Annotated in this window: 42 protein-coding genes and 3 pseudogenes (2 of these 45 cut by a window edge); 27 read left to right on the forward strand and 18 right to left on the reverse strand. The window is 74.5% G+C overall.

Features of this window, described 5'->3' with window-relative positions; genetic code table 11:
* A protein-coding gene (locus tag ABZ861_RS19325) for a PucR family transcriptional regulator ligand-binding domain-containing protein (RefSeq protein WP_361631608.1) crosses the window boundary here: on the forward strand, window positions 1-1,745 show its 3' portion. 136 nt of this gene lie to the left of the window's left edge; the window shows 1,745 of its 1,881 coding nt (coding positions 137-1,881); its start codon lies beyond the left edge, outside the window; the stop codon is at window positions 1,743-1,745.
* Between the two features lie 166 nt (window positions 1,746-1,911).
* Window positions 1,912-2,679 (forward strand): hypothetical protein, encoded by a 768-nt coding sequence (locus ABZ861_RS19330; protein ID WP_361631610.1) that lies wholly within the window; start codon window positions 1,912-1,914, stop codon window positions 2,677-2,679.
* 251 nt (window positions 2,680-2,930) lie between these two features.
* Here the strand turns inward: ABZ861_RS19330 and ABZ861_RS19335 are convergent, their stop codons facing one another.
* The gene (locus ABZ861_RS19335) at window positions 2,931-3,602 is read right to left on the reverse strand and encodes a GntR family transcriptional regulator (RefSeq protein WP_361631819.1); all 672 of its coding nucleotides are present in this window, start codon (window positions 3,600-3,602) and stop codon (window positions 2,931-2,933) included.
* Between the two features lie 885 nt (window positions 3,603-4,487).
* Between ABZ861_RS19335 and ABZ861_RS19340 the strand changes: the two genes are divergently transcribed.
* Both ABZ861_RS19340 and ABZ861_RS19345 read left to right on the forward strand, forming a co-directional pair.
* Window positions 4,488-5,330, forward strand: a complete 843-nt coding sequence (locus tag ABZ861_RS19340; RefSeq protein WP_361631612.1) for a (2Fe-2S)-binding protein — start codon at window positions 4,488-4,490, stop codon at window positions 5,328-5,330.
* Window positions 5,331-5,655: 325 nt separating this feature from the next.
* On the forward strand, window positions 5,656-6,687 hold the full coding sequence (locus ABZ861_RS19345; protein WP_361631614.1) for a DUF2637 domain-containing protein: 1,032 nt from the start codon (window positions 5,656-5,658) through the stop codon (window positions 6,685-6,687).
* Window positions 6,688-6,784: 97 nt separating this feature from the next.
* Here ABZ861_RS19345 and ABZ861_RS19350 read toward each other — a convergent pair whose 3' ends face one another.
* The 6 genes from ABZ861_RS19350 to ABZ861_RS19375 all read right to left on the reverse strand — a co-directional run bounded on the left by ABZ861_RS19350 (window position 6,785) and on the right by ABZ861_RS19375 (window position 17,721).
* Window positions 6,785-7,210: an ATP-binding protein gene (locus tag ABZ861_RS19350; protein ID WP_361631821.1), complete on the reverse strand. Its 426-nt coding sequence runs from the start codon at window positions 7,208-7,210 to the stop codon at window positions 6,785-6,787.
* A 446-nt stretch (window positions 7,211-7,656) separates the two neighbouring features.
* Window positions 7,657-9,399: a pyruvate dehydrogenase gene (locus tag ABZ861_RS19355; protein WP_361631616.1), complete on the reverse strand. Its 1,743-nt coding sequence runs from the start codon at window positions 9,397-9,399 to the stop codon at window positions 7,657-7,659.
* Window positions 9,400-9,499: 100 nt separating this feature from the next.
* Window positions 9,500-10,501 carry a protein phosphatase 2C domain-containing protein gene (locus tag ABZ861_RS19360; protein ID WP_361631618.1) on the reverse strand — a complete coding sequence of 334 codons (1,002 nt, stop codon included), beginning with the start codon at window positions 10,499-10,501 and terminating at the stop codon, window positions 9,500-9,502.
* 2,559 nt (window positions 10,502-13,060) lie between these two features.
* Window positions 13,061-14,251 carry a ribosome small subunit-dependent GTPase A gene (gene rsgA, locus ABZ861_RS19365; protein WP_361631620.1) on the reverse strand — a complete coding sequence of 397 codons (1,191 nt, stop codon included), beginning with the start codon at window positions 14,249-14,251 and terminating at the stop codon, window positions 13,061-13,063.
* 324 nt (window positions 14,252-14,575) lie between these two features.
* Window positions 14,576-16,111 (reverse strand): cellulose binding domain-containing protein, encoded by a 1,536-nt coding sequence (locus ABZ861_RS19370; RefSeq protein ID WP_361631622.1) that lies wholly within the window; start codon window positions 16,109-16,111, stop codon window positions 14,576-14,578.
* A 230-nt stretch (window positions 16,112-16,341) separates the two neighbouring features.
* Window positions 16,342-17,721, reverse strand: coding sequence for a radical SAM protein (locus tag ABZ861_RS19375; protein WP_361631624.1), 1,380 nt, complete (start codon window positions 17,719-17,721; stop codon window positions 16,342-16,344).
* A 206-nt stretch (window positions 17,722-17,927) separates the two neighbouring features.
* Between ABZ861_RS19375 and ABZ861_RS19380 the strand changes: the two genes are divergently transcribed.
* From ABZ861_RS19380 to mmuM, 3 genes and pseudogenes are all read left to right on the forward strand, one after another.
* Window positions 17,928-19,172, forward strand: coding sequence for a D-arabinono-1,4-lactone oxidase (locus ABZ861_RS19380; RefSeq protein WP_361631625.1), 1,245 nt, complete (start codon window positions 17,928-17,930; stop codon window positions 19,170-19,172).
* A 134-nt stretch (window positions 19,173-19,306) separates the two neighbouring features.
* Window positions 19,307-19,414, forward strand: a pseudogene (locus ABZ861_RS19385) (TetR/AcrR family transcriptional regulator); the annotation flags it as partial.
* 96 nt (window positions 19,415-19,510) lie between these two features.
* Window positions 19,511-20,476, forward strand: coding sequence for a homocysteine S-methyltransferase (mmuM, locus tag ABZ861_RS19390; protein WP_361631627.1), 966 nt, complete (start codon window positions 19,511-19,513; stop codon window positions 20,474-20,476).
* A gap of 357 nt (window positions 20,477-20,833) precedes the next feature.
* Here the strand turns inward: mmuM and ABZ861_RS19395 are convergent, their stop codons facing one another.
* Both ABZ861_RS19395 and ABZ861_RS19400 read right to left on the reverse strand, forming a co-directional pair.
* Window positions 20,834-22,408, reverse strand: a complete 1,575-nt coding sequence (locus ABZ861_RS19395) for a carboxylesterase family protein (RefSeq protein WP_361631629.1) — start codon at window positions 22,406-22,408, stop codon at window positions 20,834-20,836.
* A gap of 172 nt (window positions 22,409-22,580) precedes the next feature.
* On the reverse strand, window positions 22,581-23,819 hold the full coding sequence (locus ABZ861_RS19400) for a YihY/virulence factor BrkB family protein (RefSeq protein WP_361631631.1): 1,239 nt from the start codon (window positions 23,817-23,819) through the stop codon (window positions 22,581-22,583).
* Between the two features lie 153 nt (window positions 23,820-23,972).
* Between ABZ861_RS19400 and ABZ861_RS19405 the strand changes: the two genes are divergently transcribed.
* The 13 genes from ABZ861_RS19405 (at window position 23,973) to ABZ861_RS19465 (ending at window position 37,768) form a co-directional block, all read left to right on the forward strand.
* The gene (locus tag ABZ861_RS19405; RefSeq protein WP_361631633.1) at window positions 23,973-25,607 is read left to right on the forward strand and encodes an acyl-CoA dehydrogenase family protein; all 1,635 of its coding nucleotides are present in this window, start codon (window positions 23,973-23,975) and stop codon (window positions 25,605-25,607) included.
* Between the two features lie 377 nt (window positions 25,608-25,984).
* Entirely contained in the window at window positions 25,985-27,448 is a 1,464-nt protein-coding gene (locus ABZ861_RS19410; RefSeq protein WP_361631635.1) for a hypothetical protein, read from the forward strand.
* A 154-nt stretch (window positions 27,449-27,602) separates the two neighbouring features.
* Entirely contained in the window at window positions 27,603-28,175 is a 573-nt protein-coding gene (locus ABZ861_RS19415) for a GNAT family N-acetyltransferase (protein ID WP_361631637.1), read from the forward strand.
* Between the two features lie 338 nt (window positions 28,176-28,513).
* Complete coding sequence (locus ABZ861_RS19420) at window positions 28,514-30,211, forward strand: nitrite/sulfite reductase (protein ID WP_361631639.1); 1,698 nt, start codon at window positions 28,514-28,516, stop codon at window positions 30,209-30,211.
* Complete coding sequence (locus ABZ861_RS19425; protein ID WP_361631641.1) at window positions 30,208-30,426, forward strand: hypothetical protein; 219 nt, start codon at window positions 30,208-30,210, stop codon at window positions 30,424-30,426. The genes ABZ861_RS19420 and ABZ861_RS19425 overlap by 4 nt, the downstream gene beginning before the upstream one ends.
* Window positions 30,423-31,133: a phosphoadenylyl-sulfate reductase gene (locus ABZ861_RS19430; RefSeq protein WP_361631643.1), complete on the forward strand. Its 711-nt coding sequence runs from the start codon at window positions 30,423-30,425 to the stop codon at window positions 31,131-31,133. Before ABZ861_RS19425 ends, ABZ861_RS19430 begins: the two co-directional genes overlap by 4 nt.
* A 27-nt stretch (window positions 31,134-31,160) precedes the next feature.
* The gene (gene cysC / locus ABZ861_RS19435; protein WP_361631645.1) at window positions 31,161-31,697 is read left to right on the forward strand and encodes an adenylyl-sulfate kinase; all 537 of its coding nucleotides are present in this window, start codon (window positions 31,161-31,163) and stop codon (window positions 31,695-31,697) included.
* A complete protein-coding gene (gene cysD / locus ABZ861_RS19440) occupies window positions 31,694-32,641 on the forward strand; it encodes a sulfate adenylyltransferase subunit CysD (protein WP_361631647.1) in 948 nt (315 codons plus the stop codon). Before cysC ends, cysD begins: the two co-directional genes overlap by 4 nt.
* Window positions 32,642-32,643: 2 nt before the next feature.
* Window positions 32,644-33,978, forward strand: a complete 1,335-nt coding sequence (locus tag ABZ861_RS19445) for a GTP-binding protein (protein WP_361631649.1) — start codon at window positions 32,644-32,646, stop codon at window positions 33,976-33,978.
* Window positions 33,979-34,215: 237 nt separating this feature from the next.
* The gene (locus ABZ861_RS19450) at window positions 34,216-35,328 is read left to right on the forward strand and encodes an aliphatic sulfonate ABC transporter substrate-binding protein (RefSeq protein ID WP_361631651.1); all 1,113 of its coding nucleotides are present in this window, start codon (window positions 34,216-34,218) and stop codon (window positions 35,326-35,328) included.
* A 36-nt stretch (window positions 35,329-35,364) separates the two neighbouring features.
* Window positions 35,365-36,144 carry an ABC transporter ATP-binding protein gene (locus ABZ861_RS19455; RefSeq protein WP_361631653.1) on the forward strand — a complete coding sequence of 260 codons (780 nt, stop codon included), beginning with the start codon at window positions 35,365-35,367 and terminating at the stop codon, window positions 36,142-36,144.
* Window positions 36,131-37,021, forward strand: a complete 891-nt coding sequence (locus ABZ861_RS19460; protein WP_361631655.1) for an ABC transporter permease — start codon at window positions 36,131-36,133, stop codon at window positions 37,019-37,021. The genes ABZ861_RS19455 and ABZ861_RS19460 overlap by 14 nt, the downstream gene beginning before the upstream one ends.
* A 6-nt stretch (window positions 37,022-37,027) precedes the next feature.
* Complete coding sequence (locus ABZ861_RS19465; RefSeq protein WP_361631657.1) at window positions 37,028-37,768, forward strand: sirohydrochlorin chelatase; 741 nt, start codon at window positions 37,028-37,030, stop codon at window positions 37,766-37,768.
* A 365-nt stretch (window positions 37,769-38,133) separates the two neighbouring features.
* Here ABZ861_RS19465 and ABZ861_RS19470 read toward each other — a convergent pair whose 3' ends face one another.
* Window positions 38,134-38,685: a DUF1697 domain-containing protein gene (locus ABZ861_RS19470; RefSeq protein WP_361631658.1), complete on the reverse strand. Its 552-nt coding sequence runs from the start codon at window positions 38,683-38,685 to the stop codon at window positions 38,134-38,136.
* Window positions 38,686-39,080: 395 nt separating this feature from the next.
* Between ABZ861_RS19470 and ABZ861_RS19475 the strand changes: the two genes are divergently transcribed.
* A complete protein-coding gene (locus tag ABZ861_RS19475; RefSeq protein WP_361631659.1) occupies window positions 39,081-39,944 on the forward strand; it encodes an aminoglycoside phosphotransferase family protein in 864 nt (287 codons plus the stop codon).
* A 192-nt stretch (window positions 39,945-40,136) separates the two neighbouring features.
* On the opposite strand, the gene ABZ861_RS19480 is transcribed toward ABZ861_RS19475, so the two are convergent.
* Window positions 40,137-40,850, reverse strand: coding sequence for an exonuclease domain-containing protein (locus ABZ861_RS19480; RefSeq protein WP_361631661.1), 714 nt, complete (start codon window positions 40,848-40,850; stop codon window positions 40,137-40,139).
* A 212-nt stretch (window positions 40,851-41,062) separates the two neighbouring features.
* Entirely contained in the window at window positions 41,063-42,322 is a 1,260-nt protein-coding gene (locus tag ABZ861_RS19485) for an SAV2148 family HEPN domain-containing protein (RefSeq protein ID WP_361631663.1), read from the reverse strand.
* A 518-nt stretch (window positions 42,323-42,840) separates the two neighbouring features.
* Between ABZ861_RS19485 and glgX the strand changes: the two genes are divergently transcribed.
* The 3 genes from glgX to ABZ861_RS19500 all read left to right on the forward strand — a co-directional run bounded on the left by glgX (window position 42,841) and on the right by ABZ861_RS19500 (window position 48,945).
* Window positions 42,841-44,961, forward strand: a complete 2,121-nt coding sequence (gene glgX / locus ABZ861_RS19490) for a glycogen debranching protein GlgX (protein ID WP_361631665.1) — start codon at window positions 42,841-42,843, stop codon at window positions 44,959-44,961.
* 172 nt (window positions 44,962-45,133) lie between these two features.
* Window positions 45,134-47,497 carry a malto-oligosyltrehalose synthase gene (gene treY / locus ABZ861_RS19495; protein ID WP_361631667.1) on the forward strand — a complete coding sequence of 788 codons (2,364 nt, stop codon included), beginning with the start codon at window positions 45,134-45,136 and terminating at the stop codon, window positions 47,495-47,497.
* A 197-nt stretch (window positions 47,498-47,694) separates the two neighbouring features.
* Window positions 47,695-48,945: a M14 family zinc carboxypeptidase gene (locus ABZ861_RS19500; RefSeq protein WP_361631669.1), complete on the forward strand. Its 1,251-nt coding sequence runs from the start codon at window positions 47,695-47,697 to the stop codon at window positions 48,943-48,945.
* A gap of 121 nt (window positions 48,946-49,066) precedes the next feature.
* On the opposite strand, the gene ABZ861_RS19505 is transcribed toward ABZ861_RS19500, so the two are convergent.
* Window positions 49,067-49,507, reverse strand: coding sequence for an SSI family serine proteinase inhibitor (locus tag ABZ861_RS19505; RefSeq protein WP_361631671.1), 441 nt, complete (start codon window positions 49,505-49,507; stop codon window positions 49,067-49,069).
* 83 nt (window positions 49,508-49,590) lie between these two features.
* Window positions 49,591-50,142, reverse strand: coding sequence for a DUF1707 and FHA domain-containing protein (locus tag ABZ861_RS19510; RefSeq protein ID WP_361631673.1), 552 nt, complete (start codon window positions 50,140-50,142; stop codon window positions 49,591-49,593).
* Between the two features lie 175 nt (window positions 50,143-50,317).
* On the opposite strand from ABZ861_RS19510, the gene treZ reads away from it, so the two are divergent.
* Window positions 50,318-52,072, forward strand: a complete 1,755-nt coding sequence (gene treZ, locus ABZ861_RS19515; RefSeq protein WP_361631675.1) for a malto-oligosyltrehalose trehalohydrolase — start codon at window positions 50,318-50,320, stop codon at window positions 52,070-52,072.
* Between the two features lie 70 nt (window positions 52,073-52,142).
* Here treZ and ABZ861_RS19520 read toward each other — a convergent pair whose 3' ends face one another.
* The 3 genes from ABZ861_RS19520 to cyc2 all read right to left on the reverse strand — a co-directional run bounded on the left by ABZ861_RS19520 (window position 52,143) and on the right by cyc2 (window position 55,876).
* Window positions 52,143-52,358, reverse strand: a complete 216-nt coding sequence (locus ABZ861_RS19520; protein ID WP_361631677.1) for a hypothetical protein — start codon at window positions 52,356-52,358, stop codon at window positions 52,143-52,145.
* A gap of 45 nt (window positions 52,359-52,403) precedes the next feature.
* Complete coding sequence (locus ABZ861_RS19525; protein WP_361631679.1) at window positions 52,404-53,531, reverse strand: aminopeptidase P family protein; 1,128 nt, start codon at window positions 53,529-53,531, stop codon at window positions 52,404-52,406.
* 122 nt (window positions 53,532-53,653) lie between these two features.
* The gene (gene cyc2 / locus ABZ861_RS19530) at window positions 53,654-55,876 is read right to left on the reverse strand and encodes a germacradienol/geosmin synthase Cyc2 (RefSeq protein WP_361631681.1); all 2,223 of its coding nucleotides are present in this window, start codon (window positions 55,874-55,876) and stop codon (window positions 53,654-53,656) included.
* Between the two features lie 309 nt (window positions 55,877-56,185).
* On the opposite strand from cyc2, the gene ABZ861_RS19535 reads away from it, so the two are divergent.
* Window positions 56,186-57,079, forward strand: a complete 894-nt coding sequence (locus ABZ861_RS19535) for an META domain-containing protein (RefSeq protein ID WP_361631683.1) — start codon at window positions 56,186-56,188, stop codon at window positions 57,077-57,079.
* Window positions 57,080-57,180: 101 nt separating this feature from the next.
* Here ABZ861_RS19535 and ABZ861_RS19540 read toward each other — a convergent pair.
* Window positions 57,181-57,483, reverse strand: a pseudogene (locus ABZ861_RS19540) (ARMT1-like domain-containing protein); the annotation flags it as partial.
* Here ABZ861_RS19540 and ABZ861_RS19545 point away from each other — a divergent pair.
* Window positions 57,410-57,671 (forward strand): annotated as a pseudogene (locus ABZ861_RS19545) (Tn3 family transposase) (its annotated part continues 26 nt past the right edge of the window); the annotation flags it as partial. The pseudogenes ABZ861_RS19540 and ABZ861_RS19545 sit on opposite strands and share 74 nt — an antisense overlap.

Here is a 57,671-nt window from a genome sequence, read left to right on the forward strand (position 1 = left end):
AGCTGGTGCTGACGGGTCTGGCCTGGCGCCGGGACGCCGCCGACTCCGAGCCGTTCGTGCGCATCCTGGTGCGGGCGGGCGTCGCCGCGCTCGCCGCCGGAGAGGCCGAGCTGGGCGACGTGCCCGAGGATCTCGTCCTGGCCTGCGCCCGGCACCGGCTGCCGCTGTTCGCGGTCAACGAGTCGGTGGCGTTCGCGACCGTCACCGAGCACGTGGTGCGGCAGGTCTCGGGCGAGCGGGCCGGCGATCTGGCGGCCGTGGTGGACCGGCACCGCCGGATGATGACCTCCGGACCGGCCGGCGGCGGCCCGGACGTGGTCCTCGACCTGCTCGGCTCCGACCTGGACCTGCGGGCCTGGCTGCTGTCCCCGGCCGGACGGCTGATCGCAGGGCCGAAGGTCGGCGGTCCGGCGCTGCCCGCGGACCTGTGCGTCCGCCTCGTGGCCGAGCACCTGGCGGCCGCCCGGAGCGGGCGGCGCGGTCCGCACCGGGTCGAGCTGGACGGCACGACGTACTCGCTGTTCCCCGTCCGCGGCGGTACGCACCGCTCGGGCCTCGGCGCGGCGGAGCGCGCCCCGCAGGCTGCGCCGGACCCGCGCGAGGCGGTGCTGTCGGACTGGCTGCTGGCGGTCGAGACGGACGCGGGCGACTGGCCGGAGGAGCGGCTGGATCTGCTGCACGGCGTCACGCAGCTCATCGCGGTCGAGCGGGACCGGCGGGACGCCGCCCGCACCGTGCGCCGCCGCCTCGCTCAGGAGGTGCTGGAGCTGGTGCAGACGGGGGCGCCGCCCGCCGAGGTCGCGGCGCGTCTGAGGGTCGCCGCTCCCGTGCTGCTCCCGGGGGTGGGCGTCGCGCCGCACTGGCAGGTGGTCGTGGCCCGCGTCGAGTGGGAGGACCGGGACGGCGGGCTGGACCGGGAGGAACGGGCGGACCGCGCAGGACGGGAAGACCGGGCAGACCGGGCGGAACGACAGACGCGGGACGAGCGGGAAGCGCGGAACGAGGGGGACGGCGGGCGGTACGGCCCCGGTCTGGTCGCCCAGTCGCTCCTGGAGGAGATCCTGGTGGACCCGCTCAGCACGGGTCCCGGGCCCTCCGACCGCATCGCCGTCGCCCATGCGGGCGGCGAGGCGATCGCGCTGGTGCCGCTTCCCGCCGTCGCCGGCGGCCACGAGGACGCGCGGTCCGGGATCCTCGCCTCGCAGTCCGGGGCGCTCGCTTCGCAGGCCGGGGCCCTGGCCTCGCAGTCCGGAATACTCGCCGACGCGCTCCTGGCGGCCGTCCGGGACCCGCTGGCCGCCGGTCTGGGCGAGGACGGGCGGCTCACCCTCGGCGTCAGCGCGGCCGTGCACTCCGCGGAGGGGCTGCGCGGCGCCCTGGAGGAGGCGCGGCACGCCCGGCGGGTCGCGGCGGCCCGACCGGGCAGCGTGTGCGCGGCCGGCCACCAGGAGCTGGCGTCGCATGTCCTGCTGCTCCCCTTCGTGCCGGACGACGTGCGCCGCGCCTTCACCGCGCGGCTGCTGGACCCGCTGCGGGAGTACGACCGGCGGCACCGCGCCGAGCTGATCCCCACCCTGGAGGCGTTCCTCGACTGCGACGGCTCCTGGACGCGCTGCGCCACCCGGCTGCACCTGCACGTCAACACGTTGCGCTACCGGGTGGGGCGCATCGAGCAGTTGACGGGGCGGGATCTTTCACGCCTGGAAGACAAGCTGGACTTCTTCCTGGCGTTGCGCATGAGCTGAGGTCAGAACGGGTGAGAGCGGAGGGGGCCGGGCGCCGCCGCCCGTGCGACACTTTGTGAATTCTTTCACCCACCCTCTTGGCCAGGCCACGGGATTCGTGCTGAGATGCCGCCACCACTCAAGGCTCGACGGCGTGCTCGGGGAGGACAACGTGGCGCATACCGCCATGTCTGGTAACGGGACGACCGCAGGTGACGATCCACTCCAGACCGCGGTATGGCGGCTGCGCTCGCGCGCGTGCTGGGCCGACGCGGCGGCCCTGCTGCCGGCGGCCACCGCACCCGCCGCGCTCCAGCGGGCCGCGCTGCTGGTGGAACGCTGCCTGTACACCGAGGCGGGCTGGGAGGAGGCCGAGGACGCGCTGCGCACGGCCGAGGCGCTGGCCCACACCGACGAGGAGCGCGGCGCCGCCGCGTGCGAGCGCGGGTACCTCGCGTACTCGGCCACGCTGCACGCCGTGCGCGACCGGGCGGACGAGGCGCGCTCCGCGCTGGGGCGGGCGGCGGCGCTGATCCCGCCGGGGGCGCCGGTGCGGGCCCTGCTGGACTTCCGGCGCGGGCTGATCGCCGAGAACCTGACCGGCTCGCCGCAGGCCGCCCGCGCCGCCTACCGCCGCGCCCACGCGGGCGCGACCGCCTGCGCCGACCCGCTGCTGCTCTCCTCCACCTGGCGCCACCTGGCCGGACTCGCCCTGCGGGAGAAGGAGTTGGCCGAGGCACGGCACGGTTTCGCGGAGTCCCTGCGGATCCGGGAGGAACTCGGCTACCTCGTCGGCACGGCGCCGGCCCTGGTGTCCCTGGCCGAGACGGAGACGGACCCGGAGGCGTCCCGCCTGCGCGAGGAGGCCCGCCGCCTGCTGAAACTGCTGGGCGGCGTACCGACCTGGCTGGCCCGCCAGTTGTCCCCGCCGACGACGGACGCGGCGACGGCGTGATTCCCGGCCCGGGGTTCGCGGCGCGTGCCGCGAACGGCGGGCCGGGGGGCGTGGAGTGCGCGGTGCGGGGCGTTATGCGGTTGGACGCGCGGTGGGGGCGGCGCGACGCGGGGGCCTGTCGGCCGGGGCGGTTGCGGCTGGCGCCCCGGGCGGGCAGGGCGAGGTGTGCTGTGCGGCGCACGGTGGGCGGCGCGGCTCGGGGGCCTGCCACCGGGGGGGGCCGTCGCGGGCGGCGGGGGTCCCCGGGCGGGTCAGCCCGTAGGGTCGAAGTGGCGTTGTACCAGCACCTGGAGGCGGTCCGTGTCGCGGGCGATGAACGCGTCGAGCAGCGCCATGTGGTCGGCGGCGTCCGAGAGGAGGCCCGCGCGCGGTGCGCGGCCGGCGACGCCGAGGGGCGGCCACTGGGAGCGGCGGTGCAGGTCGCCGGCGATCCGCACCAACTGCTCGTTGCCGGACAGGGAGAGCATCGCGTGGTGGAAGGCGCGGTCCGACTCGGCGTACCCGGCCCGGCTCCCGGAGGACGCGACCCGCACGGTGGCCTCGGCCAACGGGCGCAGCGCGGACCAGCGTTCGACGGGCACCGTGTCGGCAAGCCGCAGCAGCACCGGGACTTCGATCAGCGCCCGCACCTCGGCCAGCTCGGCGAGTTCGCGCGCGCCGCGCTGGAGGACCCGGAAGCCGCGGTTGGGCACGACCTCGACGGCGCTCTCCAGCGTGAGCTGCTGCATCGCCTCGCGCACCGGGGTGGCGGACACCCCGAACCGCTCCCCGAGCGCGGGCGCGGAGTAGACCTCGCCGGGCCGCAGTTCGCCGTTCGCCAGCGCGGCGCGCAACGCGTCGAGGATCTGGCCGCGCACGGAGGAGCGCCGCACCACCGCGCGCGCAGCCGCACCGGGCGGCGCCTGCGAGGCGGAAGCGGCCACCGGGGCGGCCGGGACCGGCGGGGCGGAAGCGGTCACCGGGGCTGTCGGGACCGGCGAGGCGGAAGCGGCCACCGGGGCTGCCGGGACCGGCGGGGCTGAGGAGACTGGCTGGACTGAGGAGGCCGGTCGGGCTGAGGAGGCTGGCTGGACCGAAGAAGCCGCTCGGGCTGAGGAGGCTGGCTGGACTGAGGAAGCCAGTCGAGCTGAGGAGGCTGGCTGGACTGAAGGAGCCGGTCGGGCCGAGGAAGCCGGCCGGGCTGAGGAAGCCGGTCGGGCTGAGGAGGCTAGCGGAGGCAGCGGACCGGTCCGCTCCCCGTGCGTGTGCTCGCCCCGGACGCCCTCCGCCCCCGCCACACCCGCACCCGTCGCGCCCGTACGCGCCACGCCCCTACCCGCCGCGCCCCTACCCGCCACGCCCATCCGTGACGCATCCGCGCCCAGCGCGCCCGCCTCGGATCCGCCCGCGCCCAGCACGCCCGCGGCCGGTGCGCCCGCGGCCGGTACGCCCGCAGCCGGTGCGCCGGAGGACGGTGCGCCGAGGGCCTGTGTGCCGGGGGACGGTGCGCCGAGGGCCGGTGCGTCCCACTCCCGCCGCCGCATGTCTGCGGCCTGCGGCTGGCGGGGCAGCCGCGCCGCCTCCCCGCCCGTTCCGGGCTGCGGAGATCCGGCGCGGGCGGCCGCGGCGAAGTCCTGCGCGCGCTGCATCACGGTCCTCATTCGGCGGGTGGGCGCTTGTGGTCGTCTTGGGGTCATTACGCCGGGTTGTCGCCCGTCCGTCAAGCAGCCTAAGCGCAATCGTCCCCGGGGCTGACCTCCCGGCACCGACCGGTAAGGTAAGGCTTACCTTCAATGAACCGTCAGTCCAGCGCGAAACGGTGGTCCGGCATGCCTGTGCTCCCCTCGGCCGTAGCGGACGCCTACGCCCGCCTCTCCGAGGTCTTCCCGGGCGTGACCGTCACGGAGCTGGCCCCCGGAGAGCGAGCCCCGCGCGGCGGCGGGTGGGTCGCGGCGGCCGCCCTCGCCGAGGCGGGCCCCGGCCTGGACGCCTTCCTGGCCTGGGACGACGCGCAGGTGCTGCGGGACTACGGGACCCGCGCCCGCCCGGACGTGGTGGCGAGCTTCGGCCTGCACCGCTACGCCTGGCCCGCCTGTCTGCTGTTCACCGTGCCGTGGTTCCTGCACCGCAGGGTTCCCCGCCTGCCCGTCACGCACGTCGCCTACGACCGCGCGTCCGGGCGCATGGCCGTCCGGCCGGTCTCCTTCGTCTGCCTGCCGGGCGATCCGGCGTCCGCGCTGCCCGGCGCCCGCCTGGTGCGCGACGAGGAGGCGCTGCGCGCCGAGCTGCGGGAGGCCGTCGCCGAGCACCTGGCGCCGTTGCTCGCGGGCTTCGGCCCGCGCATGCGGCGGCGCGGCCGGGCCCTGTGGGGCATGGCCACCGACGAGGTCGTGGAGGGCCTGTCGTACGTCGCGCATCTGCTCGGCGAGGGGCCGCGCGCGGTGCGCGAGCTGGAGCTGCTGTTCCCCGGGACCACCCGGCCCTACGTCGGCTCGGCCGCCTTCCGCGAGCCGATCGGAGCGCAAGCGGAGGCGCCGTCCGTCCGGGACCGGGTGAGCTGCTGCATGTTCTACACGGTGCGCCCGGAGGACACCTGCGCCACCTGCCCGCGCACCTGCGCGGCGGCCCGGATCGCCGAACCGGCCGCCGCGGGCGCCGCGGCCGCAGCGTGAGCCTGCTCGTACCCCGCCGCGCGGCCGGAGCGCCGCCCCGCGTCCCGTAAGATCGTCCTCTCGCGGACGCCTGCGAACGGCCTTGCCGGGGCGGGCGATTCACCGAATGCTCACCCGCCCCACGAGCTTTCCGCGGCCCCACTGGTGCGGGTAGTCTTAATCGAACTCAACTCTCGCCCCTCAAGCGGCAGTTCGAGCAGATTGCCGTCTGCGGGCACCCTCTTGCACCTCCTTGGCGGCCTCTTGCCCCGAAACCCTCTGAGGGCTGGCGGAATTGGGCCACTATGGCGGGCGTCACGCCCTATCCCCACGCAAGGGACCCCAGATGAGACTGACCGACATATCGCTGAACTGGCTGCTTCCGGGCGCCGTGCTGCTCCTGGGCGTGCTGGCGGCGGTCGCGGTGCTCGCCCGCGGCAAGCGGTCGGGCGGGAGCACGAGCGCCGACGACTCGTGGGAGCGCAGCGAGGAGCGCCGCAGGCGCAAGGAGGCCGTCTACGGCAGCGCCTCCTACGTCCTGCTGTTCTGCTGCGCGGCGGTGGCCGCCGCCCTCTCCTTCCACGGCCTGGTCGGCTTCGGCGAGCAGAACCTCGGCCTGACCGGCGGCTGGCAGTACCTGGTGCCGTTCGGCCTGGACGGCGCGGCGATGTTCTGCTCCGTGCTCGCGGTGCGCGAGGCCAGCCACGGTGACGCGGCCCTCGGCTCGCGGCTGCTGGTGTGGATGTTCGCCGCCGCGGCGGCCTGGTTCAACTGGGTGCACGCGCCGCGGGGCATGGCCCACGCGGGCGCGCCGCAGTTCTTCGCCGGGATGTCCCTGTCGGCGGCGGTGCTCTTCGACCGCGCGCTGAAGCAGACCCGCAGGGCCGCGCTGCGCGAGCAGGGCCTGGTGCCGCGTCCGCTGCCGCAGATCCGCATCGTCCGCTGGCTGCGGGCGCCCCGCGAGACGTACCGCGCGTGGTCGCTGATGCTGCTGGAGGGCGTGCGCAGCCTGGACGAGGCGGTCGAGGAGGTGCGCGACGACAAGCGGCAGAAGGAGGACCAGCGGCGGCTGCGCCGCGAGCACGACCGGGTGGAGCGCGCCCAGCTCAAGGCGATCAGCCGGGGCCACCGCGGTTTCGCCGGCCGCGGCGGCCGGACGGGCGAGGCGCAGGCCTTGGAGCGCGGTTCGTCCCAGGTCGGCGCGGAGCCTGCCATAGCGGCGTCGGAGCCGGTGCGCGCGCGTCCCTCGCTTCAGCCCGTCCGCAAGAGCGCTGACCCCATCACCGTCGACCTCACCACGGAGGACGACACCATGGCGCTGCCGCGGCTGGACTCGCTGGAGCGCAAGCTCAAGGACCTTGAGCAGCAGTTCGGTTAGGTCCGGGCGGGAAGGGCGGGCCGGACTGGTCCCGTGACGCGGGGAGGGGCGCGGCCGTTTCGGCCGCGCCCCTCCCCCTTGGACGTCGCGCGTGCGGTCAGGCGGCCTCGGCCCGCAGTTCGAACCACACGGACTTGCCGACCCCGTGCGGGCAGACGCCCCAGGCGTCCGCGAGGGAGTCCACGAGAACGAGCCCGCGCCCGTTGGTGTCCTGGTCGGCGTCCGGGCACCGGGGCCGGGGCCGTCGCGCCATGAAGTCCCGTACCTCCACGCGCAGGGCGCGCGGCGACACGACGGCCGTGAGGATCGCGTCGTCGTCGGTGTGCAGGAGCGCGTTGGTGACCAGTTCGCTGGTCAGCAGTTCCGCCACGTCCGAGGCGCCCGAGCGCCCCCAGTGGCGCAGCAGTTCGCGCAGCGCCCGGCGGGCCTCGGGCACCGCTCGTAAGTCCGCGCGGCCCAACCGGCGTCTGAGTTGGGGCGGGGGCATCGGATCCGCCGCGCCGTCGGTCTCTTCCTCCACCATCCGTGTCGTGGCGGCGCGGCCCGTCCTGGGGCCGCCCTCCCGTACCGAACTCTCCATCTCCCCCGCCCGCGTGCCGATGTCGGTTTCCCTCCAGCTCGAACACGTTCGCGGGATCCATGCCCATACGGGGCGCCGGCCAGTCCTTCCGGCTCGTCGGCCCCCCGGTGTTCGGCCACCCGATCGGCGCTCCGGCGGGCGCACGAGAGGGCGCCCCGCGTGCCGGAGGGCGGCATCTTCGCGGTACGACGCGCGCGATCCGGCCAGTTCCCGCGGTGACGGGACGCCCGGCGGGCGCCGCGAACTTGGCTGAAGTGCGACGTTTTCCGCCCGCGGCAGCGCCCCCGTTCCGCCCGTGGCCGAGCCGCCGCCGACCGAACTGAGCCGAGCCCAGCGGCCGCCGCCCGTGCTCGCGGCCGTGCTCGCGGTCGTGCTCGCCGTCGACGCGGTCAGGGCCGGGGCACGTTGCGCAGGTTGGAGCGGGCCATCTGGAGCATCCGGCCCACTCCCCCCTCCAGCACCATCTTGGAGGCCGACAAGGCGAAGCCGGAGACCATCTCGGCGCTGATCTTCGGCGGGATGGACAGGGCGTTGGGGTCGGTGACGACGTCCACGAGGGCCGGGCCGCGGTGCTGGAACGCCTCCTTCAGCGCCCCGGCCAGCTCCTTGGGCTTCTCCACCCGGACGCCGAAGGCGCCGCAGGCGCGGGCGACGGCGGCGAAGTCGGGGTTCTTGTTCGCGGTGCCGTAGGAGGGCAGCCCGGCGACCATCATCTCCAACTTGACCATGTTGAGCGAGGAGTTGTTGAACAGCACGACCTTGACCGGAAGACTGTGCTGGACCAGGGTGAGGAAGTCCCCCATCAGCATGGTGAATCCGCCGTCCCCGGACATCGAGATCACCTGCCGGTTCAGGTCGGGGAACTGCGCGCCGATCGCCATGGGCATGGCGTTGGCCATCGAGCCGTGGGAGAACGAGCCGATGATGCGGCGCCGGCCGTTGGGCGAGAGGTAGCGCGCGGCCCACACGTTGCACATGCCGGTGTCGACGGTGAACACCGCGTCGTCGTCCGCCATGTCGTCCAGCACGTCGGCCACGTACTCGGGGTGGATCGGGACGTGCTTGTCGACCTTCCGCGTGTACGCCTTGACGACCCCCTCCAGCGCGTCCGCGTGCTTCTTGAGCATGCGGTCCAGGAAACGGCGGCTCGTCTTCTCCTTGACCCGGGGGACGAGGCAGCGCAGCGTCTCCCGCACATCGCCCCAGACGGCCAGGTCGAGTTTGGAGCGCCTGCCGATGACCTCCGGCCGCACGTCGACCTGGGCGATCTTCACGTCGTCCGGCAGGAACGCGTTGTAGGGGAAGTCGGTGCCCAGCAGGATCAGCAGGTCGCACTCGTGGGTGGCCTCGTAGGCGGCGCCGTAGCCGAGCAGACCGCTCATCCCGACGTCGTTGGGGTTGTCGTACTGGATCCATTCCTTGCCGCGCAGCGCGTGGCCGATCGGTGACTTGATCTTCCCGGCGAACTCGATCACCTCGTCGTGCGCGCCCGCGGTGCCGCTGCCGCAGAACAGGGTGACCTTCTCGGCCTCGTCGATCATCGCGACCAGCCGGTCGATCTCGACGTCGCTGGGCCGGACGGTGGGCCGGGAGGTGACGATGGCGGTCTCGGCGGCCGTCTCCGGGGCCGGCTCGTCGGCGACGTCGCCGGGCAGCGTCACCACGCTCACACCGCTGCGGCCGACCGCGTGCTGGATGGCGGTGTCCAGCAGCCGCGGCATCTGCTTGGGGTTGGAGATCATCTCGCTGTAGTGGCTGCACTCCTGGAACAGCCGGTCGGGATGGGTCGCCTGGAAGTAGTCCAGGCCGATCTCGCTGGAGGGGATGTGGGAGGCGAGGGCGAGCACCGGGGCCATGGAGCGGTGGGCGTCGTACAGGCCGTTGACGAGGTGCAGGTTGCCGGGGCCGCAGGAGCCGGCGCAGGCGGCGAGCGTCCCGGTGATCTGGGCCTCGGCGCCGGCCGCGAAGGCGGCGCTCTCCTCATGGCGGACGCCGATCCAGTCGATGCGGGAGTGGCGCCGGATCGCGTCCGTGACGGGGTTCAGGCTGTCCCCGACGACGCCGTACACGCGGCTGACCCCGGCGCGGACGAGGGTGTCGACGAACTGTTCAGCGATGTTCTGCTTGGCCATGGCTCGGATGCCCTTCGGTCTCCTGCGGACGGCGCGCTGCCGCGCGTCCCCTGCGGCCCCCCGCGGATCCCCTGGGTCCATGAAGTCACAGGCCGGGCGCTCACGCCTCCCAAACGACGGCGGCCGTACGGTCGTCCGCGTACCCCTTGACCCGCACCTGGGCGTCCGCCAGGAACGCGGCGAGACCCGGCGGCGCGGGCGCGGACCAGCGCCGGGCGAGGTGCGCCCGCAGCTCCGCCTCGCCGCGCACGGGCTCGGCGAGGCCGTCCGTGCACATCAGCAGCGCGTCACCCGGGCGGGCCAGGGAGGCGCGGAACCGGAACGGTTCGCGGGGCGGCTCCTGCGCGGATCCGGGCGGGCGCCGGCGCGGTCCCGTGCCGGGCGCCGGGGCGCCGAGGTCCATGGTGAGCCGGTCGCCCTCGGGGGTCTCGGCGGGGGCGGACAGCGCGGCGGAGTCCGACCGTGCGGAGGTCGGGGTGCCGGAGGTACGGGGCCTGGCGGACCGCCCGTCGTCCGCCTGCGGCTCGATGTCCTGCCACTCGCCGTCCCGCAGCCGGAACAGACCCCCTGAACCGGCCCCGAAGAAGACCCGCGCACGGCAGTCGGGGTCGGCGGGCAGGAGCAGGCAGCGCAGGGTGGCGGTGTACTCCTCCGGCGCGGCGCCCCGCTCGACGGCGCGGGCGCGGAGCTTGCCGAGGCTGCGGTCGGTCAGCCGGTGCAGGCCCGACTTCAGTTCGCCGCGCCGGCCGGCCCTCAGATCCTCGGCCAGCCGGGTGTGGCTGCGGCCGACGGCGCGCGCGATCCACCCGCACACCTCGGCCGCGGCGCGGTGCGCGTCCCGCGCGGTACGGGCGCCGGCCGCCATCGCCACGAGGATCAGCGCCTGGTCGCCGGCGCCGAACCGGGCGGTGAGCAGCGCGTCCCGGCGCGGCTCGCCCCGGTAGCGAGGCGAGTCCCCGCGCAGGGACACCGCCCGCAGGGTGCAGGCCCCGTACCGGGCCCCGTCCAGCACGGTGTCCGGCGCCAGCTCGTCCAGCCCGTCCGGATCGGCGGCCGGGAGCGCGGTGGGTTCGGCGTCATAGGTCGGCGGCCGGTCGCCCACGTGGGCGACGGCGGGGCGGGGGGTGACGGGCAGGGGAGGGGGCGGAGGCGTGGGAGAGGCGGGAGGGCCTGGGGGCGCGGTTGGGGGCGGGGATGGTGGTAGGTCCGGGTGCGGTGCGGTGGGACCGGACGGCGCTTGGTCCGGCGGAGACGGCGCGTCACTCGGGGGCGGGGACGCGTCGTTGGGGGGTGGGGGCGGGGGCGCATCGGTCGAGGGCGGGGGCTGGGGCGAAGACAGCTCGTCGTGCGGGTGGGACGGGCCGGTCCCTGGGGCGGGATACGGCGACGGCGCCCGCTCCGAACGCCGGGATTCGGGGGCGCTCGGCGCCGACGGCGGGGCCGGGGTCTGAGGCGGGGGCGGCACAGAGGGCGGAGGCGGCACAGAGGGCGGGGGCGGCACAGAGGGCGGGGGCGGCACAGAGGGCGGGGGCGGCACAGAGAGCGTCGGCAATGAAGGTGGGGGCGGCACAGAAGGGGTGGGCAATGAGGGCGGGGACGGCACAGAAGGCGTCGGCAACGAAGGCGGAGACGGCACAGAAGGCGTGGGCACCGAGGGCGGGGTCGGGACTGAAGGGGTCGGGACGGAGGGCGGAGCCGGAAGGGAGGGCACGGCTGGAGCCGAAGGCGGGGTCGGGACTGAGGGCGGGGTCGGGACCGAAGGGGCGGTCGGAACCGAAGGTGGAGCCGGGACCGAAGGGGCGGTCGGAACCGAAGGTGGGGTCGGAACCGAAGGGGCGGTCGGAACCGAAGGTGGGGTCGGAACCGAAGGTGGAGTCGGGACTGAGGGTGGCGTCGGGACTGAGGGTGGCGTCGGATTCGCAGGCGGGGCCGGGACCGAAGGCGGAGTCGGTGCCGAAGGCGGCACCGGAGCCGGAGGCGGCGTCGGAGGACGGCTTGGGCTCGTGGTCGTGGCCGAGGGGGGAGGCTGGTCCGGCCAGGACAGCCCACTCTCCCGGGCCTCTTCGGCCCGGGGCTCGCGCGGCGGCGCGGAAGGCGTGGGAGCGGCGGCGCCCCACTCGGCCCCGCTCACGGGACGGGCCGTACCCGGGCTCAGCGGCGCCTCCGCCTGCGGGGTCCCGCGGCCGAACGCCCCGGAGGTCCCGTGACCGGACGCCCCCGAGGTCTCATGGCCGGACGCCGACGCGGGCGGAGCCGACGCGGGCGGAGCCGACGCGGGCGGAGCCGACGCGGGCGGAGCCGACGCGGGCGGAGCGGGTGCAGGCAGCGCAGGTGCAGGCGGCGCGGGCGCGGCAGACGGAGGCGCGGGCGCGGGGCCCGACGGCGGGCGTTGCCACCAGTCGGGGCTGGGCGGCGCGGACGCCGTGTCGGACGGCGAGCCCTGCCACCAGTCACGGCCGGACGGTTCGCCGCCGACGGCATGAGGCGACTCGGGCGAGGCGTCGCCCGCGGCATCCGGCGGAGGGTCGTAAGGCGGCGAGCCCGGCGGCGCCATATGCGACGAGTCCGGCGACGAGCCGACGCGCGGCGCGGCCCCCGGCGGGGCGTAGCGCGGCGGGTCGGCGGGAGACGGCGCTTGCGGCGAGTGTGCGTGCGGCGGCGCCTGCGGTGAGTCGTAGCGCGGCGCGTCATAGCGCGCGGCTGCCTGCGACGGCGCCTCGCCCCTGGGGCGCGGCGGGCCGGGGTGTGGCTGTGTCGACGGCGGCTCGTGAGGTTCGGGGTACGGCGACGGATCGGAGAGCCATGGCGCCTGCGGGTCGCCCGGCGCCTGCCCGACCTCGGGCGGCGGGCTCACGGGGGCCGGAGGCGGCGGCCCGGCCGTGCGCGGCACGGGGACATCCGGGATTTCCCCGCGACGAGGCCGGAACCAGTCGTCGGACGGCTGGTTTCGGTCGCCCGACGACTGGTTCCGGTCGCCCGGCGAGAACCGGTCGTCGGCGGCGGCCGTGCCGTCGCGCGGCGAGGTCGCGCTGTCCGCGCCCGAGGGATCCCGCGACGGCGTGCCGCCCGGACCCGCTGAGCGCCCCACCGCGTCGGCCGCCGAGGCGAAACGGTCGTCCAGGGAGTCCGCCCCCGGCGTGGGGCCGGTGTCCCCCCTGGAATCGTCGTAGAGCTGTCCCCACCAGTCGTCGTCGTGGCCGGTGGGCCTTCCCCCCTGCTGACTCATGCTCTCAATTGTCCACCGCGCGGGCCCGAGGGAAACGGCGCAACAGGAAAATGCGGCCAGCGCCCCCACTCCAGGCGATCGACCAGACGACCCGTCGAACCTTGACGGAACTCACGGAGCAGGAGCTGCCGCTGGCGCCCCGCCCGCCCCCGAGGCAGGACCGGGACGCGTGAAGGGCGAAGCCCGACCACCCCTAGGGCAAGACCCGAACGCGAACCGGACGAGTCCCCACCCGCCCCCGAGGCAGGACCGGGACGCGCGCAGGACGAAGCCCGGCCCGCCCCGGGGTAAGACTCAGGCGCGAACCGGACGAGTCCCCGCCCGCCCCGAGGCAGGACCCGGACGCGCGCAGGGCGAAGCCCGGCCACCCCCGAGGCCGGACCCGGGCCCGCGCGGGGCGCGCCCGGGGCCGGTCCCGCCCCCGGCGGCTGTGGGCTACCGCTGCCGTCCGCGTTTCGCCTCCATCGCCGCCCGCCCCTCCGCGCCTCGGCGCTTCCAGTCACGCTGTCTCTCCGCGCGCAGCCGCGCGTCGGTCTTAGCGGCGATCCACTGGCTCTCGCGCATCAGCTTGCGATAGCTGACGAGCCGCCGCTCGGACAGCTCGCCCGTCTCGACGGCGGCGAGCACCGCGCAGCCGGGCTCCCCGTCGTGGGCGCAGTCATGGAACCGGCAGCGCTCGGCCAGATCCTCGATCTCGACGAACACCTGCCCGACGCCGCTCTCCGCGTCCCAGAGGCCGACCCCGCGCAGCCCCGGCGTGTCGATCAGCACGCCGCCCGCGGGCAGCGCGAACAGGTTGCGGGTGGTCGTGGTGTGCCGGCCCTTGCCGTCGACGTCCCGGGCGGCCTGAACGTCCATCACGTCCTCGCCGAGCAGCGCGTTGACGAGGGTGGACTTGCCGGCCCCGGACTGTCCGAGCAGCACGGAGGCGCCGCCGCCGACGGCGGCGGCGAGCGTGTCGAGCCCGTCGCCGGTCATGGCGCTGACCGGCAGCACCGCGACGCCGGGCGCCGCGGTCTGCACGTCCTGGACCAGGTACGACAGTCCCACCGGGTCCGGCACGACGTCGGCCTTGGTCAGCACCACCATCGGCTGGGCGCCCGCTCGTCCGGAGAGCGCCGGCCGATGCAGCAGGGCCTCGCCGCTGGAGCAGGACATCGCCAGCGCGAGGAACCGCTCGATCCGCCCGAGGTCCAGTTCGACGGCGAGCGACACGCAGATGACGACGTGGTCGATGTTGGTGGCCAGCACCTGGCCTTCGGAGCGCTTGGACGACGTGGACCGCACGAAAGCGGTGCGACGCGGCAGCAGCGTCCGCACATAGCGCGGATCACGGTCCTCGGGGTCGACCGCGACCCAGTCCCCGGTGCACACGACCTTCATGGGGTCACGGGGGACGACGAACTCGGTGTCGGCCCGCAGGACGCCGACCGGGGTGACGACGTCGCACTGACCGCGGTCGACCCGCAGGACACGGCCGGGGAGGACACCGTGCTCGGCGTACGGAGCGAACTCCGCCTCCCACCCGGCGTCCCAGCCGTACGGGACGAGGGGATGCGACGAAGCCGAAGAAGCAGAAAGGGAAGCAGAAGCCGAACTAGAAGCAGAGCTGGAGGAGAGAGGCAAGGGAAGCCCTTCACGGGGCGGCCTCGGCTGCACGCGCTCGCAGACGCGGACGGCGCCGGAGGTTCAGCCGGAGACCACAGGGGTGGGAGAGACGAACTTCTGGATCTGGGCAGCGCCCAGCGCAATGACAGTCATCACGATCCTCACCTCCTGTTTCTGAGAAGAGCTGACGCTCACTCAACGGCCCGCATCGAGCTGAACCGAGCTGCCTGGAGCTTAGGGGACGCGGCTGCCGCGTGGCGAACGTATTTTTCCCACGGCGCCACGCGGTCTTCTCGATCACGCCCGACGCGTCGGCAGGCTTCCGGCGTCAGGCGTCCGGCGTCACCTGGTCGCGCACACCCGCCCGTTGAGGCTGAACCGATCCGGCGTCGTGTTCGCCCCCTGCCACGAGCCGATGAAGCCGAAGGACACGGCGCCGCCCGCGGAAACGGAGCGGTTGTAGGAGGCCGCGCTCGCGGTGACGTAGGCGCCGTCCTGAGCGGACGTGGCGTCCCACGTCTGGCCGACGCGCTGGCCGTCGCGGAAGGACCAGGCGAGCTGCCAGTCGTCCAGGGAGGCGGCCGTGGTGACGGTGACGCTGACCTGGAAGCCCGCGGGCCACTGCGAGGCCACGGCGTAGTGGACCGCGCAGTCCGGCGGCGTTCCCGGGCTGGGCGGGGGCGTGGGCCGAGGCGCGGACGGCGGCGCCCCCGCGCCGGCGGTGGACGACGGGACGTCCTGGGGTTCGGGCCCGCCGCCGCGGCCGGCGGCGGTCTCCGTGGCGCGCGGGTGAGGCCAACGCGAGGGAGGCCGGGAGGCGGAGTGCGACGGGGCGGCCGTGCCCGGCGTCCGGCGCGCCGGGGGTGCGGCGGTGGGCGAGGCGACGTCCCGGTCGGCGACCTGACGGGGGCTCTCGTCGCCGTGCGCGGCGGCGTCGTCGGCGCCGCCGAACGGCATCAGGGACACGGTCAGCGCCAGCGCCGACAACGCGACCGCGGCGGCGAGCAGGCCGCCGCGCACCCGTCGCGCCCGGTCCGACCCGGCGGCTGCCCGAGGATCGCCGCTCTCCTGGTCGGCGGCGCCCGGCGGACCGAGGCGGGCCTCAGCGGCACGGCGACGGCGCTCCAGATAGGCGAGGCCGCCCCAGCCGATCACTCCCCCGGCCAGCGCGGCGGGCAGCCCGCCTCCGTGCAGCCGCAGGCAGGCGGCGGCCTCGGCGCAGCTCACGCAGCCGGCGAGGTGCCGGGACAGGTCCTCGGGCGCCTCGGCGACGGGCGTCGAGCGGGTGACCGCGTCCAGCAGCCGGGCGTAGCTGCGGCACTCCGCGTCCATCGGCGTGTCGAGGTGGTTGCGGTGGCAGCGGTCCCGGAACAGCGCCCGTACCTGGTCGAGTTCCCCGGACACGGTCGCCGGGTCGAGCCCGAGCCGGCGGGCCGTGACGGACGGCGGCAGCGCCTCGACCTCGGTCAGCCACAGCAGCGCGGCGTCCGTCTCCGGCAGGTCGCGCAGGCCGCGCAGGGCCAGGGGGCGCAGCGGCGGCGGACCCGTGTAGCGGTCCGCCTTCTCGGAGTTGAGCCAGAGCCGCAGGTCGGGATCGAGTCGCTGCCCGAGGCCACGGGACTCCCAGGACGCGGCCGTGGTGCGCACCGCGGCCAGCATCAGCGGGATCGCGGGCAGCCGGGGCGTGCGGCGGCCCCGGGAGGCCCCGGCGTCGGCGGCGCGCACCTCGCGCAGCCCGAGCGCGAACGCCTCCGCGGCCAGTTCCCCCGCCACGGCGGAGCCCGCCGTGCACAGGTCGGCGCAGGCGAGCACCGGGTCCCAGCACTCGGACAGCAGCGCGGCCTCGGCGGCGTCCTGGGGACTGGGCTGCTCGGGCATGGGTCTCCTGGCTCCACGGGCGGGTCGGCTCCGCCCTGTGATACGGGCGCGGGGCCGCCCCCGACTCAGCGTGTGCGGAAACCTACACCGGGTACGGCCGCCCCGTCTCGTGCCGGGCGATCCGGGCTGGCACGACCGCCGGTCACGCTCCCGATCCGACGGGCCGCCTCACGCGCCCCGGCCGTAGCCGTGGCCGCCGCCCCGAAGCGGCCCGCGTCCGGCGGCCGGCCTCACGCGCCCTTCGCCGCGGCCGCCCCGGCGCCCTCGCCCACCTCGGGCTCCCGCTCTCCCACCGTCTCGTCGGCCGGGAGGCTGTCCATGAAGGAGCTGACCGAGAAGACCGCGTTGCCGGGTCCGGGCGGACCGTAGCCGGGAGGCGAGGAGAGGCCGAATTCGTCCATCGTGGCGCGGTACGCCTCCAGGAGCCGGATGTGGTACTCCAGCGGCGCGCCCTGCGGGTTGGCCTTGCCCAGCGGAGTGGTGGGCTCGGGACACCAGGTGGTGAAGCGGGGCGTGATGCCGTGCGACATGAAGAAGCGCAGGCCCTCGGCAGTGGAGGCGATGGCCTCGTCGACCGTGGTGAAGCCGGACGGCTCGGCCATCTCCACGCCCGCCACGAAGTTGGGGATCACGTTGCGCGCGCCGAAGACGTCGGCGGAGTCCAGGATGCGCCGGTGCCACTCGTCGCGGCCGACGTAGCGCTCCTTGCCGGGGCAGTACAGCTCGAACAGACGGCGGTCCCACACCTCGAAGTTGGGGTGGTAGATCTGCACGCCGTAGTCCTTGAACCGCTGGACGTCCGCCTTGGGCAGCGCCTGCGCGACGACCTTGCCGATCCAGCGGCCGGGGAAGCGCTCCTCGATGGCCTTGGCGTAGTGGCCGTAGAAGTCGGCCTCGTCGCGTCCGGCGAGCGTCTTGGTGATGGCGCCGCCGGTGAGGGTGTAGGCGGTGGACGCCTTCTGGGTGTCGTACCGGTCGATGATCTCCAGCGCCTCCAGGACCTCTTCGACGTCCTTGACGCCCGTGTACGGCCGCCCGGCCGCCTTGTGCTGGCGCCAGTTGTGGTTGATGTCGCAGTACTGGCACTCCTCCTTGGCGCCGAAGTACTGGCAGACCCGGAAGACGGTGAGGTAGATGAGGTAGCCCCACTGGATGGTGGGCGCCACCTCCATCACGGACTTCCCGTTGGAGAGGGTGTGCCGGTAGTACTCGGGCATCGGCGGCACGCCCACGTCGGCGATCCGGGCGCCGTCGAGGTAGAGCCCGAGCTGGCCCTCCTCGTCGGCGGCCACCCGGTAGGGCGAGGCGGGGTTCACCCGAACGGAGACGACGGTGCGCCGCAGGCCGTACGGGCCGCCGGTCAGGATGATCTCCTCCGGCGGGCGGCGCAGCGCGGCCTCGCCCAGCTCGGGCAGGGTGCCGTGGTCGAAGGAGAAGATGAAGTACGACTTCGGCTTGACGTCGCCGGCCGCCTCGTTGGAGGTATCGCTGAGCGCGGAGGCGTCGAACGCCACACCGCCGCGCAGTAGATCCTCCTTGAAGACCGCTTCACGCGGCACGTGCGGGAAGCGCTCCATCAGATCCTCGACCAGCGCGGTACGGCTGCCCATCCCGTCTCTCCTCCCGGCTCGTGCATACGGACATCTCACGGTATGCCCCCGCGTCCGGGGCGCGCGGGCCGGGTCCCCCCGGACGCGGCCCGGCGCGCCCCGGAGAGCGGACTCGCGCCAATTTGTATGTCCGCTTGACGAAAACGAGCCCGTCGCTGATCGTCGTCCAGGGCGAGACACGGCGAGACAGGACGAGAGGGGACGCGATGACCGGGACCGTGACCAACTGGGCGGGCAACGTCACCTACAGCGCCGGGCAGTTGTGCCGCCCCGGCTCGGTCGGGGAGCTGCGGGCGCTGGTCGCCCGGAGCGCCAAGGCGCGCGTCCTGGGCAGCGGGCACTCCTTCAACGCGATCGCCGACCCCGGCCCGGGAGGCGTCCTGCTCTCCCTGGAGGGGCTGCCGATCGAGGCGGACGTCGACACCGCGGCCCGCACGGTGCGCGTGGGCGGCGGCGTCCGGTACGCGGAACTGGCCCGCCGGGTGCACGCGCACGGTCTGGCCCTGCCCAACATGGCCTCGCTGCCGCACATTTCCGTGGCCGGTTCGGTCGCGACCGGCACCCACGGGTCGGGAGTGTCGAACCCGCCGCTCGCCGCGGCCGTACGCGAGGTGGAACTGATCACGGCGGACGGCGCCGTGGAGCGGATCGGCCGGGGCGACCCGCGGTTCGGCGGCGCCGTCACCTCGCTCGGCGCGCTCGGCGTGGTCAGCGCGCTCACCCTGGAGCTGGAGCCGGCCTTCGAGGTCGAACAGCACCTGTTCACCGAACTCCCCCTCGACGGACTGGACTTCGAGAAGGTGGCGGCCATGGCGTACAGCGTCAGCCTGTTCACCGACTGGCGCGATCCCGGGTTCCGGCAGGTGTGGCTCAAGCGGCGCACCGACCAGCCGCTGGGCGACTTCCCGTGGGCGGCGCCCGCCGAGGTCGCGCTGCATCCGGTGCCCGGCCTGCCCGGCGACGCCTGCACGCGGCAGTTCGGCGTGCCGGGACCCTGGCATGAGCGACTGCCGCACTTCCGGGCCGAGTTCACCCCGAGCAGCGGCGCCGAGATCCAGTCGGAGTACCTGCTGCCCCGCTCTCGCGCGCTGGACGCGCTGCACGCCGTCGACCGGATCCGGGGGTCGGTCGCCCCGGTGCTCCAGACCTGCGAGGTGCGCACCGTCGCCGCCGACGAGCAGTGGCTGAGCCCGAGCCACGGACGGGACACGGTGGCGCTGCACTTCACATGGGTCGACGACACGGCCGCGGTGCTGCCCGCGGTCCGCCTGCTGGAGGAGGCGCTGGACGGGTTCGACGCGCGCCCGCACTGGGGCAAGGTGTTCACCGTGCCGGCGGCGGAGCTGCGCGCCCGCTATCCGCGCCTGGACGACTTCCGCGCGCTGGTCCACGCGACGGACCCGGACGGGAAGTTCACCAACGCCTTCGTGCACGACCTGCTCATGGACTGAACCGCGCCGAGCGGGCTGGACCCGCGTGAAACTAGCCTGCGGCCTAGAGGGTCTGGCTCACGAGCTGGGGGCGGTCTCCCCAGATCCGGGAAGGCGTCCGTGGCGCGTGCCGGCGTCAGCGTCGCACGCCTGGTGGCGGCTTCCACGACCCCCGGGACGTGGACGCTTCGTGGGACAAGGCGGTCGACGCCCTGCACGCGGCGCTCACGCACTGGCCGCGAGAGGAACCGCACGATGCCTGACCGGCACGACGGCGCGGGGACTGACCGGCGCGACGGCGCGGTCAGCGGGCGTGAGGACTGCTGGGTGAGCGAGGACTGCTGGGTTAGCGTCGGAACATGAGCAGCGCCCCCTCCCCCCGCCTCGCCGACGCCCTCGCCGCCGGGACGGTCGTGCTCGACGGCGGCCTGTCGAACCAGCTCGAAGCGGCGGGGCACGACCTGGGCGACGCGCTGTGGTCGGCGCGGCTGCTGGCCGAGGCCCCCGAAGCGGTCGTCGAGGCGCACCGCCGCTACTTCGAGGCGGGCGCCGACGTGGCGATCACCGCGAGTTACCAGGCCACCTTCGAGGGATTCGCGCGGCGCGGCATCGGCCCAGAGCGGGCCGCCGGGCTGATCGCGTCCAGCGTGGAGGCGGCTAGGACCGCGGCACGACGGGCGCGCGCCGGGGGCGTCGCCCGGCCGCTGTGGGTGGCCGCCTCGGCCGGACCGTACGGCGCGATGCTGGCCGACGGCTCGGAGTACCGGGGCCGGTACGGGCTCACCCCGGCGGAGCTGGAGCGCTTCCACCGGCCCCGTCTGGAGGTGCTGGCCGCCGCCGGGCCGGACGTGCTGGCTCTGGAGACGGTCCCGGACGCGGACGAGGCGCGGGCCCTGCTGCGGGCGGTGCGCGGCCTGGGGACGCCGGTGTGGCTGTCGTACACGGTCGACGGCGCCCGCACCCGCGCCGGCCAGCGCCTCGAGGAGGCGTTCGCCTTGGCTGCGGAGGCTGAGGAGGTGATCGCGGCGGGCGTGAACTGCTGTACGCCGGACGACGCGGACGCCGCCGTGGCGACGGCCGCGCGGGTGACCGGCAAGCCGGTCGTCGTCTATCCCAACAGCGGCGAGACCTGGGACGCGACGGCGCGCGCCTGGCACGGCCGCCCGGCCTTCACCGCCGACCGCGTCGAGCGCTGGCGCGCCCTCGGCGCCCGTCTGATCGGCGGCTGCTGCCGGGTGGGCCCGGACACGATCGAGGTCATCGCCCGGACTCTCGCCCCAGCCGCGCCGTCACCTCGTCGACGAGGCGACCCGGAAGCCGGGTGAGAGCGTCGCGGCCCTGTCGCGACCGGTGCGCGACCGCCCCCGCGAACCAGCCGGGGAGCGAGGTCACGCAGGCGTTCGCCGCCCGCGTCCCGGCCTCCGGGGGGGCGACGTGTGCGTGGCGCCGCGTACGCCGTGCCCCTCTGCCGGGGACCCCGGCGGCCCCGGCAACCGGACGCCGGACGCCGGACGCCGGACGCCGGACGCCGGACGCCGAGGGGCCTCGGGCCCTGTAAGCGCACGCTCACACATGGCGGCACTAGCCCGCGCGGCGTCCTGCGCCGCGATCACCCGCCCGCGTTCAGCCTCGCCACGAACACTCACCCGCCTGCACTCCGGCCCCGCCGTCTCTCACCGGACTCAGGCGCCGCGGACGCCGCCGGAGCGGCGCAGGCGGCGGATGACCGCGCGGAGGTCCGCCGAGCGCACCGGGGCGCCGTCGACCGGGGGCGCCGGGGCCGGGCCGGACGCGGGGGCGGTCGCCCACAGGGCGATCTCCGCGTCCCGCAGCCCGGGGGCCGTGCGCGGGGGCCCGTCGCCGAAGACCCGCACGGGATGGGCCGCGTCCCAGGGCTCCCAGCCGGGGTCGCCCTCGGTGACGAAGCGGACCCAGGCGCCGTGCAGGGCGTCGGCCAGCTCCTGCGGGGCGCCGTCGCCTGCGAGCATGCGGGACTCAAAGACGTCGCCGGTGTCGAAGACGAAGCCGAGTTCCAGGGCGTGGCAGGCCCCGAGGCCGGGCCGCAGCGAGGGCCAGGCGAACTCGTACACGTAGGACGATCCGGGGCGGGCGTCGGCCAGGCGGTGCAGGGGGCGGCGCAGCAAGTGGTCGGTGACGAGCTGCCCGACGATCTCGGCGGCGCCGGCCCGGGGGCGCAGCGCGCGGTAGCCGCGGACCACCTCGTGGCCGCAGTGGCAGCGGGCCATGGCGCCGGCCAGGGCCACCGCGCCGAGCCGGTCGACGCGCTCCACGAGGCCGCCGGGCGCCAGCCACAGCCGGTGCTCGTCGCTGGTCCAGCCCATGAGCAGGTCGGCGCCGCGCGCCGCGTCCCCCGCCGTCAGCGCCTCCAGCGGGTCACGCGGCACCAGGTCGCCGTCGACGACGATGCCGAAGGAGGGGCCGCCCAGGACCGGACCGCCGAGTCGGCTGACCTCGGACTGGGTGCGCAGCAGCAGCGCGCGGTCGACGTCCGCGAAGGCCGCGGCGGTGGCGGGGACCTTCAGCCGGGCCGCCATGCGGCGCACCATCCGGCGCGCCTTGTCCCGGTCGGCGGCCTCCGGGGGGCCGCTCTGGAGGACGGCGCGCCGGAACAGGCCCTGCGCCTGCGGTGCGGCGATCAGGGCGCCGACGCTGATGGCGCCGGCCGACTGGCCGCCCAGCGTGATCCTGTCGGGGTCGCCGCCGAAGGCTGCGATGGAGTCGTGGACCCATCGCAGCGCGGCGAGCTGGTCGCGCAGCCCGGGATTGGCGGGGGCGTCCGGGAACAGTCCGTAGCCTTCGACGCCGAGCCGGTAGTTGACGGAGACGAGCACCACCCCGTCGCGGGCGAAGGAGTGCCCGGCGTAGACGGGCACGGCCGACGAGCCGCGGGTCAGCGCTCCGCCGTGCAGCCAGACCAGCACGGGCAGCCGGGCGCCCGGGGCGGGGTCGGGCGTCCACACGTTGAGGTTGAGGCAGTCGTCGCCGGGCACGGCCGGGTCGGCCAGGTACTGGGCGAACGCCTCCGAGTACGGCGGTTTGGGGGCGGTCGGGCCGTAGGCGCCCGCGTCGCGCACGCCCTCCCACGGCTCGGGCGGCTCCGGCGGCCGGAACCTGCGGGGACCGAACGGGGGCGCCGCGTAGGGGATTCCCCGGAAGACGGCCGTGCCGTGCTCGTACCGGCCGCGCACCGCCCCGTGCGGGGTTCTCACCACTGGGTCCGTCTGGTCCGCCGTCATGCGCCCACAGCCTTTCACCGCGCCCGTGTCTCCGCCTTCCAGGTCCGTCTTCCAAGAGCGTCGAGGCGGCGGGCGGTATTCCGGCTTGCGGTGCACGGAGGGCGATGCCGAGCCGTTCGGGGAGGGTGTCCCTCCGTCAGGCGCGGCGCGGGAGTTCTCCCGCCGCGGCAGGTCACTTCTCCGGCTGCGTGCCCTCGCGGCGCTGCTGCGGGCCCTCCTTGTACGGGCCCCGGTACCCCCCGCGCTCCTGCTCGCTCTTGGCGTGGGCGCGCAGGCGGGCGGTGACGTCCTCGGGGGGCAGGAAGCGCGACCAGCGCTCGGGGAACTCGGACGGCATGTCCCTGTCGTCAGGGTCGTCGGGGTCGTCGGGGTCGTCCAGGTCGTCGGCCTCGCCGGAGCCGCCGGGGCCTGCCTCGCCGAGCGTGGCGGCCCAGGCCACGTACTCGGCGATCTGCGCCTCGCGCACCCGCTCGTTGGCGGCGCGGGCGGCGGCCGTCGCGGCGGCCGGCCAGACCCGGTCGATGGCCGCGTTGACCGCGGCCCCGACGAGCACCGCGAACGCGGACACCCCGATCCACAGCAGCACCGCGACCGGCGCGGCCAGCGAGCCGTAGATGGTGGGGCCCTCGACGGCGCTGGTGAGGTAGATGCGGAGCAGGAGGCTGCACACCACCCACATGGCCAGCGCCACCAGCGCGCCGGGCACGTCCTCGATCCACGGGGAGCGCACCGGCACGGACACGTGATAGAGCGTGGTGAGGAAGGCGATGGACAGCAGGATGACCACCGGCCAGTACAGGATCTGCACCACGGTCGTCGACCACGGCACGATCCGGACCACCGCGTCCGGTCCCGCCACCATCAGCGGCAGCGCCACCGAGCCGATCAGCAGCGCCACCACGAACAGCAGGAACGCCATCAGCCGGGTCTTGACGATGCCGCGCACGCCGTCCAGGCCGTACATCACGGTGATGGTGTCGATGAAGACGTTCACCGCGCGGGAGCCCGACCACAGGGCGATGACGAAGCCGATCGAGATGACGTCCGGGCGGCCGCCCTTCATCACGTCCCGCAGGATCGGCTCGGTGATCTCCTTGACGCCTTGGTCGGACAGCACCGTGCGGGAGGCGTCCAGGATGTTGCGCTCCAGGCTGGCGATGGTGTGGGCGCCGGTCCAGGAGTCGACGTAGAAGAGCAGTCCGATCAGGCTGAGCAGCAGCGGCGGCACGGACAGCAGGGAGAAGAACGCGGCCTCGGCGGCCAGGCCCAGGATGCGGTACTCCATGCACGAGTTGACGGTGTCCTTGAGCAGCAGCCAGGCGGTCTTGCGTTTGGAGACGTCCCGGTAGAGGGCGCGGGCCCGGTGGAGGCGGCCGGACGGCCTGTCGGTGGTCTCGCTGGCTGGCTGCACGCCCTAAAGGTATCCCCGTCCGGCCCGGCCGCCGCCACCGCCGGGGCTCGCTCGCGGGCCCGCGGCGCGCCGTGGCGACCAGGCAGGACGGCGGGCCGCGCCCCACGGGTCCGCCGAGTGGTGAGCGCCGGGGCGCGGGGTAGGTTCCGTTGCATGGCAGCGAGCACGCACACCGTGTCCAACCAGGCGCCGCCGCTGGTGGGCTATGACGTCTTCTCCGCCGACCGGGCCCTGTCCGAGGCGGTGGAGCGGCACGTGGCCCCCGGGCTGCTCGGCGAGGTGCGCGAGGAGCTGTCCGTGCTCGGGCGGGCCGCGGGCTCGGCGCAGGTGCGGGAGTGGGGCGAGCAGGCCGACGCGAACCCCCCGGTCCTGCGCACCCACGACCGCTGCGGGCGGCGGATCGACGAGGTGGACTTCCATCCGGCCTGGCACCGGCTGCTCGGCAAGGGCGTCGGCGCGGGTCTGACGTCCGCGTGGGGGCGCCCGGCGGGGCATGTGCGGCGGGCGGCCGCTTTCCTGGTGTGGACCCAGGCGGAGGCCGGGAACTGCTGCCCGCTGTCGATGACGCACGCGGCGGTGCCCGCGCTGCGCTCGGATCCGGAGCTGGCCCGGACCTGGGAGCCCCTGCTGACGTCGACGGTCTACGACCGGGAGCTGCGGCCCGCCCCGCTGAAGGCCGGAGCCCTGTTCGGCATGGCCATGACCGAGAAGCAGGGCGGCAGCGACGTCCGCGCGAACACCACCGCCGCCCGGCCGCTGGCCGAGGACGGCGCGTACGAGCTGACCGGGCACAAGTGGTTCTGCTCGGCGCCCATGTCGGACGGGTTCCTCGTCCTGGCCCAGGCGCCCGGCGGCCTGACCTGCTTCCTGGCGCCGCGCGTGCTGGCCGACGGCGCCCGCAACGCGTTCCTGCTCCAGCGGCTCAAGGACAAGCTGGGCAACCGGTCGAACGCCTCCGCGGAGGTCGAGTTCGACGGGACGTGGGCGCGCCGCGTCGGCGAGGAGGGGCGCGGGGTGCGCACGGTCATCGACATGGTGGCGGCGACCCGGCTGGACTGCGTGCTCGGGTCGGCGGGGCTGATGCGGCAGGCCGTGGCCCAGGCGGTGCACCACTGCACGTACCGCGAGGCGTTCGGCGGGCCGCTGGCGGACAAGCCGCTGATGCGCAACGTGCTGGCGGACCTCGCCGTGGAGTCCGAGGCGGCCACCGTGCTCGCGCTGCGCCTCGCCGCCGCGTACGACGACGGCGGCGAGCAGGAGCGGGCTCTCCTGCGGATAGCGGTGCCCGCCGCCAAGTACTGGGTGACCAAGCGGTGCGCGCCGGTCGTGATCGAGGCGGCCGAGTGCCTGGGCGGCAACGGGTACGTGGAGGAGTCCGGCATGCCCCGCCTGGTGCGCGAGTCGCCGCTCAACTCGATCTGGGAGGGCGCCGGCAACGTGCAGGCGCTGGACGTGCTGCGCGCGCTGCGACGCCAGCCGCAGGCGTTCGACGCCTACTTGGTGGAGGTGGGCCGGGCACGCGGCGCCGACCACCGGCTGGACGCCGCGATCAAGCACGTGCTCACCGAACTCGCCGACCTGGAGGGCCTGGAGGCCCGCGCCCGCCGCCTGGTGGAACGGCTCGCCCTGGTCCTCCAAGGAGCCCTGCTGGTCCAATACGCGCCCCCGGAGACGGCGGACGCCTTCTGCGCCTCGCGGCTGGGCGGCGACGGCGGCAGCACCCTCGGCACGCTCCCGCACACGCTGGATCTCGCCTCGCTGGTCGACCGGGCGCGGCCGGTGGCCTGACGGAGCAGCGGGGGGTGGCCTGACGGCACGGTGGGGAGCCAGCCCAACGCGGCAGCGGTGAGCGGTCGTTGGGCACACCAGCGCACGGCGCCGTCTCGGCGTGCACGGGAGGCGCACTGCGCCCCGGGCGGCGACGCCCCGCCCTCCGGTCCCCGCCCTTTCCGAACCCCCCTGCGCCGGGTGGTCCGAGAGGTCCCGAGGGGGGCGTCTTCCGCGTATTCGCGCGGTCTTCGTCCTGCGGCGCCCCGGACTGCCGTAGCATCGGCGTGTGGGCCGTTCCTTCGCCGCTCGGTCAACGCTCGGGCCGGGCAGTGCAGTTGGGTCCCGGCCGGTGGGCGCGTCCCGCGGGCGGACCGAGCCCTGACCTGGGGGGTTGGATGAAGCAGCGCGGCAGGCACCGCCGTCGCAGGCGAGGCAGGGCATTGCGCGCCGCGCTGGCCGGAGCGGGCCTCGCTCTCACGGCCGCGGCCACCCTGATCAGCGCCTCCCAGGCCACCGTCACCGACGATCCCGGGGCCCTGCGGCCGGTGACCTCGTCCGCGGAGCTGGCCGGACTGCGCCTGACGGAGCAGCCGTTCCCCCGGCCGTTGACGGACCGGCTGGCCGCGGCGACGGGCCGCCCGGTGGCCGTCGACGCCGTCCTGCGGTCCGCCGACCGCACCCTGCGCACCGAGGACGCCTGCACGGCCGACGAGCGGAAGGCGCTGCCCGTCGAACCGGCTGTCACCCGCGCCTACTGCTGGGACGCCGCCGACACCGCGGGCCGCGGATGGCGGCCGGAGTCCGTGACCACCTCGGGGGACGCCGAGGCGGACGGGCTCTGGGGCGGTCACCGGCTACTCCTGTCCGGCTGGACGCACCGCGGCGGCGCAGACGGCGACCTGGCCCGGGTGGCGTTCGTGAACGCCGACGACCCGGACCGCCTCACCTACACCTGGGCGCTGCTGACCGTCCCCTCCCCCGGCGGCGGCCTCCGGGCGCTCGCCTCGCGCGTGTCGGGGATGGCCTGGTACGGCGACAAGCTGCTGGTCACCGCCTCCGGCGCCGACCACGACGCGCTGTTCGTCTACGACCTGCACCGCATCTACGACCTGCGCCGCACCGCGCACCCGACCGTCGCCTCCGCCGCCTCCGGCGCGGTCGGCCGGGCGCCGGGCGGCCGGTCGGCGCCCGGCTACCAGTCGGCACCCGGCCACCAGTCGGCGTCCGGCCACCGGTGGGCGTCCGGCTACCGGTGGGCGCTGCCCGCCGTCGCCGCCTACCGCCCGGCGCGGGGGACATGCGCGGGCCCGGCGCGCGCACCCGGTTCCGACGCCCAGGCCGGGGAAGCCGCCGTAGGCCCTTCGGCGTCCGGGCCGCCCTGTCCGGACGGCCTCTCGGTGGACCGCAGTTCCCTGCCGAACAGCCTGGTCGCCAGCGAGACGTCGCCCAGGGGCAGCGGTCGGCACACCCGGCTGTGGCGTTACGCGTTCAGCACGGACCCGGCCCGTGCGGGGCTGCTGGCCGCGGACTCGGCGGGCACGGCAGCCGCGGTGGAGGCGTACGACTCGAAGGCGGACGGCGTGCGGGGCGTGCTGTCGCACCGCACCGGCCCGACCGGTCGCGCCGCCTGGTACCTGGGGCGGACCGCGGGCCGGCCGGGCGAGCGCGGCGCGCTGTGGCGTCAGGACCTCGGGGGCGCCGTGGCGCGTGCGTGCGGATCGTTCGGCGACGCGCGCCGCTGCTGGGGCGACGGCGCCGGCTCCCTGTCCTACTGGGAGGGGACCGGCGAGCTGTGGTCGCTGTCCGGACAGACGCTGTTCGCGGTGCCGCTGTCCGCACTGGACCGCGGGTCGCGGTAGCGCCCGCCAGGCCGTGTCCGCCCCTTCGCGCCGGGCGGCCGACGCCCGGCGCGGCGCCCGCTGCCGCGGCGCGAAGGGGCGAGTGCGGCCTGGCGGCGTGAGCCCGGTCACTCCCGATCGACGGCGGCGCGGGGCGGATGATTCCCTGACCGGCATGACGAACATCGCCGTGACCACCTGGTCTCTGGAGCAGACCGCGCCGACCGACCTCCTCCCGGCCGCCGCGCCCGAGGGGGACGTCCAGGTGCTGCGGGCCGAGGCGCGCTCGCCCGAGTTCAGCCGGTTCCTCTACACCTCGGTCGGCGGCGACATCCGCTGGACGGACCGGCTGGGCTGGTCCCACGCCCGCTGGCAGGCGTGGTTGGAGCGTCCGGGAGTGGAGACGTGGGTGGCTTACGAGCGGGGCACGCCCGCCGGGTACGCCGAACTGGAGGCGCAGGACGACGGGGTGGTGGAGATCGCCTACTTCGGGCTGCTCCCCGCCTTCCGGGGCCGGCGGATCGGCGGCCACCTGCTGTCGTACGGCGCCGCCCGCGCCTGGGACCTCGCCGATCGCTGGCCGGGGCTGGCACCGACGAAGAGGGTGTGGCTGCACACGTGCAGCAAGGACGGCGCGCACGCGCTGGACAACTACCGGCGCCGCGGCTTCGCCCTGTACGACACCGCGGTCGAGGAGGAGCCGGAGGCGGACGCTCCGGGTCCATGGCCGGGCGCCTACCCCGCCTGACCTGGACGGACACCCCTGTACGCGCGGCATGTGATCGACACTGTGGCTGTCTCGCCGTACGGGATGAGAGTGTCCGCATCATGGATAAAGCTGGACTGCGGCTTGAGCGCCGTGACACGCTGCGTTCATGTCTGGAACTGGAATCGCCTTGGTGAGTCGACGACACGTCGACCACGGCCGCATGTCCAGCGCCATCTGTCCGGCGAGCTGATCTTCCGGCGACGCCGCGTCCCCTCATCGCCTGCCCCCTGTCGCGCAATGCCGCGCAACGCTGGTCCGTTGCGCCCGCACGCGCAGGTCAGAGCCGTTCACCGCCAGTCCCGAAGGACGTACTACCCATGGCCGCCACCCCGCCGAAGCCTGCCGCCGCGACCCCCCGCCGCAAGGTGAGCCGTCACCGCGGCGAGGGTCAGTGGGCGGTGGGGCACCTCACCCCGCTGAACGGAAACGAGCAGTTCAAGAAGGACGACGACGGTCTCAACGTGCGGACGCGCATTGAGACGATCTACTCCAAACGGGGCTTCGACTCGATCGACCCCAACGACCTGCGCGGCCGGATGCGCTGGTGGGGCCTGTACACCCAGCGCAAGCCCGGGATCGACGGCGGCAAGACGGCGATCCTGGAGCCGGAGGAGCTGGACGACCGCTACTTCATGCTGCGGGTGCGCATCGACGGCGGCCGGCTGACCACCGGGCAGTTGCGGGTGATCGGCGAGGTCTCGCAGGAGTTCGCCCGCGGCACCGCCGACATCACCGACCGGCAGAACATCCAGCTCCACTGGATCCGGATCGAGGACGTGCCCGAGATCTGGAACCGGCTGGAGGCGGTCGGCCTGTCCACCACCGAGGCGTGCGGCGACACGCCCCGTGTGATCCTCGGCTCCCCCGTCGCGGGCATCGCCGCGGACGAGATCGTCGACGGCACCCCGGCGGTCGACGAGATCCACCGCCGGGTCATCGGCAACCCGGCGTTCTCCAACCTGCCCCGCAAGTTCAAGTCCGCGATCTCCGGCTCGCCGCTGCTGGACGTGGCGCACGAGATCAACGACGTGGCGTTCGTCGGCGTCGACCACCCCGAGCACGGCCCCGGCTTCGACGTGTGGGTCGGCGGCGGCCTGTCCACCAACCCCAAGATCGGCGTGCGGCTGGGCGCGTGGGCGCCGCTGGACGAGGTGCCGGACGTGTACGAGGGCGTCATCTCGCTCTTCCGCGACTACGGCTACCGGCGGCTGCGCAACCGCGCCCGGCTGAAGTTCCTGGTCGCGGACTGGGGCGCGGAGGAGTTCCGCCGGGTGCTCCAGGACGAGTACCTGAAGCGGCGCCTCGTCGACGGCCCGGCGCCCGCGCAGCCGGTGGAGCGCTGGCGCGACCACGTCGGCGTGCACCCGCAGCGGGACGGCCGCTTCTACGTCGGCTTCGCACCGCGCGTGGGCCGCGTGGACGGCACGGTCCTCGCCAAGATCGCCGACCTCGCCGAGGCGCACGGCTCGGGACGGGTCCGCACCACCGTCGAGCAGAAGATGATCGTGCTCGACGTCGAGCAGGACCAGGTCGACTCGCTGGTGGCCGCCCTGGAGGCGCTGGACCTCACGGTGAACCCGTCGCCGTTCCGGCGCGGCACGATGGCCTGCACCGGCATCGAGTTCTGCAAGCTCGCCATCGTGGAGACCAAGGCGCGCGGCAGCTCGCTGATCGACGAACTGGAGCGCCGCCTGCCGGACTTCGACGAGCCGATCACCGTCAACCTCAACGGCTGCCCGAACGCCTGCGCCCGCATCCAGGTGGCGGACATCGGCCTCAAGGGCCAGTTGGTCATGGACGACGACGGCCGGCAGGTCGAGGGCTACCAGGTGCACCTGGGCGGCGCGCTCGGCCTGGAGCCGGGCTTCGGGCGCAAGGTGCGCGGCCTGAAGGTGACGTCCGCGCACCTGCCCGACTACATCGAGCGGGTGCTGCGCCGGTTCCAGGCGGAGCGCGAGGACGGCGAGCGCTTCGCCGCCTGGGCGGCCCGCGCGTCGGAGGAGGCGCTGTCATGAGCGAGCGAGCCGCGCCCTTCTACTGCCCCTACTGCGGCGACGAGGACCTGCGCCCCAGCGAGCCGGGATCGGGGTCCCCCCGCGCGAGCGCGGCCGAGCGCGGCGGGGGGACCTGGGAATGCGCGGCCTGCAACCGGGCCTTCCAGTTGAAGTTCCTCGGGCTGCTGGCCCGGGGACTCCGACAGCCCGCCGACGGAGGGGACGAGCAGGCATGACGACCACTCAAGAAGAGCGCACTGACGAGGAGTCGCGGAATCTGGCCGAGCGGGCCGGACGCGACCTGGAGGACGCCTCCGCGCTGGACGTCCTGCGCTGGGCCGCGGACGCCTTCGGCGAGCGGTTCTGCGTGACCTCCTCCATGGAGGACGCCGTGGTCGCCCACCTCGCCTCCCGCGTCCGGCCCGGCGTGGACGTGGTGTTCCTCGACACCGGCTACCACTTCCCGGAGACCATCGGCACCCGCGACGCGGTGGAGGCGGTGATGGACGTCAACGTCATCAGCCTCACCCCGCGCCAGACGGTCGCCGAGCAGGACGCCGAGTACGGTCCGAAGCTGCACGACCGCGACCCCGACCTGTGCTGCGCGCTGCGCAAGGTGCGGCCGCTGGAGCAGGGGCTGCGGGGGTACCGGGCGTGGGCGACCGGGCTGCGCCGCGACGAGTCCCCGACCCGGGCGAACACCCCGGTGGTCGGCTGGGACGAGCGGCGGCGCAAGGTCAAGGTCTCGCCGATCGCCCGCTGGACCCAGGACGACGTGGACGCGTACACGGCCGAACACGGCGTGCTCACCAACCCGTTGCTGTCGGACGGCTACGGCTCCGTGGGCTGCGCGCCCTGCACCCGCAGGCTGCTGGAGGGCGAGGACGCGCGGGCCGGCCGCTGGGCGGGCCGCGCGAAGACCGAGTGCGGACTGCACAGCTGACCGATGACTCACCCACAGGAGACCCACGTGACGACCGGAGCCACCGTCTGGCTCACGGGTCTGCCGAGCGCCGGCAAGACCACCATCGCGCACGAACTGGCCGTGCGGCTGCGGGAGGAGGGCCGCCGCGTCGAGGTGCTCGACGGCGACGAGATCCGCGCGTTCCTCTCCGCGGGCCTCGGCTTCAGCCGCGAGGACCGGCACGCCAACGTGCAGCGCATCGGCTTCGTCGCCGAACTGCTCGCCCGCAACGGCGTCCTGGCGCTGGTCCCGGTGATCGCGCCGTACGCGGACAGCCGGGACGCGGTGCGCAAGCGGCACGAGGAGAGCGGCGCGGCGTATGTCGAGGTGCACGTCGCGACCCCGGTCGAGGTGTGCTCGGCGCGCGACGTGAAGGGCCTGTACGCCCGGCAGGCCGCGGGCACGCTGACCGGGCTGACCGGCGTCGACGACCCGTACGAGGCGCCTGAGTCGCCCGAGCTGCGCATCGAGTCGCAGCACCAGAGTGTGCAGGAGTCCGCGTCGACCGTGTACGCCCTGCTCAGCGAAAGGGGACTGGCATGACGACGAGCGTGGCGGCGCGCGCGGAGGGCGGCGGAGGCGCCGGCCGGCCGTACGCGCTCTCGCACCTGGACGCGCTGGAGTCCGAGGCGGTGCACGTCTTCCGCGAGGTGGCCGGGGAGTTCGAGAACCCGGTGCTGCTGTTCTCCGGCGGCAAGGACTCCATCCTGATGCTGCACCTGGCGCTGAAGGCGTTCGCCCCGGCGCCGGTGCCGTTCGCGCTGCTGCACGTGGACACCGGGCACAACTTCCCCGAGGTGCTGGGGTACCGGGACCGCACGGTCGAGCGGCACGGGCTGCGGCTGCACATCGCCTCCGTGCAGGACTACATCGACCGGGGCGTGCTCAAGGAGCGCCCGGACGGCACCCGCAACCCGCTCCAGACGCTGCCGCTGACCGAGACGATCCAGGCCGAGCGGTTCGACGCCGTCTTCGGCGGCGGGCGCCGCGACGAGGAGAAGGCGCGCGCCAAGGAGCGGGTGTTCTCGCTGCGCGACGAGTTCTCCCAGTGGGACCCGCGCCGTCAGCGCCCCGAGCTGTGGAACCTGTACAACGGGCGGCACGCGCCGGGCGAGCACGTGCGCGTCTTCCCGCTGTCCAACTGGACCGAGCTGGACGTGTGGCAGTACATCGCCCGCAAGGGCATCGTGCTGCCGGAGATCTACTTCGCCCACGAGCGCGAGGTGTTCCAGCGGGCCGGGATGTGGCTGACGGCGGGCGAGTGGGGCGGCCCGAAGGACGGTGAGAGCGTCGAGAGGCGCCGCGTGCGGTACCGGACCGTCGGGGACATGTCCTGCACCGGCGCCGTCGACTCCGAGGCGGGCACGCTGGACGCGGTGATCGCCGAGATCGCGGCGTCCCGCCTCACCGAGCGCGGCGCCACCCGCGCCGACGACAAGCTCTCCGAGGCCGCGATGGAAGACCGCAAGCGCGAGGGGTACTTCTAGCCATGAGCACGAGCACCGCCGAGGCGCTCTCGGAGACCACCCTGCTGCGGTTCGCCACCGCGGGCTCCGTCGACGACGGAAAGTCCACCCTCGTCGGGCGGCTGCTGCACGACTCCAAGTCGGTCCTCGCCGACCAACTGGAGGCCGTGCAGCGGGCGTCCGCGAGCCGGGGCGCGGACGGCCCCGACCTCGCGCTGCTCACCGACGGCCTGCGCGCCGAGCGCGAGCAGGGCATCACCATCGACGTGGCCTACCGCTACTTCGCCACCGCCCGGCGCCGGTTCATCCTGGCCGACACCCCCGGGCACGTGCAGTACACCCGCAACATGGTCACCGGCGCCTCCACCGCCGAGCTGACGGTGGTCCTGGTCGACGCGCGCAACGGCGTCGTCGAGCAGACCCGCCGGCACGCCGCCATCGCCGCCCTGCTCCGGGTGCCGCACGTGGTGCTGGCCGTCAACAAGATGGACCTGGTCGGCTACCGGGAGGCCGAGTTCGCGCGGATAGCCGAGGAGTTCACCGCGTACGCCACCCAGCTCGGCGTGCCGGACGTCACGGCGATCCCGATCTCGGCGCTCGCGGGGGACAACGTGGTGGAGCCGTCCGCCGTCATGGACTGGTACGGCGGTCCGACCGTCCTGGAGCACCTGGAGACGGTCCCGGTCAGCCACGACCTCAGCCACTGCCACGCACGGCTTCCCGTGCAGTACGTGATCCGCCCGCAGTCCGCCGAGCACCCCGACTACCGGGGCTACGCGGGCCAGATCGCCGCCGGTTCGTTCCACGTCGGCGACGAGGTCACGGTGCTGCCCTCCGGGCGGACCTCGCGGATCTCCGGCATCGACCTGCTGGGCGAGCCGGTGGACGCGGCCTGGACGACGCAGTCGGTGACCGTGCTGCTCCAGGACGACGTCGACGTCTCGCGCGGGGACCTGATCGTGCCGAGCAAGGACGCCCCGGCCACCACCCAGGACGTGGAGGCCACCGTCTGCCACGTGGCCGACGTCCCGCTGACCGTCGGCCACCGGGTGCTGCTCAAGCACGGCGCCCGCACGGTGAAGGCGCTCGTGCGGGACATCCCGTCCCGGCTCACCCTCGACGACCTGTCCCTGCACCCGCACCCCGGGCGGCTCCTCGCCAACGACATCGGCCGGGTGAAGATCCGCACCGCCGAGCCGCTGCCGGTCGACTCCTACGCCGACTCGCGCCGCACCGGCTCGTTCATCCTGATCGACCCCTCCGACGGCGCCACGCTGACCGCCGGGATGGTCGGCGAGTCCTTCGCCGCGCCGGAGCCGGTCAAGGACGCCTCCGACGAGGACGGCTGGGACTTCTGACCATGAACTCAACCGATTTCTACTCGCAGTTCGCGAAAGAGGGCGGCCGGGTCGGCAGCGGCGCCCTTGGCAGCGGGCAGGGCGGGGTGGCCCGATGTGTGGGCTGACGTACGCGCACTGCCTGCGCGCCCCGTCCCCCCACCCGACGTCGTCTCGGACCCGACGAAGACCCCTGCCGACGACCCGGCCACGACCTGAGAGACCGTGACCGCCGGGCCAACGAGAGGACGGCCTCCCGTGCCTGCCACCCGCTCCACCGCTCTGCGCCGCGGCCTCGCCGCGGTCACCGCACTCCCCTTGCTGGCGCTCGCCGCCTGCGGATACGGCTCGCAGTCCAAGGTCGACGGCGCCGCCCAGAAGGTCGCCGCCGGGGCGAAGAAGGTCGACGGACTGGACTCCGTCAAGATCGGCTACTTCGGCAATCTGACCCACGCGACCGCGCTGGTGGGAGTGCAGAAGGGCTTCTTCCAGAAGGCGCTGGGCGCCACCCGGGCCAAGTACCAGATCTTCAACGCCGGACCGTCCGAGATCGAGGCGCTGAACTCCGGCGCCGTCGACATCGGCTGGATCGGCCCCTCCCCGTCGATCAACGGCTACACCAAGTCCGACGGCAAGAACCTCCGCATCGTCGGCGGTTCGGCGTCCGGCGGGGTCAAGCTGGTGGTGAACCCGAAGAAGATCAAGTCGTTGCAGGACGTCAAGGGCAAGCGGATCGCCACCCCGCAGCTCGGCAACACCCAGGACGTCGCCTTCCTCAACTGGGCGGCGGAGCAGGGCTGGAAGGTGGACGCGCAGAGCGGCAAGGGCGACGTGTCGGTGGTCCGCACCGACAACAAGGTCACCCCGGACGCCTACAAGTCCGGTTCCATCGACGGCGCCTGGGCGCCCGAGCCGACCGCCTCCAAGCTGGTCGCCGCGGGCGGCAAGGTCCTCCTCGACGAGTCCTCGCTGTGGCCGGACAAGAAGTTCGTGATCACGAACATCGTCGTGTCGCAGAAGTTCCTCACCGCGCACCCCGAGGCCGTCGAGGCCGTGCTGCGGGGCTCCGTGGACGCCAATAAGTGGATCAACGCCCACCCGGACGACGCGAAGGCGGCGGCGAACCGGCAACTGGCCGTCGACTCCGGCAAGGCGCTGCCCGCGGCCGTCCTGGACCCGGCGTGGAAGTCCATCCGCGTCACCGACGACCCGCTGGCCGCCACCTTGCGGACCGAGGCGCAGCACGCGGTCAAGGCCGGCCTGCTCAAGCAGCCGAAGCTGGACGGCATCTACGACCTCCGGATCCTGAACAAGGTCCTCCAGGCCGAGGGCGACCCCGCCGTCGGCGACGCCGGTCTCGGCGTCAAGTAGAGCCCGCAGCCGACACGTTCCCAGGAGGTGACGACCATGGCCACGACCTTCGCCGAGGCCGCCGAGTCCGTAGAGCACGCGGCACGCCTCGACAACGTCTCCAAGTCCTTCGCGACCGCGGACGGCGGGCAGCTCGTACTCGACGGCATCAGTCTCGACGTCGCCCCGGGCGAGTTCGTCACCCTCCTGGGGGCGTCGGGCTGCGGCAAGTCCACGCTGCTGAACCTGGTGGCGGGCCTGGACCAACCGACCGCCGGCGCCATCGCCACGGACGGGCGGCCCGCCCTGATGTTCCAGGAGCACGCCCTGTTCCCGTGGCTGACCGCGGGCAAGAACATCGAACTGGCCCTGAGACTGCGGGGCGTGCCCAAGGCGGAGCGGCGCGGCCGGGCCGAGGAACTGCTCGGCCTGGTCCGGCTGAAGGGCGCGTACGGCAAGCGCGTGCACGAGCTGTCGGGCGGGATGCGCCAGCGGGTGGCGCTGGCCCGCGCGCTCGCCCAGGAGAGCAACCTGCTGCTGATGGACGAGCCGTTCGCGGCCCTGGACGCGATCACCCGCGACGTCCTGCACGACGAGCTGACCCGGATCTGGCAGGAGACGGGCGTCTCGGTGCTGTTCGTGACGCACAACGTGCGCGAGGCGGTGCGGCTGGCCCAGCGCGTGGTGCTGCTGTCCTCGCGCCCGGGACGGGTGGCCCGCCAGTGGACGGTGGACATTCCGCAGCCGCGCCGTATCGAGGACGCGCCCGTCGCGGAGCTGTCCCTGGAGATCACCGAAGTCCTGCGTGGGGAGATCCGCCGCCATGGCCAGCACTGAGACGACGACGGAGCAGGACGGCGAACTGGCCGGGATCGGGGCCGGACTCGACGCGCTGGAGGTTCCCCGCAGCGGCCGTACTCCGCTGCGGAGGACCTTCGTCGACAAGATCCTCCCCCCGGTCACCGCGCTGGTGCTGGTGGTCGTGCTCTGGCAGGCGCTGGTCGCCTTCAAGGTGGTCGACGACCCGAGCAAGCTGCCCTCGCCGGCGGCCGTGGGCCGCGAGTTCGAGGACGCGTGGCTCCGGGGCGACCTGCTGGGCTACATCTGGACGTCCGTCTCGCGCGGTCTGCTCGGCTTCCTGTTCGCGCTGGCCATCGGCACCCCGCTGGGGCTGCTGGTGGCCCGGGTGCGGTTCGTGCGCGCGGCGATCGGCCCGGTGCTGTCCGGACTCCAGTCGCTGCCGTCGGTGGCGTGGGTGCCGCCGGCGGTGATCTGGCTGGGCCTGAACAACTCGATGATGTACGCGGTGATCCTGCTCGGCGCGGTGCCGTCCATCGCCAACGGGCTGGTCTCCGGGATCGACCAGGTGCCGCCGCTGTTCCTGCGGGCGGGCCGCACGATGGGCGCGACCGGGGCGCGCGGCGCCTGGCACATCGTCCTGCCGGCCGCGCTGCCCGGTTACCTGGCCGGACTGAAGCAGGGCTGGGCGTTCTCCTGGCGCTCGCTGATGGCGGCGGAGATCATCGCCTCCTCCCCCGACCTCGGCATCGGCCTGGGCGCGCTGCTGGAGAACGGCCGCAACGCCAGTTCCATGTCGATGGTCTTCCAGGCGATTATCCTGATTCTGTTCGTCGGCATCGCCATCGACCTGCTGATCTTCAGCCCGCTGGAGCGGCGGGTGCTGCGCGGCCGCGGTCTGCTCGTGAAAAGCTGAAAGCCCATGATCCACCGGCCCGTCCTCCTGGTCATCGCCCACGGCAGCCGTGATCCACGGCACGCCGCCACCGTGCACGCCCTGGTGCGCCGGGTGCGGGCGATGCGCCCGGAGCTGCGGGTGGAGACCGGTTTCCTGGACTTCACCGTGCCCTCCGTGCGGGGCGTGCTGGACTCGCTGGCCGCCGAGGGCGTGCGGGACGTCGTGGCTTTGCCGCTGCTGCTGACCCGCGCCTTCCACGCCAAGGCGGACATCCCGTCCGTGCTGCGCCAGGCGCCAGCCCGGCTGCGCGTGAGGCAGGCCGACGTCCTCGGCCCGTCGCCGCTGCTGACCGCGGCGCTGGAGCGCCGGCTGCGCGAGGCCGGGCTGTCCGCCGCCGACAAACCCTCGACCGGAGTCGTGCTGGCCTCGGCGGGGTCCTCCGACCCGGAGGCCATGGCGGTGATCGCACGGGTCGCGCGGGAGTGGCGGCGCACCGGCTGGCGCGCCGTGCGGCCCGCGTTCGCCTCCGCCTCCCCGCCGCGCACCGAGGACGCGGTGCGCGAGCTGCGCGAGCTGGGCTGCGCGCGGGTCGCGGTCGCGCCGTACGTCCTGGCCCCCGGCTTCCTGCCGGACCGCATCGCCCGCGGCGCGGCCGGGGCCGACGTCCTCGCCGAGGTCCTGGGTCCGGCCCCGGAGGTGGCCCGGGTCCTGCTCGAACGGTACGACGCCGCCCGACTGCCCGGAGTCACGGCGGTCGGCGCCTGACGGGACGCGGGGCGCCCCGCGGAGACCGAGCGGGCCTGACGGGAGGCGACCCGCAGAGGTCGGGCGGGCCTGACGGGAGGCGACCCGCGGAGGCCGGGCGCGAGGCGACCTGCGGCGGCCGGGCGGCCCTGACGGGAGGCAACCCGCAGAGGCCGGGCGGGCCTGCCGGGAGGCGACCCGCGGAGGCCGGCCGCGAGGCGACCTGCGGCGGCCGGATGAGCAGCCCCCCTCCCCGGGAGGCCGGGCGGGAGACGGCGGACTGGGCGGGGCCGAGAGGCCGGACGGGGCCCGCGAGTCCGGGCGGCAAGCGCCCGAGGGAGCGGGACGGGCGGTGCGTGAGGAGGCCGGGCAGTCGGTGCGGGGCGTCACCCCTCTCCGGCGGTCATCTCGACGAGCTTGAGCACGGTGTTCCAGTTCCTGCTGGTGGCGATCAGGCCCTTGGTCACACGGGGGCGGGAGAGCTGGTCGGCGAGTCGGGAGCGGCCGACGCCGTCCGGGGCGTACAGGTACAGGGCGCGGTCGCCGAGCCGGAACTCCTCGGGCAGACAGGCCGCCCGGTCGATCCCGGCGAACCGCCCGGCCTCGGCGGCGGCCGAGAAGTAGGTGACGTGGAGCTGCTTGGGCGCCAGGTCGGCCGCCGGGAACGGGCAGGCGTCGGCCACCGCGCGCAGATAGGCGTGGTCGCGCACGATCACGTCCACGGGGAACCCGAACCGCCGCTCGATCGCCGCCGCCCACTGCGCCGCCAGCGCGTCCTCGTCGCCCCGGTCGGAGGTGAAGACCGCCTGACCGCTCTGAAGGTGGGTGCGGACCTCGCCGTAGCCGAGTTCCCCGGCCAGAGCCCGCAGTTCGGCCATCGGGACCTTCCTGCCGCCCCCCACGTTGATCCCGCGCAGCAGCGCCGCATACCTCGTCATCCGCACAGCCTAGTGCGGTGACCGCCGCCCGCCTCGCCCCGTCGGCCAGGGATGACCCCGCGCTCCTCGGGGCCGCGCGTGGACCGCGTCTCGGCGTTGTTCCCGAGTCCGCCGGTCTGCGACTGCCCGAGCGCGGCGGGCAGTTCGGCCTCGATCTGGTCGGCCGCCCGCGTGTCCCGCCCTCTTGGGCCATCGCGGCCTGGACGTCGTGGAGCCGCCGGGCTGCCTCGGGGTCGTGCAGCACAGCAGGGCGGGGCGGCGGCCCGCGGCGTCTCGGCCCCGGCCGCCGCCCCCCGCCGGGCGCGATGGAAGACTGGGCGGCGAACCGATCACACGCGGACAGCGGATGACGGACAGCGGACAGCAGACGGCAGACAGCGGCACGGAGGCGGACGATGGACGAGGCGCGGGCGCGGGACGTGCTGGCCGCGGCGGGCGTGCTGCCCGGTCCGGCGGCCGACGCGCGACTGCTCGCGCTGGGCGAGAACGCCGTGTTCGCCGCCGGCGGCCTCGTCGTCAAGGTGGGCCGCGACGCCGAACTCCTGGACCGGGCGCGGCGCGAACTGCGGATCGCGCGGTGGCTGGCCGAGGCCGGCGTCCCCGCGGTGCGCGCCGCCGAGCCCGAGCCGCTGCTGGCAGCGGGGCACCCGGTGACCGTCTGGCATCGGCTGCCCGACCCGGTGCGGGACGCCGAACCGGGGGATCTGGCGGAGCTGCTGCGGACCGTCCACGCGCTGCCCGCTCCCAGCTTCGCGCTGCCGCCGCGGGATCTGCTGGGCGGTGTGGAGCGCTGGCTGCGGCTGGCGGGCGACGCGATCGACCCGGCGGACGCGGCCTGTCTGCGCGAGCGGCGCGACGGCTTCGCCCCGGCCGCCGCCGCGCTCGCCCCGCACCTGCCGCCGGGGCCGATCCACGGCGACGCGCTGCCGCGCAACGTGCACGTCGGTCCGGACGGCCCGGTCCTGGTCGACCTGGAGACCTTCTCCGCGGACCTGCGCGAGCACGACCTGGTGGTCATGGCCCTGTCCCGGGACCGCTACGGACTGCCCGCCCAGGCGTACGACTCCTTCACCGCGGCATACGGCTGGGACGTACGGGAGTGGGCGGGCTGCCCGGTGCTGCGCGGCGCCCGGGAGACGGCCAGTTGCGCCTGGGTCGCCCAGCACGCGCCCGGCAACCCCCGTGCCCTGGCCGAGTTCGAACGCCGGGTGGCGTCCCTGCGGGACGGCGACGAGACGGTGCGCTGGCGCTCCTTCTGAGCCGAGCGCGCACGCCCCCGCGCGGACGCGCCCCAGTGCGCACGCCCCCGCCCGCGCGGGACCGCGCTCGGGAGCATGGCGCGGTCGTCCGAGGTCAACGCGCCTCCCTGGCAGGAGACCAGGAGAGCCGGGGACCCGGAGACGGAGACGCGCGACCGGTCCGTCCGGCGCTGCGCGGCCGCGCCCGGCCGGTCATCGGCTCCGCGGGATGACCGGCCACGCCGTCTCGACGGCCGCCGTCGGGTTCGTGGTGCGGCGCAGATACGCCTCCAGGGAGGCCGACTGCGCGGCGGCCGCGCGGACCTGGAGGTCGTGCAGCTCCGTCAACGGCATCGCCCCCACGGGCTGGTGCCGCTCGCCCATGCGCCGCACCACACGGGCGGCGGCCACCGCGTCCGCCGTCGCGTCGTGCGCGTCGTCGAGCGGCACGCCGTAGTGCGCGCACAGCGCGTGCAGGGCGCGCTTGCCCTTGCGGTACTTGTCCACGTGCTTGTCGATCACCAGGGGGTCGATGACCGGCGAGGGCGCCACGCCCAGGCGCTCGCCGAGGGAGTCCCGCCCGTGGCGCCGGCATTCGCGGTCCAGCAGCGACAGGTCGTAGCGCGCGTTCATCACGACCAGCGGCGTCCCCGAGCGCAGCACCTCGGCGACCGCCTGGGTGATGTCCTCGACGGCGGACGAGGCCGAGGCGCCGTGCTCGCGGGCGTGGCGGGTGGAGATGCCGTGGATCGCCGACGCCTGTTCGGGTATCGCCACCCCGGGGTCGAGCAGCCACGTGCGCTCCGCCGAGACCGCGCCGGTCGGCTCCAGCCGCACGACGGCCGCGGTGACGATGCGGTCGCTCTCCACGTCCGTCCCCGTGGTCTCCAGGTCGAAGGCCGCCAGGGGCCCGGTGATCCAGCTCATCGCGCGGCCCCCGTCCCCGCGCGGGCCGGAACCCGGCGCGGCGCTGTCGGATGAGTCGAATGGAACGTCTCCCGGCGCCGGCCCATGGCGGCCCCCCTTCTCGTGGTGCTCTCCCCCGATGGCCACCACCCTCGCACGCGGCACTGACAATCCGGGGACCACGGGCCATCCGGGGACCACGGGCCCCCCAGAGCAAGCCGCTTAACGGCGTTTCACGACACAGGGCGCGAATCCGCCCACATCGCCTCGAACTCCTCGCGGTAGACGGAGAAGAGGCCGCCCTCGTCCCCGTGGTCCGACCGGTCGGACTTGACGACCTTGCCGCCGCTGCGGCTTCCGTTGCGCAGCACGAGCACCGGCGCCTCCATGCCCCGGCTGCGCCGCAGGTAGGACTGCACGACCCCGACGCCGTCGGAGCCGTCGCCGTCCACCAGGTAGGCGGTGACGCGCGGCGTCTCGTCGTAGACCTGGATCTCGAAGGCGCCCGGGTCGCGCAGCCGGGCGCGCACCCGGCGCATGTGCAGGATGTTCATCTCCACCGACCGGCTCAGCTCGCCCCGCTTGAGGCCGAGTTCGCGCTCGCGCCGCTTCACCGCGCTGGAGGCGGGGTTGAGGAACAGCAGCCGCACCCGGCAGCCGGACTCGGCCAGCCGCACCAGCCGCCGCCCGGAGAAGTTCTGCACCAGCAGGTTGAGCCCGATGCCGAAGGTGTCCAGGCGGCGGGCGCCGCCGAAGATGTCCTCGGCCGGGAACTGGCGCAGCAGCCGCACCCGGTCGGAGTGCACGGCGACCACGTCCGCGTACCGGTCGCCGACCAGGTCCTCCACCGCGTCGACGGGCAGCCGCCGGGCGGAGGGCACGTCGCCGCCGGTGCCGAGCGTCTCCAGCAGGCGGGCGGAGGCCCGTTCGGCCTGGGCGAGCACCGCCTCGGACAGGGCGCGGTTGCGGGAGACGACGTTGCGCGTCACCTCCAGCTCGTCCAGGGCCAGTTCGACGTCCCGGCGCTCGTCGAGGTAGGGCTCGAAGCAGGGCCAGTGCTGCACCACCAGCTCGCGCAGTTGCGGCAGGGTGAGGAAGCTGACGACGTTGTCGTCGGCCGGGTCGAGGAGGTAGCCCTTGCGGCGGCTGACCTCGCGGACGGCGACGGCGCGCTGCACCCACTCCTGTCCGGCCGGGCCTGCGGCGGCGACCACCCAGTCGTCGCCGTGGACGGGCTCGTAGACGGGGCGCAGCACGGCGGCCACCACCGCGCGCAGCCGCTGCTCGACAAGGTTCAGCCAGATGTAGGCCCGGCCGGCCCGCTGGGCGCGCGTGCGCACCTCGCGCCACGCGTCGGCGTCCCAGTCCAGCTCCGGCCCGATGGCGCCCGAGCCCATCGGCCGGGCCAGGGACACCGCGCCGGGTGGGGTCTCTGTGGAGTTCCCCTCGTGACCCTCGTCACCAGGGGGCAGCTCCAGCCCTCCCGAGCCCACCCGCGCACCGCCTTCCGCTCCCCCGAGCTCTCCCCGTCTCAACGATCAAGGAAGGGTACTCCGGGAGCGGTCCGCGGTGCAGCCGGATGGACAGCTCCTTTTCCCAACTTCCCCAGGACGTATGACCGTTCCCCTTCGTGCCGGTGCGCCCCGTGAGCGGATTCATAGCGCCGAGGGGGTCCGGAGGGCGGGAAGTGCGCCGCGCACAGGGCGACTTCGGCCAGGTGACCGGCATCGGGGGGGCGCGCGACGCGGCCCCGCGCCGTCCGCGCACCGGCGGGTGAGGCCGGGTCGGGCCGGCCGCTCGGGCGCCGCCTGCGCCCGGCGCCCCGCGGGCCGCTTCCCGGCCGCCCGCGCGTCCCGTCCGGGTGAGCGGCGCCGCCGCGGCGGCACGGGCAGTGATCGCGGAGCCGATCGCGGGGTATGAGGGACGTAGGTCACTCGCCGTTCCCACGCTTTCGGGGAGACTCGGAACCAGGCGCCACCCGCGGCGCCGCACACCTGAAAGAGTCGTATCCATGCAGGTCTGGCCTGGAGAGGCGTATCCGCTCGGCGCCACGTATGACGGCGCCGGCACGAACTTCGCGGTCTTCACCGAAGCCGCGGACCGAGTAGAGCTGTGTCTGCTGGAGGACGACGGCTCGGAGACGGCGGTGGAACTGCGGGAGAGCGACGCTTTCGTGCGGCACGCGTACGTGCCGGGCGTGATGCCGGGGCAGCGGTACGGGTTCCGGGTGCACGGACCGTACGCGCCGGAGCACGGACTGCGCTGCAACTCCGCGAAGCTGCTGCTCGACCCCTACGCGCGCGCGATCAGCGGCGCGGTCCGGTGGGGCGAGGAGGTGTACGGCTACCACTTCGACGACCCCGGCCGGCGCAACGACCTGGACTCGGCGCCGCACACGATGACGTCGGTCGTGGTCAACCCGTACTTCGACTGGGGCGACGACCGGCGGCCGCGGCACGGCTACCACGAGACGGTGATCTACGAAGCCCACGTCAAGGGCCTCACCATGCGGCACCCGGGGCTGCCCGAGGAGCTGCGCGGAACCTACGCGGCTCTCGCCCACCCGGCGATCATCGAACACCTGACCGAGCTGGGCGTCACGGCGCTGGAGATGATGCCCGTCCACCAGTTCGTGAACGACCACCGCCTGGTGGACATGGGCCTCAACAACTACTGGGGCTACAACACGATCGGCTTCTTCGCGCCGCACAACGCGTACGCCTCCTGGGGCGACCGCGGCCAGCAGGTGCTGGAGTTCAAGTCGGCGGTGCGGGCGCTGCACGAGGCGGGCATCGAGGTGATCCTCGACGTGGTCTACAACCACACCGCCGAGGGCAACCACCTGGGGCCGACGCTGTCCTTCAAGGGCATCGACAACCCGCGCTACTACCGGCTCACCGAAGACCCGCACTACTACATGGACACCACGGGCACCGGGAACTCCCTGCTCATGCGGTCCCCGCACGTGCTCCAGCTCATCATGGACTCGCTGCGCTACTGGGTCACCGAGATGCACGTCGACGGCTTCCGCTTCGACCTCGCGGCCACCCTGGCGCGGCAGTTCCACGAGGTGGACCGGCTGTCGTCGTTCTTCGACCTGGTGCAGCAGGACCCGGTGGTCTCCCAGGTCAAGCTGATCGCCGAGCCCTGGGACGTGGGCGAGGGCGGCTACCAGGTGGGCAACTTCCCGCCGCTGTGGACCGAGTGGAACGGCAAGTACCGCGACACCGTGCGGGACCTGTGGCGGGGCGAGCCGCGGGCCATGGCGGAGTTCGCCTCGCGGCTCACCGGCTCCTCCGACCTCTACCAGGACGACGGCCGCCGCCCGCTGGCGTCGATCAACTTCGTGACCTGCCACGACGGCTTCACCCTGCACGACCTCGTGGCCTACAACGACAAGCACAACGACGCCAACGGCGAGGAGAACCGGGACGGCGAGAGCCACAACCGCTCCTGGAACTGCGGCGCCGAGGGAGAGACCGAGGACCCCGAGGTGCTCGGCCTGCGGGCCCGGCAGATGCGGAACTTCATCGCCACGCTGATGCTGTCCCAGGGCGTGCCCATGATCAGCCACGGCGACGAGTTCGCCCGTACGCAGGACGGCAACAACAACGCCTACTGCCAGGACAACGAGGTGTCCTGGGTGCGCTGGCCGGAGTCCCCCGGCGAGCAGGGCGCCGAGCTGCTGGACTTCGTCCGGGCGATGGCCGCGCTGCGCAAGGAGCACCCGGTGCTGCGCCGGCGCCGGTTCTTCCACGGGCGGCCGGTGGAGGGCGCCCACCACGAGCTGTCGGACATCGCCTGGTTCACGCCGGAGGGCAAGGAGATGACCCAGCAGGACTGGGACTCGGCGCAGGCCTCCGCGCTGACCGTGTTCCTCAACGGCAACGCGATCTCGGAGCCGGGCCAGCGCGGCGAGCGGATCAGCGACGACTCGTTCCTGCTGATGTTCAACGCCTCGCCGGAGCCGCTGGACTTCGTGGCGCCGGTCAACCACGGGCCCGAGTGGGAGGTGGTCGTCGACACCGCGCGCGCCGAGCCGGTCACGCCGGGCGACGGCCCCGAGGTGCGAGCCGGCGACCGGCTCACCCTCGCGGACCACAGCCTGACGGTGCTCCGGCGCCCGACGTAGCCGGATCGCGCGTCCGCCGGTCCGTTCACCCGACGAGGTGAACGGACCGCCGTGTCCACGGGCGCGGACGGGCCTGGGACGAGGTCCGGCCGCCGCCCCGCGGAGGCCGGCGCGCGGGCGGGGCGGACCCGCCGGTGACAGGAAAGCCCCCCGGGCGGGTACGTAGCACTGCATGACACCCGAGCGCCCCGAACCCGTCGTGCCCACCGCCACCTACCGGCTCCAGCTCCAGCCCGACTTCCCCTTCGCGGCAGCCGAGGCGGCCGTGCCGTACCTGGCGTCGCTCGGCCTCTCGCACCTGCACCTGTCGCCCGTCCTGGAGGCGGTCCCGGGTTCGGCGCACGGCTACGACGTCGTCGACCCCGCGCGGGTGCGCGAGGAGCTGGGCGGCGAGGAGGGCCTGCGGGCGCTGGCCGCCACCGCCCGCGAGCACGGGCTCGGCCTGATCGTGGACATCGTGCCGAACCACATGGCCATGTCGCCCCGGCACAACCGAGCCCTGTGGGAGGTGCTGCGCGAGGGCCCGCACTCGCCGTACGCGCGCTGGTTCGACGTCGACTGGGAGGCGCAGGGCGGCAAGATGCTGCTGCCGGTGCTCGGCGGACCGCTCGGCAAGGAGATCGACCAGCTCAAAGCGGACGGCGACGTCCTGCGCTACTACGACCACGTCTTCCCGCTGCGCGCGGGCACCGAGACGCTGCCGCTGCCGCGGCTGTTCGACGCGCAGTGGTACCGGCCGGCGTGGTGGCGCCTGGCCCGCACCGAGCTGAACTACCGGCGCTTCTTCAGCATCTCGGAGCTGATCGGAGTGCGGGTGGAGGATCCCGAGGTGTTCGAGGCGACCCACGCCAAGATCCTCCAGCTCCTGCGCGAGGGCGTGATCGACGGGCTGCGCGTCGACCACCCCGACGGCCTGTCCGACCCCGACGCCTACCTCGCCCAGTTGCACGAGGCGACCGGCGGCCGCTGGACGGTGGTGGAGAAGATCCTCTCCGACGACGAGCGCCTGCCGCCGTCCTGGCCGGTCGCCGGCACCACCGGCTACGACGCCCTGCGGCACGTCGACGGCCTGTTCGCCGACCCCGGCGGGGCCGCCGAGCTGACCGAGCGGTACCGGGGCTTCGCCGCGCCGCAGACCGACCGGGGCGGCGACTGGGCGGCCACCGTGCGCCGGGCCGCCTACCAGGTGATCACCCACGAACTGGCCGCCGAGACGGAGCGGCTGACCCGCGTGGCGAGCCGCCTGAGCGGCGCCGCGCCGGACCCCGCCCTGCGCGACCGCGCCCCCTGGGCGCTGCGCACCGCGCTCCAGGAACTGCTGGTCCGCATGGAGGTGTACCGCCCCTACACGTCCGTCGACCCGGCCACGGTGCTCACCGAGGAGGCCGCCGAGGAGGCCCGGCTCGCCTTCTCGGTGCCCGAGGAGGGCGAGGCGGTGGACGCCGTGCGGGGCCTGCTGCTGGCCTCCGGCGACGGACCGGAGGCGGAGGAGCTGCGCAGCCGGTTCGCGCAGGCCGCCTCCGCGCTGCGCGCCAAGTCCGTGGAGGACACCGCGTACTACCGGTACGTGCCGCTGCTGTCGGCCAACGAGGTCGGCGGCGACCCCGGGCGTCCGGCCGTGTCCCTGGAGGACTTCCACGCCTACTGCGCCCGCCTCCAGCGCGACTGGCCGGTCAGCGGGACCGTCGTGTCCACCCACGACACCAAGCGCAGCGCGGACGTGCGGGCGGCGCTGGCCGTGCTCACCGAGTGCCCCGCGCGCTGGTCGCGGGCGCTGGCGGAGGCGAGCGAGGCCGCGCCGCCCGCACCGGACGCGCAACTGGCGTGGGCCGCCTGGCAGACGGTGTTCGGGCTCGGCCCGGCGGACGGCGAGCGGGTGCGGCAGGCGCTGCTGAAGCACGTGCGCGAGGCCGGCCTCTACACGACCTGGACCGAGCAGGAGGCGCCGTACGAGGAGGCGGTGGAGCGCTTCGTCGCCGAGGGCCCGTGCGGCGCCCCGGGCGAGCGGCTGGCCGCGCTGCGCGCCGAGCTGGCGCCGCACATCCAGGCGAACGTGCTGGGCGCCGCGCTGGTGCATCTGACCATGCCGGGCGTGCCCGACGTGTACCAGGGCACGGAGGCCGAGTACCGGGCGCTGGTGGACCCGGACAACCGGGCGCGCGCGGACTTCCCGCCCGCCTCCCCGGGCGACAAGGGCGCGGTGACGGCGGCGGCGCTGCGGCTGCGCTCGCGGCGGCCGGAGGCGTTCGGCCGCGCGGCGTCGTACGCCCCGCTGCACGCCGAGGGGCCCGCGGCGGCCCACTGCGCGGCGTTCGCGCGCTCGGGAGAGACGGTCACGGCGGTGACCCGGCTGTCGCTGCGGCTGGCCGAGGAGGGCGGCTGGCGCGACACGCTGCTGCCGCTGCCCGCGGGCCGATGGGCCGACGCCCTCGCACCCGACCGGGTGTTCGAGGGACGGGTCCCGCTGGCGAAGCTGCTCGCACACCTTCCGGTGGCGCTGCTGGAGCGGGTGCAGGAGCCGTCCGAGCAGGCGTGAGGGCGCGGGGGCGCTAGGTCTCCGGGGGGGGGCGCGGGGTCTCCCGGGGGGCGCGTACGCCCGAACGCCGGGCGGGCGCGGGAACGCGCGGGGCGCCCGCCCCAGCGAGTGCGCGGCGCCCGTCCCGGGCGTTCTTGACAGGCGTCTGTGTCCGTGGGGTACTGCGGAAGGCGAAGCCGGGCGGGACGATTACGGGGGTGAGTCCGCTGCCGGAGCCGCGCTACCCGAGTGTCCCCGAACTGGTGGCCGCCGCTCGCGCGCTGGCCGCGGGCCGGCCGGGTCTGTGCGTGCTGGAGCAGGTGGGCGCCTCGCGGGCGGGCAGGCCGCTGCACCTGCTGTCGGTCGGACACGCCCGGCGTGCCGTCCTGGTGGTGTCGGGCGCCCACGCCAACGAGCCCACCGGGGGCCCCGCCCTGCTCTCCCTGGCCCGCCGGGTCCTGGACGAACCGGGGCTGCGGGCCGACGCCTCCTGGCACTTCCTGCTGTGCGCCGACCCGGACGGGGCGAGCCTGCACGAGACACCGGCCCCGCGCAGCCTGCTCGACTACCACCTGGGGTTCTTCCGGCCCGCCGGAGCGGAGCAGCCCGAATGGTCGCCGTCCGTGCTGCCGCCCGAGCTGCTGCCGCCCGAGACGCGCACCCTGTGCGCGGTGATCGACGCGCTGTGCCCCTACCTCCAGGTGACCCTGCACGGCACGGAGCTGGGCGGGAGCTGGGTGCAGCTCACCCGGGACGTGCCCGGTCTCGCCGAGCCGTTCGGCAAGTCGGCGGCGGAGCTGCACATCCCGGTGGAGCGGGGCGCGTGCGACGCGGCGGGCTGGGCCGTCTCCGGGCCGGGGGTGCGGGTGATGCCCGCGCCCGGCGCGGGCGTCGCGTACCCGAGCCTGCCCGACGACGCGCGGCACAGCACCTGGTACCGCGCGCACCGCCACGGGGGGCTGACCGCGATCGTGGAGGTGCCGATGTGGGCGAGCGACGTCGTCGACGATCCCGCCCCGCACCCTGATCCGGCGGCGGCGATGCGGCGGCTGGCGTCCCGGCTGCTGCACGACGCCGGGCAGGTGGAGCAGGTGCTCGCGGACGCGCTGCCCCGGCTGCCGGACGCCGACGGACCGCTGCTGCGGGCGGCCACGTGGGGGCTCGGGCTGGCGCCGGGCCTCGCGGCGGACTGGGTGCACCTGCCGCCCGCGGACACCACGATGGCCTACGTCGGGAGTGTGGACGCCTTCGGCCGCCGACTGCCGCTGCGGGCGGCGGCGATGCTGCTACGGGTGCTGCGCGAGGCCGGCGACCCCGGTGCGGCGGGCCTGAGACGCCTGGTGGCGGCGTGGAGCGAGGCGTTCTCCGACAGCTTCCGCGCCCGCTGGGTCCCGATGCGGCATCAGGTGGAGCACCAGGCCCGCACCGTCCTGGCCGCCGCACACCACGCGCACGAGCTGACAGCGTGACGAACCCGACAGGGAGCGCCCCGAAAGGGAGCGCCTCGACGGGAAGCGGGCCGACGACGCGGGCGGGGAGCGGGCCCGCGGCCCGCTCGCCCCGCCGCCGGCCCGGCCGCCGGGCCCGGCCTCACGCGTCCAGAGTGAACACGTCTCCCGTCTGGGCCTGCATCACGCAGTCGTTGGCGAAGGTCTCCGAGTAGTTGACCACGCGTCCCTCCCACTGGCCGCGCGCCTGGGCGGTGACCGGCATGTACACCATCGGGCAGATCATGTGCTTGCGGGGGATGGCGCGGATGTCGCCGTCCACGGCGGTCAGATCGGCGCAGGCCTCCTTGGCGTAGTCGTAACCCCGGGGCGGGTCGCACTGGAGCAGGGCGCCCTGGATGCCGCCGAGGCCGCTCTCGCCGCGCGCGACCGTGACGTAGAGCCAGCCCGACTGCTTGGCCCGCACGTGCGGCCGGGGGGCCGCCTGCGCGGCCTGGACGGGGAGCGCGCCCGCCAGGAGGAGGGCCGCCGTCGCGGTGGCGGCGCGGCGCACCCGGGCGGTCGTCTTGCTGAAGTGGGTCATGGCGCATGTATCGGCACAGCGACCCGGATTCTTACCTCAGCTCACTCGAACGGGTGGTCGCGCCCCGGCCGGCGGAGTGCGACTCAGCCCTCGGCCAGCCGGAAGGACATCTGCCCGAATCCGATCCGGTCGCCCTCGCGCACGACGGCCGACCCGATGACGCGCCGCCCGTTGACGGTCGTGCCGTTGGTCGAGCCGAGGTCGCGCAGGATCCACGCGCCGCCGTACGACCGCAGTTCGGCGTGCACCCGGGAGACCGTCTCGTGGTTCAGCCGGAGCCCGTTGGCCGGGTCGCGCCCTATGCGCAGCGGGTGGTCGCCCGCGGGGTGCGGCAGCAGCAGCTTGGGCAGCCGCTCCGCCTGCCAGGCACCGCGCAGCCGCACGAAGAAGCCGGAGACCGCCTCCACGGCGCCGAACACCAGGCGGGCCGGACGGCTCTGCGCGGTCAGGTCGGCGGTGAGCGCGGTCAGTTCGGCGGGGCCGCGGGCGGTCAGCACCAGCTCCATGCGCCGCAGAAAGGTCTCGTGCGACAGGCGGCCCGCCGCGACGCCCTCGCGCAGCACCTTGAGCGCCTTGTCGCGCTCGGCGTCGGACAGCCGCGCGGGGGAGATGGGGAACTCAAGGGACGACGTCACGCTGGTGATTGTCGGGCAGCGGCGTTCCGCTGTCCAGAAACCGCCTGAATCCGGTCGTCGGCGCCGGCCGTCGCGCGACACCCGCCGCAAAACGGCGGATTCACAGGCGGTTTGATCTCTTGTGGAGGACGATGGGGGCACTACCTCACGGTGAGCAGACGAAGGGGAACCGTCCGTGCAGTTCGAGGTGTGGGCACCGCAGGCCGGCCGAGTGACGCTCCAGTGCGACGGCGCGGACAGCGCGCTGGAGCGCGATCCGGAGCGCGCGGGCTGGTGGACCGGAGAGGCACAAGCGCAGGACGGCTCGCGCTACGGGTTCGCGCTGGACGGCGGCCCGGTGCTGCCCGACCCGCGCTCCCGGCGGCAGCCGGACGGCCCGGACGGGCTGAGCGCCGTCGTCGACCACGCGCGCCACCCGTGGCGCACCGCCGACTGGGCCGGGCGCCCGCTGCCCGGAGCGGTGGTGTACGAGCTGCACGTGGGCACGTACACGCCCGAGGGCACCTTCGACGCGGCCGCGGAGCGGCTGCGGCATCTGGTGGAACTGGGCGTCACCCACGTGGAGTTGATGCCGGTGTGCCCCTTCCCCGGTCGGCACGGCTGGGGGTACGAGGGCGTCTCGCTGTGGGCGGTGCACGAGCCGTACGGCGGTCCGGAGGGGCTGAAGCGGTTCGTCGACCGGGCGCACGAACTGGGGCTCGCCGTGCTGCTGGACGTGGTGCACAACCACCTCGGCCCCTCGGGCAACTACCTGCCGCAGTTCGGCCCGTACTTCACGGACACCCACCACACGCCGTGGGGCTCCGCGGTCAACCTGGACGCGCCCGGCTCGGACGAGGTGCGCGACTTCCTGACCGGCAGCGCGCTGGCCTGGCTGCGCGACTACCGGATCGACGGGCTGCGCCTGGACGCGGTGCACGCGCTGGTGGACACGCGGGCGTACCACTTCCTGGAGGAGCTGTCCACGGCGGTGGACGCGCTCGCCGCCGAACTGGGCCGCCCGCTGCCCCTGATCGCCGAGTCGGACCTGAACGACCCCCGGCTGATCACTCCGCGCCCGGAGGGCGGCCTCGGCCTGCACGCCCAGTGGAACGACGACTTCCACCACGCGCTGCACACCGCCCTCACCGGCGAACGCCAGGGCTACTACGCCGACTTCGGGCAGGCGCCGCTCGCGGCCGTCGCCAAGACGCTCAGCGGCGGCTACTTCCACGACGGGACCTACTCCAGCTTCCGGGGCCGCCGCCACGGCCGCCCGCTGGAGCGCGCCCGGGTGGCCGGGCACCGGCTGCTCGGCTACACCCAGACCCACGACCAGGTGGGCAACCGGGCCCAGGGGGACCGTCTGTCGACGCTGCTGGCGGACTCCCCCGGCCTGCTGGCGTGCGCGGCCGCCCTGACCCTGACCGCGCCGTTCACGCCGATGCTGTTCATGGGCGAGGAGTGGGCGGCGGGCACGCCGTGGCAGTTCTTCACCGACCACACCGACCCCGAGCTGGCGGAGGCGGTGCGCACGGGCAGGCGGCGGGAGTTCGCCGAGCACGGCTGGGCGGAGGAGGACGTGCCCGATCCGCAGGACCCGGCCACGCGGGACCGCTCCTGCCTGGACTGGTCCGAGCCCGAGCGGGCGCCCCACGCGCGCCTGCTGGACTGGTACCGGCGGCTGATCGCGCTGCGGCGCGAGCAGCCGGACCTCACCGACCCCGACCTCGCCGACACGAAGGTCGCCTTCGACGAGGACGCCCGCTGGATCGCCTTCCGGCGCGGTGACGTACGGGTGGCGGTCAACCTCGGCAAGGAGCCGGCGGCCATTCCGCTGGGCGGACGTCCAGCGCGGGTGCTGGCCGCGTGGGCGCCGGTGGAGGCGCCGGGCGAGGACGGGATGCTGCGCCTGCCCGGTCACTCGTGCGTGGTGCTGACCCAGAGCTGAGAGCCCGGCGCCCAGGTCCCGGACCTGCGGCGCCCGCCTCATCCGTCGCCTGCGCCCAGGTCAGGCCAGGTCAGGCATGCGACACCCCGCCGCGGTCCTCGCCTGCGCTGAGGTCACGGGCATGCGGCGCCCCGCCGCAGTCCTCGCGCTCGCCGTCTCCATCGCTCCCGCCGCCCTCGGCGACGGGCCGGACGTCGGGGCCGGCGTCCGTGTCCGCGGGCTGCCCGAGCAGCGTGCGGACCAGTTCGCGGACGGCGTCCGCGGTGGGGGCGGGCGGCTGATTCATCGTCGCGCCGTGTCGTCGCGGGTGCGGAGGGGGCGGCCGGGCCGGTCAGTCCACCAGGACCATCTCGCGGGTGGTGTCGTTGAGGCGGCGGCCCCCGTCCTCGGTGACGGCGACGATGTCCTCGATGCGCACCCCGAAGCGGCCGGGGAGGTAGACGCCGGGCTCCACGGAGAAGCACATGCCGGGGACCAGGGGCTGCTCCTCCCCCTCGATCATGTACGGCGGCTCGTGCGTGGTGACGCCGATGCCGTGGCCGGTGCGGTGGATGAAGTACGCGCCGTACCCGGCGCCGGCGATCACCGCGCGGGCGGCCCGGTCGACGTCCTGGCAGGCCGCGCCGGGGCGGACCGCGCGGAAGCCCGCCTCCTGCGCCTCGCGCACGACGTCGTGCACCCGGCGCTCCTCCTCGGTCGGCTCGCCGACGTGCACGGTGCGGGAGGTGTCGGAGCCGTAGCCGTCCTTCAGGCCGCCGAAGTCCAGGACGACCATGTCGCCGCGCTCGATGACGCGGTCGCCCGTCTCGTGGTGCGGGTCGGCGCCGTTGGGTCCCGAGCCGACGATGGTGAAGTCGACCTGGGAGTGCCCGAAGCGGCGCAGCAGCCCGGCGAGGTCGGCGCCGACCTCCCGTTCGCGGCGCCCGGCGAAGCGGACCGTGCGGATCTCCTCGAACGCGCGGTCGGCGGCGGCGCCCGCGGCCGCCAGGAGGTCCAGTTCGGCCGCGTCCTTGACCGCGCGCAGCATGGGCAGCGCCTCGGTGAGGGAGGCGTAGGAGGCGCCGGGCAGCGTCTGCTGGAGGCCCAGCAGGTGCATGGCCCAGGCGTTGTCGCTGATGCCGAACCGGCCTCCGGCGTCGAGCAGCGCGGCGGTGAGGGCGTAGGGGTCCTTGCCGTCGGTCCAGTCCCGCAGGGCGAGGGCCGGGGCGCCGACGGCCCGTGCGGCGTCCGGGGCCTCCAGCAGGGGGACGACGAGCACGGGGTCCTGCCCGGGGGTCAGGACCAGCATCGTGAGCCGTTCGGTGTCGGCGGGGGGCGTGTAGCCGGTCAGCCACACCATGTCCGGGCCCGGGGCCACCAGGAGTCCGGCCAGTCCGGCGTCGGCGGCCGCCCGCACGGCGCGGACCATCCGGGCCCGGTAGTCGTCGGCGGTGAAGGGCGCTGGCGCGGTGCCGGTCATTCCGGGCCTCCGTGTGCGGCGAACGGGCGACGGTGAGGGACTACGGGCAGCATCCTGCCCGCACGCGCGGGGCCGCGCCAGCCGGTCGCCCGCCGCACCGGCCGCACGGGCACGCCCTGGCGTCAGCCGGTCGGCAGGACGGGAACCGGCGGGACGGGATCCGGCAGTACGGGAACCGGCAGGACTGCGGCGGGCAGGACGGGGACCGGCAGGCGGTCCGGGAGGAAGGCGTGGGTCCGGCTCGCCAGCCACTCGGCCTTGTAACGGTCGACCGACCGGTGCCAGTGGAGGATGCCGGACATCCAGTTCTGAAGGTCCCGGACGTATGCCTCCATGATCGCGCGCGCCTCCTGGGACAGCTCGAAGTCGTCGCACACGAGGGGCAGTTCATGGGCGACGACGTGCTCGAACTGGCGCATGCGCTGGTTCGCCAGATCCTGCACGACGCTCAGCGCGGCCGGGTAGTCGATGCCGAAGAAGTGCTGCACGACGAGGATCGCGTTGTGGATCTCGCCCTCGTACTCGATCTCCTTCTGGTAGGAGAAGACGTCGTTGAGCAGGCAGGCGTAGTCGACGGCTGCGTTCTCCAGGGAGCGGACCGGGCCGCTGCGGTAGACCTCGGGCGGGATGGCCGGGCCATGGCCCATCCGGCACATGCTCAGGGTGAGGTCGGCGCCGAAGGTGGCGCGGCGCATCTCCAGGTAGTCGACGGGGTCGGGGACGCGGTTGTGCACCTGGTTGGTCAGCTCCCACACCCAGCTCTCGGTCATGACGTCCACCGAGCGTCGCAGCGTGCGCCGCTGGTCGGGGGTCATGTAGGCGGTGGTGCGCGCCCACAGGTCGGTCAGGGCGCGCTCCATGGCGTCGGCCGGGACGAGCGCCTCCTCTCCTTCGACGGGCATGCAGGCCGAGAGCCGGGCCGTGGTCAGCTTCGCGGCGGCCAGGTCGCGGCGGCAGCCGTAGACCAGCGGGTAGTAGTCGTCGCCGTAGGTGCCGAAGGCGAGCCACTGCGCGCTGAGGTCGAGGGCCTCGGGGGCGGCGTCCGGGTCCAGGCCGGCGGAGCACAGCGCGAGGTCGTAGGCGGCGAGTTTGTCCTCGTCCCACACGCCCTCGGCCAGGATGCCGGTGCGGTGGCACCAGTCGCGCAGCGCGCGGCGGGCGCCGTCCAGGTGCGGGCTCAGCTCCAGCGGGTAGGGCATGCGCAGGTCGGGGATGCGGGAGGGGCCCACCTTCTGGAACGGGACGTGCGTGTACGCGCGCAGGCGCTCGGCGCCGGCCGCGGCGAGCAGGGCGCGCACGTCGGCGGCCCCGGCGCCGGGGCCGCTCGGGCGCTCCCAGGGGCTGGTGGGGCGCGCCCGCCGGTTCATGTACCGGCTGGAGCGCAGGTGCCATTCGTGGCCGCCGGCCTGCCAGTCCTGGAGGCCCTTGGCGTACGCGGCGACCGCCGCCGTCTGGTCCGGGGTGAGCCCGTGCTCCAGGGCCAGCGCGGGGACCTCGGTGAGCGCGGTGTGCTCGAACTGGTGCAGCCGGGAGGTGAGGACGTCGTTGACGGCGTCGGCGGCCTCCTGGGCGGTGCAGCCGAAGAACGTCTCCAGGACGAGCACCCCGTTGCTCAGCTCGCCCTCCTCCTCCACCTCCCGCTGGTAGGAGAACAGGTCGTTGCGCAGGTGCACGGCGTCGGAGAAGGTCTCCATGAGCACCCGCAGCGGCCGGGAGCGGGCCACGGAGGCGGGCGCCTCGGCGGTGGCGTACTCCACCAGTCCGGCCGACCAGGGGGCGCCGCCGACCTTGCGGCGCATCTCGATGTACTCGACGGGGTTGGCGACCCGTCCCTCGTTGATGTTCGACAGCTCCCACAGGGACTCGTTGAGCAGGTGCTCGGTGGCCTCCGCGAAGCGCCGCCGCCACGGCGCCGACATCGACGGCACCGTACGCGCCCACAGGTCGGCGAGGCCAGCCTCCACCGGGTTGTGCGGCTCGGGGACGGGGGCGCCGAGGTCGGGGGGCATGAACAGCGGCAGCCGGTCCAGGTACGCCTTGCCCCCGGCCCGGTCCTGGCTGCGCTTGAAGGTCTCCAGGAAGTGGTCGTCGAAGAAGAAGACCCACACGTACCAGTCGGTGACGAGGGACAGTGCGGGCCCGTCGCAGTCGGGGTGGGTGTAGGCGCAGAGCAGTCCGTAGTCGTGCGCGTCCAGGTCGGACCGCTCCCAGATCCCGGACCCTTCCAGCATGCCCATGTCGCGGGCCCAGCGCGTCGAGTGCGCGCGGGCCTCCTCGACGTGCGGGTTGAGCCGCGCGGGATACGGCAGGTAGAAGTGCGGGAGTTCGAAGGGCTGCTGCGTCATGGCCGGGCTCTACCCGGGACGCTCCGGCGGCATCCTCCGCCGCACGGCCGATCACACCATCGCGTGAACCGGCGCGGAAACGGCCCGTGAGCAGCGCAGGGGCACCCAGGGGCGACGCCCCGGGCCCGCCAGGCCGCCAGGCCGGCTCATGGGGTTCTCGCCCAGGACATAGCGGATGCGCCGGCCGCGTTGACCAGCTCGTCCGGGTTCGTCTCGGGCGAGTACGGGGGCGGGAAGCGCTCCCCTTCTCTCCCCAGGTGCGGCCGGCGACCACACAACCCGGCGGGGGGCCCGGCTGTCTGTCATTTCATGTTCACCACTGTCGAACGCGGCCGGTCCGTCGGCGCGACCGCGGGCCTCCTGCTCGCCGTCCTGTTCCTCCTGACGGCGTGCACGCCGTCGGCCCCGGCGCCAGGCACGTCCTCCTCCACCCGGACGGCGTCGCCCACGCCTCAAGGTCCCGGCGGTTACGGCGGGTTGCTGCTCGGGGCACGCTGGTACGTGCAGTGGGTCACCGTCGGCGGACGGACGACCACCGCGCCGTCCCACGCCGCCGCCTGGGTCGACTTCGGCTACGACGGCGCCGTCAAGGGCGATGACGGCTGCATCTCCTTCGACGCGCCCGCCCACCTCACCGCGGCGACGCTCACCGTGGGGCGCGCGACCGAGGGGACGCCCCCGGCGCGGCCTTGCCCCGCGGCGCGCCTCGCCTTCCAGAAGAAGCTGCGCAAGCTCTTCGCGGGGACGCTCACCCTTGCCCGCCGCGTCGACGACCTGACGATGGACCTGAGGAACAGCCGGGGCGACTACGTCGCGGTGAAACTGCTGTGGCCCAAGGGGCTGTTCGGCGCCCGGTGGCGACTGGACCACTGGATCGTGGGCGACTCCATCGCGCCGCCCCCCGACAGCGAGATCTCCTACGTCTTCCACCCGGAGGGCAGCGTCACCGTCGAGACCGCATGCGACGACCTCACCGGCAGGGCCGACTTCGACGGCGACACGCTCTCCCTGTACCCGCTCGCTCAGACCACCCACCGCACCTGTTCGCCCCGCCGTATGGAGTCGGAGCGCGCCCTGCTGAAGAGCGACAAGAGCCCGCGTGTGATGCGGTACAGCGCCGAGACCCGCTTCTTCGAAGCTGTCGACGAGTCCCAAGGCCTGGACTACTTCGGGTACGCCTGGACGAGGGAGCCCGCCCGGTAGCCGTCACGGGCGGGCGGGCGGATCCCGGGTCCAGGGTCACCGCGGCGCCGCCGGTGACCGTTGGAGCGGCGGCCCCCAGGAGACGGGCAGGCGCCCCGTCCTCACCCTCCGGCCACCTGGAGCACCGCGTGAGCGCCGCCGGTGCGCCAGCGCGGCCCCTCCGCCGCCTCCAGGGCCGCCTCGGTGCGGGCGTCCAGGCCGGTGACCACGTCGGACTTCAGGATGCGCAGGGCGGCGACCGGCCCGGGGAAGTACGCGGTGGTCTCCGCGAACGGCGTGGTGGCGGGCCAGGCCCGGTCGCCGACCAGGCGCCGGTAGTTCAGGTCGCCCTTGAACAGGGTCAGGGCGCCGGCGGCGAACTCCTCGCGCAGGTCGCCGGGCATCTCGGCGTACGGCAGCAAGGCGATCCGGAGGACGATCCACGCGGCGAAGTACTTGTCGGACGAGAGCTACCGGCGCAAGATCGCCCGGCAGCTCAACAAGGGCGAGTCCCTGCACGCCCTGCGCCGCCATCTGCACTACGCCCGCGAGGGCAAGGTCACCCGCCGTCAGCCCGAGCAGCAGAACGAGCAGGCATGGCGCCTGACCGTCA

The organism is Streptomyces sp. NPDC046985, from assembly GCF_040644415.1.
Lineage (GTDB): Bacteria > Actinomycetota > Actinomycetes > Streptomycetales > Streptomycetaceae > Streptomyces.

Bases quoted from the DNA above. Each gene is read 5' to 3' on its own strand.
- ABZ861_RS19475 (WP_361631659.1), top strand. From the start codon at position 39,081: ATGGACGAGGCGCGGGCGCGGGACGTGCTGGCCGCGGCGGGCGTGCTG.
- ABZ861_RS19460 (WP_361631655.1), top strand. From the start codon at position 36,131: ATGGCCAGCACTGAGACGACGACGGAGCAGGACGGCGAACTGGCCGGG.
- ABZ861_RS19355 (WP_361631616.1), bottom strand. From the start codon at position 9,399: ATGGCCAAGCAGAACATCGCTGAACAGTTCGTCGACACCCTCGTCCGC.
- ABZ861_RS19480 (WP_361631661.1), bottom strand. From the start codon at position 40,850: ATGAGCTGGATCACCGGGCCCCTGGCGGCCTTCGACCTGGAGACCACG.
- ABZ861_RS19395 (WP_361631629.1), bottom strand. From the start codon at position 22,408: ATGACGGCGGACCAGACGGACCCAGTGGTGAGAACCCCGCACGGGGCG.
- ABZ861_RS19525 (WP_361631679.1), bottom strand. From the start codon at position 53,531: ATGACCGGCACCGCGCCAGCGCCCTTCACCGCCGACGACTACCGGGCC.
- treY (WP_361631667.1), top strand. From the start codon at position 45,134: ATGACACCCGAGCGCCCCGAACCCGTCGTGCCCACCGCCACCTACCGG.
- ABZ861_RS19430 (WP_361631643.1), top strand. From the start codon at position 30,423: ATGACGACCACTCAAGAAGAGCGCACTGACGAGGAGTCGCGGAATCTG.
- ABZ861_RS19340 (WP_361631612.1), top strand. From the start codon at position 4,488: ATGCCTGTGCTCCCCTCGGCCGTAGCGGACGCCTACGCCCGCCTCTCC.
- ABZ861_RS19410 (WP_361631635.1), top strand. From the start codon at position 25,985: ATGAAGCAGCGCGGCAGGCACCGCCGTCGCAGGCGAGGCAGGGCATTG.
- ABZ861_RS19405 (WP_361631633.1), top strand. From the start codon at position 23,973: ATGGCAGCGAGCACGCACACCGTGTCCAACCAGGCGCCGCCGCTGGTG.
- ABZ861_RS19350 (WP_361631821.1), bottom strand. From the start codon at position 7,210: ATGGTGGAGGAAGAGACCGACGGCGCGGCGGATCCGATGCCCCCGCCC.
- ABZ861_RS19535 (WP_361631683.1), top strand. From the start codon at position 56,186: ATGTTCACCACTGTCGAACGCGGCCGGTCCGTCGGCGCGACCGCGGGC.
- ABZ861_RS19375 (WP_361631624.1), bottom strand. From the start codon at position 17,721: ATGGGCAGCCGTACCGCGCTGGTCGAGGATCTGATGGAGCGCTTCCCG.
- cyc2 (WP_361631681.1), bottom strand. From the start codon at position 55,876: ATGACGCAGCAGCCCTTCGAACTCCCGCACTTCTACCTGCCGTATCCC.
- ABZ861_RS19465 (WP_361631657.1), top strand. From the start codon at position 37,028: ATGATCCACCGGCCCGTCCTCCTGGTCATCGCCCACGGCAGCCGTGAT.
- cysD (WP_361631647.1), top strand. From the start codon at position 31,694: ATGACGACGAGCGTGGCGGCGCGCGCGGAGGGCGGCGGAGGCGCCGGC.
- ABZ861_RS19415 (WP_361631637.1), top strand. From the start codon at position 27,603: ATGACGAACATCGCCGTGACCACCTGGTCTCTGGAGCAGACCGCGCCG.
- ABZ861_RS19520 (WP_361631677.1), bottom strand. From the start codon at position 52,358: ATGAATCAGCCGCCCGCCCCCACCGCGGACGCCGTCCGCGAACTGGTC.
- ABZ861_RS19425 (WP_361631641.1), top strand. From the start codon at position 30,208: ATGAGCGAGCGAGCCGCGCCCTTCTACTGCCCCTACTGCGGCGACGAG.
- ABZ861_RS19330 (WP_361631610.1), top strand. From the start codon at position 1,912: ATGTCTGGTAACGGGACGACCGCAGGTGACGATCCACTCCAGACCGCG.
- mmuM (WP_361631627.1), top strand. From the start codon at position 19,511: ATGAGCAGCGCCCCCTCCCCCCGCCTCGCCGACGCCCTCGCCGCCGGG.
- ABZ861_RS19370 (WP_361631622.1), bottom strand. From the start codon at position 16,111: ATGCCCGAGCAGCCCAGTCCCCAGGACGCCGCCGAGGCCGCGCTGCTG.
- ABZ861_RS19380 (WP_361631625.1), top strand. From the start codon at position 17,928: ATGACCGGGACCGTGACCAACTGGGCGGGCAACGTCACCTACAGCGCC.
- ABZ861_RS19420 (WP_361631639.1), top strand. From the start codon at position 28,514: ATGGCCGCCACCCCGCCGAAGCCTGCCGCCGCGACCCCCCGCCGCAAG.
- glgX (WP_361631665.1), top strand. From the start codon at position 42,841: ATGCAGGTCTGGCCTGGAGAGGCGTATCCGCTCGGCGCCACGTATGAC.
- ABZ861_RS19455 (WP_361631653.1), top strand. From the start codon at position 35,365: ATGGCCACGACCTTCGCCGAGGCCGCCGAGTCCGTAGAGCACGCGGCA.
- ABZ861_RS19445 (WP_361631649.1), top strand. From the start codon at position 32,644: ATGAGCACGAGCACCGCCGAGGCGCTCTCGGAGACCACCCTGCTGCGG.
- ABZ861_RS19470 (WP_361631658.1), bottom strand. From the start codon at position 38,685: ATGACGAGGTATGCGGCGCTGCTGCGCGGGATCAACGTGGGGGGCGGC.
- ABZ861_RS19345 (WP_361631614.1), top strand. From the start codon at position 5,656: ATGAGACTGACCGACATATCGCTGAACTGGCTGCTTCCGGGCGCCGTG.
- ABZ861_RS19505 (WP_361631671.1), bottom strand. From the start codon at position 49,507: ATGACCCACTTCAGCAAGACGACCGCCCGGGTGCGCCGCGCCGCCACC.